Source organism: Paraglaciecola arctica BSs20135, from assembly GCF_000314995.1.
Taxonomy (GTDB): domain Bacteria; phylum Pseudomonadota; class Gammaproteobacteria; order Enterobacterales; family Alteromonadaceae; genus Paraglaciecola; species Paraglaciecola arctica.
This window is the reverse complement of the sequence record NZ_BAEO01000034.1, coordinates 1-57,671: the sequence shown is the minus strand read 5'-3', so window position 1 is coordinate 57,671 and position 57,671 is coordinate 1. Positions and strand designations below refer to the sequence as shown.

Sequence of the window (57,671 nt, the reverse complement as noted above, 5' to 3'; positions counted from 1 at the left end):
CAAGGGATATTTGTTGGTCTGTCATATGCTCTTATTAACCTCTAGCCGTATACCTGTTTGGCGCGCTCTGTAAAAGCGATCACCATATTGGCAGCAATCGAGTTAAATACTCGCCCAAAAGCCATTTCAACTAATTTACTTGAAAAAGCAAAATCTAAATTTAATTCTATTTTACAGCCCGACTCACTAAGTGACGTAATAGTCCAGCCACCTGTTAAGCGTGAAAAAGGCCCATCAACTAAGTTCATTTGGATAAACTCGCCACGCTTAAGGGTGTTGTGTGTGGTAAACCATTGTTTAACACCGGCCTTTGAAATGAGAATGGATGCTCGCATATTGTCATTATCTTGTTGCAAAACCTTAGTTTCAGCACATCCGGGGATAAATTCTGGGTACAGCTGTACGTCATTAATCAAATCGAACATCGATTCAGCACTATAGGCAACTAACGCACTGCGAGATACATTCGCCATTCACACTCCCTAATTGGTCAAGATTTAAAACCGCAGTAGATTAACATAAGTCATTTAAATCCATTACTTTTTCAATACGATGAATTTTTGTTGTACCACAACACACAATCTCTATAATACCGCCCTATGAATAAAAAGAACTCAAAATCTACAAATAGCACCATAGCGCTTAATAAAAAAGCCCGCCACGAATACAACCTTCAAGACAAACTCGAATGTGGTATGTCATTGCAAGGTTGGGAAGTGAAAAGCATTCGTTCTGGTAACATTAATATTTCAGAAAGTTACGTCACTATTGAAAAAGGTGAAGCCTTTCTCATTGGTTCAACCATACAACCGCTAAACCAAGCGTCTAGCCACGTAGTATGTGACCCTACTCGTAAACGTAAGTTATTGCTCAAGAAACGGGAGTTAGACAAGTTAATCGGCTCAGTTGAACGCCAAGGTTATTCGATTATTGCCACTGCCATGTACTGGAAGAAAAACTGGGTAAAAGTCGAAGTCTACTTAGGTAAAGGTAAACAAGAACATGACAAGCGAGATGCAGTAAAAGATCGTGATTGGGCCCGTGATAAAGAACGCATGATGAAACATAAGGCATAACGCCAACTCATCAACCGCATATTTATTTAGCGTGCTCATATTAAACAGGCATTAAAGAATAAAATCAGTATTTAATGCCTGCTATTTTTCGATACCCCTTTCGATCCAAATTCAGCTGGGGATTAACATCCCCTTCAACCCAAATCACGTTACTGATAATAATCCCCTCATATCCAGTCCGCCCACTCTTTGTATAACACTTCAGCTCAGTACCGGATAAATATTCACAAGCCGCTAAATTTATCTTTCAAAATGCTTTTACTAAGAAATTTTTTGTACTTGGCCATATGTATAAGGTAAATGAAGTGAAAATTAAAGTGGTTATAGGCTGATAACTGTCCGAACATGCGTGTTTTATAGCCGATATATTGACTTAGCTCCCTTTCACACAAGCTTTGTAACAACATTTGCATAAACACTGTATTCACAGCTAACTGGCCTATGCTATAATCCCCTCGTTGGTAGTTTGCAACCAACACCTTGGGGCTGATTATGGATTCGACAGGACTCTAGAAGCTTTAGGTGCATGCAGAGGAGCGGTTTGCCTCTATAAAAGCCGCATTTAAATAGTCGCAAACGACGAAAACTACGCACTAGCCGCTTAATAACCGGCAGTGCCCTTCCACTCATACTCTTTCTGCTAGTAGAGGTTCGGAAGGTCATCCCAGCAGGATAGCGAGGGAACCTTGTCTAAGGGTGAACCGCGAAATAGTATTAGGCCCGCTATGAGAAATCCTGTTTGTCGGAGTTCAAATTAGTTAAATAAAAGACAAAATAAGCATGTAGTACCGATGGTTGACGTGTTCTGGACGCGGGTTCGAGTCCCGCCAGCTCCACCACATAACAAAAAAGGCTTATCGAAAGATAAGCCTTTTTTGTTTCTGTTATCCCAACTTGAAATCTGTTATCGATTTGGCTGAACCTTTAATTTGACGACGCCCCATTCATTTACTTCTAGTTATTTTTTGTTGAATCAGTCCCATTTTGGGACTAATGTAACACTTATGAGAATCATCGCCTTATCGACACTGAAATCTTTCTGGTGAGAACACCCAGAATACATAGATGCTAAAGAGCCAACGTTAGCTTGGTATCGTCATGCATTGGCTGCCGACTGGAGTAACCCTGCAACTATTAAGCAGGATTACAAGAATGCCAGCATTCTTAAAGACGGGCGAGTGGTATTCAATATTGCCGGGAATAAGTTTCGACTGATCGTATGGATCAACTATGTCTATCGAGTCGTTTACATCCGATTCATCGGTACCCACGGGCAGTATGACAAAATTAATGTACAAACTATTTAATTGCTGGAGTAAACACTATGGACATCAAACCGATTAAAACTGATGGCGACTACCGAGCGGCATTAAAAGAAATTGGAAATCTAATGATGGCAGGCTCTGATACCCCAGAAGGGGAAAAGCTGGATGTGTTAGTTACACTGGTCGAAGCCTATGAAACCAAACACTTTCCGATGGAATTGCCCGATCCAGTCGAAGCCATCAAGTTTGAAATGGAAAGAAAGGGCCTAACGGTAAAAGACCTCGAGCCAATGATTGGTAAAAGTAATCGTGTTTATGAAATTCTTAATAATAAGCGCTCGCTGACATTAAAAATGATCAGAAAACTCCATGATGGCTTGGGCATTCCTGCGGAGTCCCTAATTAGGCCATCGCAAGTACAGGGCGAAGCAAAGTCTGCCTTTGTGAAACAATAAACTAAAGTGTCTCTCTAGCTACCAAATTTTCTCTTGTTCAATAACACTTAAGAAGTTTTGAGCCGTAAAATCATTTGGATATAAAGTAAAGTTAGGGTCTCCTTGTATCTCTTGACCTTCAACAAAATTATCTCTGTCAAATAACAACTGACTATCATCTCTTAGTGCAATAATTATTTCTTCAAGTGATACTTTTAAGTAGCCAGAAAAGTGCTCATGGTCATGCTCTATCGAGGTGTCAACAATCCAACCACTTACTAGGGATGTTACATCACAGGTATCAAGGCCAAGTGATGCTTTAAAGTGTGCATCGTTTATTAGCGCTTGCTTAACCGCATTCACTTTGCTACCAATTTGTTGACCAGCCTTTCTAAGCGTTCTTGTTTTATGAAACCAAACATCCTTTTTAGTACTACGTAAAAATGTTGATTTAACTTCAAGTACAAATATATGCCCTTCTAAAGCACATATAAGGTCTATTTCACCAGGATCATGTTCAGGTGTTTTTTCGGGGTGATAATTAAGTAGAACTGTAAAACCTCTAGCTTTGAAATTCTCAGCCAATCTTAATTCAATAGCTGCAGTTTCACATCGAGCTTCATTACGGCCAGCCCCAATACGCCTAAGGTTATTTAGTGCTGCTGTTGAATTATTCTGAAACGCTACCATCCAAGGGAATTGAAAAATATGTTTGCCAAATTTTAATATAGGGCGTTCATAAAGCTCTGGTATTAGTACTAAAGTTGAGTTTTCATTTTGTAGTTTTTTTGCCGTATATTTTAGATCATGACTCCAAAAGTCAATAATTGCTTCAGCTGCTTTTTGGTTACCATGAGGGAAGTTTTGATTAACTGTCCAAGCTTTAATTCTCGCAGCTTTGTCTTTTTTAGATGACCATGTGATTGGGAAACGGTTTTCACCTTGTTGTATGCCTTCAAACGCTAAGCGATTGATTGCCGTTAACCAGTTTTTCTCTTCAGACAGATACTTTTGATAATGAGCTATAAAATCTTTACTAAAAAATGCTGACATTAGATTTAAAGATATTAACGCTTCATGTAAGTTTACACGTAGCCCTGAGTCAGCCGTTAAATATTCATTTAGGCCGTAAACCTCAACTAATCGTAACTGGGTCGAAAACGTCTTAATCATCGCTAACTGATTGGCTTCATGGTTCTCTTTAGCGCCAATTTGTTGTTCAGCCATACCAGAAGCTATAAGTTTATTAACACCTCTGTTAAACCAATAACCATTCAATAGCTTTAATTTGTGACCATTAAACCGCCAGGCTAGCTTTGCTGGGGCATCAACCTCTTCTATAACTGCTATGCCCTTTTCAATTTTAAATGCGATGCTATCATCAAAACAAAAAGCATTAACTGACTGTGAAATAAAACTATTAAACGCAATCTGTTTTGTTATCAACTCAGATACTTTTTGGTAAGTCTGTATATGAATTTTTTGTTCTTCTGAAGGAAACATAAAAGGTATTAGATGCTCTTTTACTGTTTCAAGTATACGGTTTTCAGTTAAATCAAAATCATTGATGTCGCTACTTTCTAATTGCCAAGCCAATATGTTTTTAAATGCTGACCAAGCCTCTTCCATATCGTTATTTGCAAGAGAGTTACCATCATTATCAGTATCAGTTCCAAGCAAACATTCGAATGCAAATAGGCTAATATAAATTAAACACATTAATGGTGTTAAGGAGGTTAACTCCTTTTTAGTTTGTTCTAAATCCACCACCAGCCTTTCATGCTCTTTGTGCATTAACCTGATGACAGCGATTATTTCATCAAATTTATCAGTCTCACCGTCGGCTAATCGCTGCAGCTCTTGCCATTTGTTAGACCTCGGCTTCAGTACTAATGCTGAATACCGAACAGCATTTTTAACGGATAAAGGGGATTTTGAAGCAATGACTTTAAGCAAGGGAAAGTTACTGACAAGCTCCTGGCTGAAGTACCGAGTTAGTGCCAAAATAGCCTGTCCTTTTCTGCCGACGATACTTTTTTCTTTCTCTGGCCTTGGGGTTTATTATCAAGGTAAGCGTCTATGACTATTTGAGCTGCTGCAGTAAGTGATTTATTACTGGCAAGGCAGTTTGTGAATTTTTTATCGTAGTAGTTTTGATTATCCATAATCTTTTTATCATTCTTTGAGTGTATATCGAAAACCTTAATTTATATTGTGGCTTTCTATTCAAATCAGTCTGATTGAACTATAGAGGAAAACAATTCTATTTTATAGTTATCCATGATTAGTCATCCACTTCATACCGACTAAAAGACTTACCTACATTTAACCTTTCTAAACTTCATAAGTGTTTGCAAAATTGTGGCAACTGAATTGGCTCTAACGTTGAAATGCCTGCCGATATTCGCTGGGGGTATATGAAGATACTTTTTTAAAGGTACGTCGAAATGCTGCGTCATCTGAAAAGCCTAAGGCATCGCTTATGAGATTAATAGGTTTACTACTGTATATAAGAGACTCACTGGCCTGATGAAGTTTGATCAAACGCATAAAGCTGGCTAGTGATAAGTTAGTTAATTTATTTACTTTACGTGCAAGGGTGCGCTCTGTTTGATTAAGGTGTTTGGCTAAGACTGAAATGGTCAGCTCAGTTGCAGGTGTTTTTTGCACCCAAATATAAATACCTCTGAGCAGTTTATCATCCAATTTCATCAACTTAATTTGCGTAAAGGGCTGTGCGGATTTTTCGGGTTTCGGAATTATCATCAATTCGATGATGTCGCGTAAGACATCTTGACCACAATGTTCTTCAACTAATGCTTGGGAAATTGGCAGGTAGCCATTTAGTCCTGAAGCGGTTCTATTTTGACTTTCAAACGTATAGGTTTGACTAAAACTCCAATCAACAGTTGCATAGTTATTTTGTACAAAGTCAGCTAACCACCATGTAGCCGTAGCCTGTTGATGCTCTAAACGACCGGCAGCTGCCATGATACAGACTGCCGTACAGTATCCCCAGACTTGAGTTTTAGCCGGCAGGGTTTTTAAGGCTGATATTAAGGGTTGGTAAGCATCAATTGCCAACTCTACATCACGCTGATGGTTGGTCCAAAAACCAGGAATAAGCAACGCATCCACAGATGTATCTGATAATGCACCTTCAGCCTTCATTGTCATTACAGGGATTTTGCCTCCCGTTGTAATGGCGACCTCTTTACCATCAACGCTTAGCCAGTGAGTACTGAAAACAGGCTTGCCGACACGTTTATTCGCAACCTCTAATATTTCTGCAAAGGCAAATAAACCAGATACTACACAGCCGGGATATATCAATAATCCAATTTTCATCTTCACCCTCTCTAGCAGGCAGGATTACCCTGCCAGAGCAATATTATTGCTTATGAGTTTATGTACTACTTTTGCCTGCTCTAACATGGGCCAATGCCCGGTGTTTTCGAGAATATGTACGTTATCGGTAGCAAAACGTTTTGAAAGTGCAACCGGTAAAAATGTATCTTTTTTGCCCCAAATCACTTGAGTTGGAAAATGTTGAGATAGGGTGTGTAACTGGCCTTCCCAAGATTTAAAAATGACAGGATCAAGTGCACGATAAAAACGTAAAATCAAGCGGCGGTTGCGCCAAGACAACGCATCGTAATTTGATTTAATTTGCCCTTCAGTCAGTATTGGCGCGCTTTTCTTCATTGCAGCACTGAATTGTTTGTATCTCATTAAATACATAGTCAATTCGCCCAATATTGGTTTACGCCAGTTTTTTGCCATTGCGTGCCATTCGTAATCAGAAAAAAAAGTGGTATCCATTATGGTTAAGCTTTTTACTTTATCAGGGTGAGTTAATGCAAAGGCCAACCCTACGATGCCACCGATGTCGTGAATGACCAAATGTACGCAGTCAGTAATACTTAAACTCGCTAAAAGTTGATCGATAAAATGGGCTAAGTTCTCAAGGCTATAATCAAAATTTTGTGGTGATTGTGTACGACCAAACCCTGGAAGGTCGGGTGCAATACATTGGTATTTATCTGCAAAAGTCGCGATGGCTCCATCCCAAACTTCTGATGTATCCGGTACTCCGTGTAAAAATAAAATAGGCTCACCTTGCCCCTTCATATTTACAAAAACTCGACTTAGTTCAACGTTATACATTGTCATAATTTCACCTGTTTGATCACTTGTTGGTTTCCAATGATGAATATCATGACAGAACTTAAGCTTAGATTAAGTGGCATAAAATGACATAAAACATACAATTAACACAATAACTTTGTCATTAACTGTATGTTTTATGTCAAATTTAGCCATAACCTTATGTCATTTTCCTGCATACACTGTTTCTTATCCTAGAATAATTAAAGTCGAAACATGAAAGTCACACAGATTAGAAATGCGACCATACTGATTGAGAGCGTCGTAGAAGGAAACAAACAAGGCATTTTGATCGATCCTATGTTTGCACCTATGAGTGCTATTGCTTCACTTAAATACGCCACAACAACCAGACGAAGAAATCCGTTGGTAGAACTGCCTTCCAATATGGATGAATTAAAAACACGTGTTACTTGCTGCTTGATCACGCACTGTCAAAAAGGACATTTCGATCATTTAGATCGTGCAGCTATCAAATGGCTTAGAGAAAATAATATTCCTGTTTATTGCTCAACGCAGGATTCAGCGTTTCTTAGAAAGAAAGGGTTGAAGGTGTTTACCTTAGAGCCGTCAACAGAAAACCACTTTATGAACGGCTCCATTAAATTGATCCCCTGTTTGCACGGTGAAGGTTGGATTGGAAAAATGATGCCGCATGGTTACGGTTACCATATTCAGCTACCAAGTGAGCCCAGTATTTATGTTACTGGCGACACAATATTAACAAACGAGGTCAAAAATTTTATTACACACTCCCAGCCAGCGATTGTTGTTATCCCAGCTGGAGGGGCAACTTTTGACTTAGGCAGTGAAATTATTATGGGGCTATCAGAGGCGATTCAAATAGGAGAATTCACAAAAGGTCTGGTAATAGCCAACCACCTTGAAGCACTTGATCATTGCCCAGTGACACGTAAATCCATTCACTCAGAAATAGAAGCTAGGGGTTGGGAACATCGATTTTTTGTTCCCAACGATGGTGAAAGCTTTAATTTTGATCCATTAAATTAACGAGGAGTGTCGTTATGAATTACAACCTCCCAGTCAACTGCCCCTCAATCATTCGGCCCAGATGAAGCAGTATTCTCTGTTAAAGTATTCTTCTGTCCAATTTATCAATAGGGTCATTCTGAACCTATTGATTCTACCCGCTCTTACCCTATTGATTCACCCTATTGATTCGGTGGACGCGCTGTAGCTTGGGTTCAGGGCGAGGTAGAAGCCTGGATAGATAGTAGAATTGATAATCCCTTTAACTGAATTGCCAATAAAGCCTGACCAATGTTGTAATAGTGATAACTAGTGCATATTACTAGGTAACCACATTAAGTTTTCGTACACCTTATTGATAAGTGTAAATATAGTCATAGTATTTCTTGCAGTTTATAGGAGGGGAGAATTGAAGCTAAGTACAGAAGAGCAGGCTATCAGTGCTAGAGCAGTAAGATTTGCTAAGAAAAACCGTACTTCAATATGTCGCAGGTTGACCGACAGTACAATTTACCTCCCTGAAGAATCACCAGTATCGGTATTTATGAGTGGCTCTCCTGGTGCAGGTAAAACAGAATCATCGAAAGAACTGGTTGCATCGATCTCAGATGATGAAACTCCGGTTCTTCGGCTCGATCCAGATGACTTGAGAGAAGAATTTGAAGAATACAATGGATCAAACTCTTACTTATTTCAACGTGGGATTGTGACTTTAGTTGAGAGATCTTTAGACTATATTTTCAAGAATAATCAGAGTTTTATACTAGATGGTACGCTAGCGAGTTATCATGTCGCAGAAAAGAACATTCAGAGGTCTTTAGACAAAGGAAGGGATGTACTAATAATCTTTGTTTATCAACATCCTAAACTAGCTTGGGAGTTTGTAAAAGCTAGAGAAAAGGTTGAAGGACGTAAGATTTTACCTGAACATTTTGTAGAGCAGTTTATTGGTTCTCAAAATGTTATCCAAGCGTTGAAAGATAAGTTTGGTAAGAAAATTAAAGTCGATTTACTTATTAAATATAATGATGGTACAACAAGAGCCTATCATAGCAATGTTAGTAGCTTGAAACCTTATATTAAACCGAGCTATACTGTAGAAGAAATAAGCGAAATCGTGAAAAAATGAGGATTATGAGGAGGCTTTATGTTTAATTTCAGTAGTAAAAAGGTTGCTTCAACACCCTTGTCTAACTTTGTGAAGAACACGTCATCTAGTGATAAAAAGAAAGTCTATAACAAAGTTATAATTGCTGCATCTGAGTCCCAAAACACGACTATTGAAAAAGCAAAAGCGGTTGCATAAACCGTTTTGCATATTTGTACCAACTCGATAATTAAAGCCGCTTTTTAGCGGCTTTTTTTATGCCTCGATTTTAAACATATTCTGGCAGTTCCCTGACAGCTCAATTAAAAGTCTCTTGATCTTCCCTCCAATTAACGCCCACTAAACACCGCAGCACGTTTCTCTAAAAACGCCTGCCCACCTTCTTTGGCATCGTCGCTATTGGCGCAAATTTCTTGTAAGCGGGCTTCTATGCTGATGGTGTTTGCCAAGTCATGGCTCATTGCGGCATTCATTGCTTCTTTGGCGTAACGAAGTGATAGCGGGGCTTTTGACGCTAGTATTATGGCCATGGCTTTAGCTTCTTCCATTAATTTGTCTGCAGGCACTACCTTGTTACATAAGCCCAATTGCAAACAATCTGTCGCTTTTAACTTTTCGCCAAAGGCAATCAGTTCAAAGGCTTTTTTACGGCCAATAGTGTGGGCTAAATGCCAGGTTGCGCCACCGTCGGGGATAAGGCCTATAGCGGCAAAAGCCTGATATAGATAGGCATCGTCGGCCATTAGCGTTAAGTCACAAGCCATGGCAAACGCGCTACCAATACCGGCAGCAGCGCCATTTACAGCACTTATCCATGGTTTAGGGGCGTTGCTGATTGCCATTAATACGGGTTTGTACTGTTCGTTTAGGCCATCTTCAACACTTGCACCTTCGGGTAATGTTTCGGTGAGATCTGCGCCAGCACAAAATGCTCGACCCACACCTGTGAGAATAACCACGCGTATGTTGTCATCTTCATTAACTTCTTTTATTGCTAAACCTAATTCCGCACGAATACTTGCTTCGATAGCATTTAAACTGATGGGACGGTTAAAACTCACAGTTGCAATTGGCCCGTCACGTTCTATCAAAATAGATTGGTGTATCGTCATTGTATTTATAGTTTCCTTGATAGTTCTTCTTTGAGTACAAATTTTAATACCTTGCCTGCCGGATTTCGTGGCAGTGCTGGCACTTTATGTAATTTAATGGGTAATTTATATCGAGCCAAATGTACTTCGGCGAATCCCCTTAGGTCTTCCAAGTTCACATCAGCGCCTTCCACAAGGGCAATCACAGCTGTCACTGCTTCACCCCATTTATCATCGGGTAAACCAATTACTGCGACTTCAGCGATTAGTTCATGTTTATAAAGTACACTTTCAACTTCAGCGGGATAGACGTTTTCGCCGCCTGTTATCACCATGTCTTTGAGTCGATCACAAATAAATAAGAAGCCGTCTTCATCCAGATAACCAATATCGCCAGAGTGGAACCAGCCCTTATCATCTATGGCTTTTGCTGTAGCCTCGGGTCGGTTCCAGTAACCTTTCATTACATTGGCTCCAGAGATACAAATTTCCCCATGCTCCATGACTGCTAGCTCTTGGTTATCATCATTTACTATTTTAAGATCTGAATAAAACGCAGCTTGTCCGGCTGAGCCAAGTTTGCTTATCGCCCATTCAGGGGTTAGCAAAGAGGCAAAAGGTGAGGTTTCGGTTAAACCGTAGCCTTGGCAAAAGTTAATTTCACGTTTGGAATATAAGCTCAGTAGTGATTCAGGAACCGGCGCAGCTCCGCACACCAACATCTTAATGCTGCTTAAATCAGTAATATCAAAGTCTGGGTGCTGTGACATAAACAAAAACATCGCTGGCGCACCAAACATACTGGTTACTTTGTATTTAGCAATATCTTGCAAAACCAAACCAGGATCAAAATTTCTAATCAGAACTAACTTGGAACCCATCATAAAACTCTGCAGAGTCATGACGTTTAAGCCGGCAATGTGAAACAACGGAGCAGCGGTTAACACTACGTCATCTCTGCCACCGCCATAAGACAGCTGGGCGTTGATGTTATTCCACATAATATTACCGTGGCTGAGCATCACACCTTTAGGTAAACCTGTTGTGCCAGAGGTATACATAATCACGGAGGTATCATGTTGATCAACTCCAACGGGATTTTGTAGAGGTGCGGCTTCAATGCGCTCATTTGTTAGTGAACGCCAGCCATCGATATTTGACTCGGCACCAAAGTATTCTCGACAACAAAGTTCACTTTTAACGGGGTCAATCACTTCCTGCATAGGGGCATCACACACTAGGGTGTGCACTCCCGCATCGTTAATGATAAATTTTAACTCTTCGGCGGTAAGCCTAAAATTAAGGGGTACAAAAATAGCGCCCAGCGCATTAGCTGCAAACAATGTTTCAAGAAAGGCTGGTTGATTAAAACCAACAAAAGCCACCCTGTCTCCCATACATACACCCGATTCTTGCAATAATGTAGCCTGCCGCCTAACAAGTTGCGCAAAACCACCATAGGTAAAGGTGGTGTCTTCAAAAATCATTGCTGTACGTTCTGGGTTTAATTGGGCGCGACGTAACATGCCAATGGCAATATTGGGTTCGATTTCAGGTTTATGCATAGTGATCTCGTTGTAATGATAATTGCACAGTTATTTGCGTTTACATTGTGATAACAAACAGAAAAACGCAAGGAAATTTCGATTATTATCTAAAATACTCAGGGATCTATTTTATAAAAGGGGGTCGGGGAATAACGGTAGAAAAGATCACAAAAATAAGTTCGTTGCATGAATTTTAGTTTTTCTATTTGGGCTTGATGTTATTGAGATCCTTAGGGGATATTTATACTGGTATTAGGACAAAAAAAACTACTCATTTTTTAACCTATAAAAAGTCAAAACTGTCACTTTAGAACAAAGCTTTACCTAAGGTGCAAGTCCCATGGCACATAAACTTACGCCACAATTGGGAGTCAAACCTCTGATTACTGCAAGCGCAATATTTAACCAGCCCCAAACCCAAAAGCACAAAATACATACAAATATCAGTATCTTCTGACCAAATATTGAGCTAATGTTAAATTCCTGTAAATTATTTTAGCGTTAATTGTTAGTGCTTTAAATGCGTCAAAAATATAAGTTTTGCAATAAGGAAAGAGATTGATGAGTAACTTTTCTCAGGTACATGAATTGCTGCTACATAGTCAACAATTGCATAGCCGTACCGGAAAGTTTTACAGCAGTTTATCAAATCAAGCTAATAATGAGCGAGTTAAGATGCTGCTCAATACTTTAGTCAAACACGAGTCAGATTTGTCATCTTCATTGCAAGCTTATATTAACAAAGCACCAGACAAAATACTCAATACTTACTTTCAATTTGATCACGAAAACAATGTAGAAGAATTGTTTGCCACTCATTTTGAGGTGGCTCAAGTAAATACTGATGATGTGGAAATAATGGCCAATGCTTTCGACGATTATTTTTGCCATTTATATTCAGAGATGCAGCAAGCGGTCGACTGTAAATTGGTTCAGGATTTATTTGAAAATTTACATGAGCACATGCTGGAAGAGAAAAAGAAATTATCTATCGATATTTATTCGATGTTGGATATGTAACAGGTTTTTAGTATTGCGGACTTATTTATCAATACTAGTAGTACTAGTTCAATAATTTGAGGAAGAGTTTTTATTAGTGCAACCCTAGTGGAACTGATAGTTAGTAGATCCAAAAAGGGGAAATTTCGGCAATAACGACCGAAAGACTAAAACGTATTTTTTGGGGGAATGAACATGATACAAGCGCTGAGCGAACTATGGCCGATTCTGTTGTATTTCACTTTTACACTTTTGTTATTGGCCGCAGTAATGTTTGCGTCATCACTTCTAGGCCCCAGAACAAAAGGCCATTCTACTCACTTACCTTATGAGTCAGGCATTTTATCGCTGGGTGGCGCTCGGGTTAAGTTTGCCAATCACTTTTTTCTATATGCCATTTTCTTTGTAATTTTCGACCTCGAAACACTCTATCTTTTCGCCTGGGCCATCTCCTTTGAACAAGTAGGTGTAACCGGCTTTATAGAAGCACTAGTGTTTATGATTATTCTGTTAGTCGCCCTTGTCTATTTATGGCGTATTGGCGCACTCAACATTCTTAAAAGACATCTGCCGGAGCAACGTTAATGGATTGGAATCTCAGTGACCCTAATAAAGTGCCACAACAAATCCCGGTTTTAGATGAAAGTGTTCAAGAAGACATCAAGAAAAACGTCATTTTCACCACACTTAACAACATGATCAATTGGGGTCGTAAGAATTCTATCTGGCCATTTAACTTTGGTTTATCATGCTGTTACGTAGAAATGGCCACCAGTTTTACGGCCCGCCATGATATCGCTCGTTTTGGTGCAGAAGTGATTAGAGCCACGCCACGTGAAGCGGATTTGATTGTTATTTCTGGCACAGTATTTCGCAAAATGGCTCCTGTAGTTAAACATTTATACGACCAATTACTCGAGCCAAAATGGGTAATATCCATGGGGTCATGTGCCAATTCTGGCGGCATGTATGACATATATTCTGTGGTACAGGGTGTTGATAAAATATTGCCCGTAGATGTGTACGTGCCTGGATGCCCTCCTCGCCCAGAAGCGTTAATGCAAGGTTTAATGTTATTGCAAGAAGCAATTGGCCGTGAACAACGTCCGCTAAGCTGGGTGGTAGGAGAGCAAAATGTTAGCCAGATAGCTAAGCCCAGCCAACGAGACATTCATAACGTTGAACGTATGAAAGCTAGAGATCTCACTCCGCCGGATAGAGTGTAGTTATGGCTGAAACTATGGCGCAACCTTCGAACCCAGATTTACTTGCTGAGATCAAAGCCTGCTTTGCTGATGCTGTGATAAATGAAGAGCAGACAGCTGATGAGATCCTAACAATTTGGGTAACCGCCCAAGATTTAAAACCTCTGTGTAAAGTATTACGCTCCAAGCTTAGCCAACCTTTTGATTTTCTATTTGATTTAACCGCTATAGATGAAACCACTCGTCAGCATAAGGTGATCCCCCATAGACGTGATTTCACTGTGGTGTATTTGTTGCGCTCTTATGCACGTAATCAAGACCTACGTATAAAAGTAGCACTATCAGCGGACGCAAAAGAAGTCGCCAGTGTTACTTCTATTTGGCCAAATGCAAACTGGTACGAACGGGAAGTATGGGATTTGTTCGGAATAAAATTTACCGATCATCCTTGTTTACGGCGGATCATGATGCCTACCACTTGGCAGGGTCACCCTTTATGTAAAACCCATCCGGCTCGTGCTACGGAAATGGGCGAATATAGTCTGTCCGATGATACCCGCGATCTGGAGCAAGAGGCTTTAAAATTTAATCCTGCTGAATGGGGCCTCAAACCACAAGGTAATCCAGAAGAATTTATGTGGCTGAATTTAGGCCCAAACCATCCCAGTGTGCATGGTGTCTTTAGGATCATGTTGCAACTTGATGGTGAAGAAATCGTACAGGCCATCCCGGATATCGGCTACCACCATCGCGGTGCAGAAAAAATGGCCGAACGCCAGAGCTGGCATTCTTATATCCCCTACACTGATCGCATTGATTACTTGGGAGGGGTAATGAATAACCTACCCTACCTTATGGCCGTGGAAAAAATGGCCGGCATTGTTGTGCCAGAGCGGGTCAAGGTCATTCGAGTCATGATGTGTGAGATGTTTCGCATTCTTAGTCATTTGCTGTTTTACGGTACTTTCGCTCAGGATATCGGTTCTTTATCCCCTATTTTTTACATGTTTGTCGACCGCGAAAAATTATTCGGCATAGTTGAAGCCATTACTGGCGCTAGGATGCATCCGGCTTGGTTCAGAATTGGCGGTCTGGCTGCTGACTTACCTAAAGGTTGGGACAAGATGGTCACCGAATGGCTTGATTATATGCCAGCACGCATGGCCGATTACGACCAAATGGTGATGCAAAACAGTTTAATTAAGAAACGTGCAGTGGGCATTGGCGCTTACGATACCGCAACCGCTATAGACTGGGGTGTCACAGGACCAGGACTTCGCGCCACAGGTTTTGACTGGGATCTGCGTAAAAAGCGCCCTTATAGTGGCTACGAAAACTTTGATTTTGAGGTGCCTCTAGGTACTCGGGGTGATAGTTACGACCGATGTGCCGTACGGGTGGAAGAAATTCGTCAAAGCATGCGCATTATTCGTCAATGTGTGCAAAACATGCCAGAAGGTCCCTATAAAGCTGATCACGTATTAACTACCCCGCCTCCAAAAGACCGCACTATGCAGGATATCGATACTCTTATTCCGCACTTTTTAGGCGTCAGTTGGGGGCCGGTGATACCTGCAGGTGAGGCCATGATGGAAGTAGAAGCAACCAAAGGCAGCAATGCCTATTATCTGACAAGTGACGCCAGCACTATGAGTTATCGCACGCGCATTCGAACCCCTTCTTTCCCACACTTACAAATGATCCCGGTGATGGCCAAAGGCCAAATGATTGCCGATTTAATTGCCACCATTGGCAGTATAGATTTTGTTATGGCGGACGTAGACCGATGAGCAGTGTCATTCCAATCCAACAAGTCGATCTAGTGGGTCAACCCATAGTCAATTATCGCGATGTGCTATCAGGCAAAGAAATTGCTGCCATTGAACATGAGTGTTCTTTATATGAAAGCCGTCCTGCAGCCGCTATCGATGCGTTGCAAATTGTGCAGAGCGAACGTCGCTGGATAAGTGATGAAAGCCTATATGCCATCGCTGATATGTTAGGTATGTCAGCCACAGAATTAGAGGGCGTCGCCACCTTTTACAACCTTATTTATCGCCATCCAGTAGGTGAGCATGTAATTCACTTATGCAATAGCATTAGCTGCTGGTTGCACGATTATCAAACCATCACTGAGCACTTAAGCAAGACCCTCAATATTGAATTTGGTCAAACTACCAAAGACGGTAAAATCACTTTGCTGCCAAATGTATGTCTGGGATGTTGTGATAAAGCGCCTGCCTTGATGTTAGATGGAGAATTAGTCGAAAATTTGGATATCAAATCAATCGATTCACTTCTACAAGGATTAAGGGGAGGCAAAAATGCATAAGCCATTAAGTCAGTACCTTGATCTGGCCAACCCACAAAATCTGCAGGCATATCAGAGCACAGGCGGTTACGAAGGTTTTACCAATGCTTTAAAAATGCAACCTCAGGAAGTTCAGCAGCAAGTCTCCGACGCAAAACTCAAAGGTCGAGGCGGAGCAGGCTTTATGACAGGTATGAAGTGGAGCTTTGTACCTATGGGCGAAGATGCCCCGAAAAACAAATATTTGGTATGTAACGCAGACGAAATGGAGCCTGGTACTTTTAAAGATCGCTGGTTAATGGAAGGCGCTCCTCACTTATTGATCGAAGGCATGATGATCGCAGCCTATGCAATTGGCGCTGATGTTGCCTATATCTTTTTGCGCGGCGAATATCGCCTCTGTGCTACCCGTTTACAACAAGCTATTGATGAAGCCCAAGCCGCAGGCTTGTTGGGAGATAACATTAATGGCAGTCAATATTCATTAAAATTGCATTTACATACCAGTGCTGGGCGTTATATCTGCGGCGAAGAAACCGCGCTGATTAATGCTCTAGAAGGCAAGCGCGCTAATCCCCGAGCTAAGCCACCTTTTCCACAAGTAGTTGGCCTGTTTGGACGGCCCACTATAGTTAATAACTGTGAAACCCTATGTAATCTGCCCGGTATTTTAAAAAATGGCGCTGACTGGTATACCCAGATTTCTGACGGCGCAGATACCGGCAGCAAAATATTTGGGATCAGTGGCCGAGTTAAAAATGCGGGTTTATGGGAACTACCCATGGGCACTTCTGCTAGGCACATCTTAGAATTGGCCGGTGGCATGCAGGACGGATTGACGCTACGGGGTTGGTTACCAGGCGGCGCATCCACCGACTTTTTATTAGCTGAACATCTAGATACACCCATGGAGTATGACGCTATTGCCAAGGTCGGCAGTCGTATGGGCACTGGAGTCATTATCGCTCTAGACGATCAACATTGTCCGGTTGGCATGATCTTAAATTTATTACAGTTTTTTGCACAAGAATCCTGCGGATGGTGCACGCCTTGCCGAGATGGTTTGCCATGGGCAGTAGAAATTTTAACTCGCATAGAAGCAGGCCAAGGATCACAAGACGACTTGGATGTTTTACAGCAATTATGTGGGTTTATGTGGATAGGTAAAACCTTCTGTGCGCTTGCACCGGGTGCAGTCGAGCCATTGCGCAGTGGAATGAAATATTTCGCCGATGATTTCCAGCAGCATATTGATCACAAGGGGTGTCCTCACAGACATTAATTTATGGCCAAAATTTTTATCGATAACCAAGAATATACCGTTAAGGATGGGCAAAACCTATTACAGGCTAGTCTGTCGTTAAAACTAGACTTGCCTTATTTCTGCTGGCATCCGGCCATGGGCTCTGTTGGCGCTTGTCGGCAATGTGCTATGACTCAATACCAAGACGAAAATGACGCTCGCGGACGAATGATTGTTGCCTGCATGACACCAGTAACTGAAGGCATGCGCGTCAGTATGCAACAGCCTGCAGAGAAAGTGTTTCGAGAACAAAATATAGCGGCATTAATGACTCATCATCCCCATGATTGCCCAGTTTGCGCTGAGGGTGGTGAGTGTCATTTACAAGATATGACGGTAATGACAGGGCATCATGAACGACACTACAAAGGCAAAAAAACTACCTTTGTGAATCAGGATCTTGGCCCCTTAGTCAAACATGAAATGAATCGCTGCATCACTTGTTATCGCTGTGAAAGGTTTTACAAAGATTATGCTGGAGGCACAGACTTAGCCGCGCAAGCTTCAAGCAATAAGGTATATTTTGGCCGCCAGAGTGATGGCACTCTAGAAAGTGAATTTGCAGGAAATCTAGTAGAAGTATGTCCAACTGGGGTGTTTACTGACAAACCTTTTGGGGATCACTATAGCCGTAAGTGGGATTTACAGTCTGCTCCATCGGTGTGCCAACACTGCTCAGTAGGCTGCAACACCAGTTTATCGGAACGTTATGGCTCGGTGCGACGTGTCACCAATCGCTTTAATGATCATTTAAATGGTTATTTTCTATGTGATCGTGGCCGTTATGGTTTTTCCTATGTCGATAACGAGGCACGCCGCCTAACCATCACTTTGGATGGACAGCAAAGTCAATGGGCTGATACCACCTTAAATGTACGCCTAAAAAACCACAATAAATGGATTGGCATTGGCAGTAGCCAAGCCAGCTTGGAAGATAATTTTGCTCTGCAACAACTTGTTGGAAGTGAAAACTTCAACCCTGGACTTGATGCTCAACAAGAAAAGTTACTGTCAACCCATCTGGCTATTTTGAATCAATGGCAAGCAGCCAGTTTGGCACAAATGGAACAAGCTGATGCAATAGTGATATTGGCTGAGGACGTAAACAATAGTGCACCACGCATTGCGTTATCGATCAGGCAAGCTCTGCTTAATAATGCTCGTGAGCAAGCTGAAAAATACAGAGTACCTGGCTGGCAAGATGCGGCAGTAAGAGCCTTACAACCTCACAATAAAGTGCCTTTGGCCATTCTGGGTTATGGTGAAAATGACTTAGCAAAACAAGCCACTATTCATTTAGTCTGCGACGCCAAACAAGCTGCTGAACAAGGATTTTTGTTGGCCAATTTACTCAATGATCGCGCCACCAAACCTAAAGTCACTAAAGTCGCGCCACAAACACTTGAACTGCTTGAGATCCTCAAAACAGCTAAACGCCCTTTGATAGTCACAGGTTGGTCAGCTAATAACCCTGCCCTATTAGCCGCAGCAAGTAATATTCGCAATGCCCTAAAAGCGCAAAATTCTGGCAACAAAAATGCTGAAGATGATGCCATGTTGTGCATTGTGCCGCCCGAGGCAAATACCTTAGGTTTAGGCTTATTGACTCAAGGCGGATATTTGAGCATAGACAGCTTAAATGCTGAAAATAAAAATACAGAAAAGACCAATTTGTTGGTATTAGATCATAGCTCTGCTACTTTTGCCAAAAGACTCGATGAGTGGCGTCTTCAATCAGATAATGTAATACGTTTAAGTCAACTCGGAACACCTAGAACCGACGAAATAAACCTGCCAGTGTCCAGTTTTAGTGAATGCAGTGGTTCAGAACTTAACTATCAGGGTTTAATCCAATCTCACTTACCTGCAACTAAACCATCTGGGCAATGTTTACCAAGCTGGCAATGGCTAGTGAATATCGCCAGATTACGTCAGCATTCACTTGGCGAAGTCGATAATTTGGGTCAACTGCGGGATTTACTCAGCCAAGATTATCCACAGCTGAGTGTGCACTTTAATGAGCACCATCAAACCCCTTTAGCTTTGCAAACGCCAAGAGTGAGTGGCCGTACTGCTATGTTGGCCAATCAAACCGTGCATGAGCCTAAACCTTTTAGTGAAATAGGTGCGCCTTACAAACAAAGCATGGAAGGCATACAAGCGGGTCAATCCAAAGAGTTTCCTTTGGCTTATAGCTGGTCTCCGGGTTGGAATTCTAATCAGTCGAACCATAAATTTCGCGATGAATACCGTGGCAGTGAGCTTTATCCACAAGATGGCGTGAAATGTATTACCGCAAAACACAGCGATCAATGGTTTAAATGGCAAGCAGATTGGTCAAAAAACAGCAAAGCTCAATGGCAGATATTGCCGCTACAAAAAGTATTTGGCAGCGATAATTTAAGTTTACATGCGCTGCCCATTGCTCAGCTAAAAGTGCAGGCACAAATTGTGATGAGTCCAGGGGATGCTGAGAAATTTAGCTTTATCGCTGGGCAACTGATTTACTGTGATGACAACCCTACCCCCTTACAATTGACAACCAGTCACTCTGTGCCAAAAAGCAGTGTATTGGTGTATGTACCGGCTGATCAGCTATTCGAAATAAACCAATGTGATCAGCTTACTGCCGCCACAAGTAAACAAACATCAGCATACAAAGAGCAAATATTACAACAACAAGCTGAACAAGTGACAGTCAAACAGCACCATCGAGACCGCCTGCTGGCGCAAGATCAAACCATCCCTATCCATTTTATTGAGGGAGTAAGCTGATGCCTGAATTAGAACTGATGATAATGATCGCCCTTATGGTGGCTATTTTGGTACCTACAGCCGCGATGTTGGTATGGTTTGAACGACGTTTGTTAGGTTTTTTTCAGCAACGTTATGGCCCAAATCGGGTTGGCTACTTTGGGATATTGCAATCCCTCGCCGACCTGATAAAAATTCTCTTCAAACACGACTGGATCCCTCCATTTGCCGACCGACCAGTATTTGTATTAGCACCACTTATAGGCGCAATGGCAATATTGATGAGTTTTGCTGTGGTGCCAATGGCACCGAGACTAGTGGTCTCAGACAGTAATATTGGCTTGTTGTTTTTTCTAGCCATGACCTCGATGGCGGTGTATTCAGTGGTACTGGCAGGCTGGGCCTCTAACAACAAATATGCAGTTTTAGGGGGGATGCGTGCTGCCGCACAGACTATCAGTTATGAAGTGTTTATGGGTGTGTCACTGCTAGGTGTGGTGATTTTAAGCGGTAGCTTCAGATTAAGCGATATTGTACTAGCGCAACAAGATATGTGGTTTGTGTTCCCGCAATTTATTGGATTTGTAGTTTTTATGATTGCCGGAGTCGCTGAAAGCCATAGATTACCCTTTGATCTTCCCGAAGCAGAAACTGAATTAACGGCTGGATTTCATACTGAATACTCAGGGATTAAATTTGCCTTGTTTTTTCTAGGTGAATATCTCGGCATGATGTTGATTTCGATGATGATCACTACCCTGTTTTTAGGTGGCTGGATGGGCCCTTGGTTACCCCCTTTTGTGTGGTTTGTGTTGAAGACCATGAGCTTGATTTGTTTCTTTATTCTTCTTAGAGCGGCCTTGCCTCGCCCTCGCTTTGATCAGTTATTAGAGTTTGGTTGGAAATGGATGTTACCACTGGCACTACTCAATCTGGTGGGCACTGCCGTTGTCAAGTTATGGGGAGATTTTTAATCATGCACACCCAAATTAGAACCATGTGGACAGTTTTCAAACATTTGTTTGATCGCACAGACACGGTTCAATACCCCGAACAAAAACCTTATTTAGCACCTCGTTACCGCGGCCGAATTGTATTGACCCGGGATCCTGATGGCGAAGAACGTTGTGTTGCCTGTAATTTGTGTGCCGTGGCTTGCCCAGTCGATTGTATTTCCCTACAAAAAACCGAAGACGATCACGGCCGCTGGAGAGCCGATTTTTTCAGGATTAATTTCTCACGCTGCATTATGTGTGGTTTGTGTGAAGAAGCTTGCCCTACTTATGCTATTCAGCTGACCCCTGATGTGGAAATGGCCGAATACGACAGACAAAACATGGTCTACGAAAAAGAGCACCTGTTGATTGACGGCTCTGGTAAATATCCTGATTACAACTTCTATCACAAAGCCGGTATCAGCATTAAAGGCAAAGACAAAGGACAAGCCGATAATGAAAAACCTCCCGTTGATGTAAGGAGCTTAATGCCGTGAATATCGAGAGTGGCCAACTATTATTCTATGTCAGTGGCAGTATTGCCGTGCTAGCTAGCCTGTTTGTTGTCACCAATAAAAACGCTGTACACGCGCTACTGTATTTAGTAGTGAGTTTATTGGCATTGGCCATGTGTTTTTATCTACTGGGAGCACCCTTTGCAGCTGCCCTGCAAATTATCGTTTATGCCGGTGCGATTATGGTGTTGTTTGTATTTGCGGTGATGATTTTTAATATCAATCAAACAGACATCGATCGAGAGCAGCAATGGTTAACTTGGCAAAGCTGGGTGGGACCATCTCTATTAGCCATGATTTTACTCGGGGAAATCGTCTTTGTTTTACTGTCTCAGCAAAACTGGGCCACAAACCCATCATCAGTCACGCAAATAGAGTTAGTGGATGCCAGAGCTGTGGGTTCATTGTTATTTGGCCCTTATTTGCTGGCAGTTGAAATTGCTTCATTCTTGCTTTTGGCAGGATTAGTCGGTGGTTATCATCTGGCCAAAGAGCTTCCCAAAAAAACCACTACGCAAGGGGGTAGCCAATAATGACAGTTCCTATTGAACATGGTTTTGTGTTGGTTGCACTGCTTTGGGCTATCGGGCTAGTGGGTTTGTTAAGCCGTAAAAACACCCTGTTTATGCTGATGTCTATGGAGATTATGCTAAACGCAGGCGCGCTAGCGTTTATTTTGGCCGGAAGTCTATGGCAGCAAGCAGACGGACAGGTTATTTATATCCTGATCCTAAGTATTGCCGCTGCTGAAGTAGGACTCGGCCTGGCCTTGCTGATCCGTTTACGTCAACACATTGGCGACTTGGATATTGATAAACTAGATGAGATGAAGGGATGAATATGCAAGATTTGCTTTTCCTTGTACCGCTATTGCCCCTTGTCTCGTCCATAATATTGTTGCTGCTGGCAGGTCGACTTTCACCTATGTTAGTTGCTGTATTTGGGGTGGGCTCAATGGCTTTAGCCGCCATATTGACACTACTTATTGGCATCGAGTTTTTGGGCATGGGTGGTGATTCTTTCCAACAAGTTTTATTCAATTGGTTGCCTATTGCTGGAGCGCCCCTTAACTTCGGTTTACATCTAGACCAGCTTTCATTGGTGATGATGGGGGTGATAACTGGCGTGGGTTGGATGATCCACTGGTATGCCGCGGCCTACATGTTCGGCGACAAAGATGTGCAGCGCTTTTTTGTGTATATGAATCTGTTTGTATTTGCCATGTTGATGCTGGTGTTAGGCGATAGCCTAGTGCTGTTGTATTTAGGCTGGGAAGGTGTGGGTTTGTGCAGCTTCTTGCTTATCGGTTTCTGGCAACATAAGGCCGATAACGTTGTTGCCGCTAAAAAAGCTTTTATTGTGACTCGGGTTGGCGATACTGCCATGATGATCGGCTTGCTGATCCTATTTAGTGAATTTGGTAGTTTACACATCACTACTATTGTCGATTCAACAGTACAAGTTTCTCAATCCAATTTATGGTTAGCCTGTTTATTACTAGTAGGTGGCGCAGTAGGTAAGTCGGCTCAATTGCCGCTGCAAACTTGGTTGCCTGATGCCATGGCTGGTCCTACCCCAGTAAGCGCACTGATACACGCTGCCACTATGGTGACAGCAGGCGTGTATCTTATTGCCAGAATGCATCCGCTGTTTCTACAAGTTGAAGGAATACTCAATTTAGTTGCTTGGATTGGCGCGCTAACCTTAGTGTTGGCAGGCGTAGCCGCCCTCGCCCAAACAGACATAAAACGCATTTTAGCCTACTCCACTATGAGTCAAATTGGCTATATGTTTTTGGGTTTAGGTGCCTTGGCTTTTGATGGCGCTATTTTCCATCTTATGACCCATGCATTTTTTAAAGCGCTGTTGTTTTTAACGGCTGGTAGCATTATTTTGAAAATGCACCACCAGCAAGATATCTTCAAGATGGGTGGTTTGTTTAAAAGTTTACCTCTGACCTCTACCTTTTTGTTAATCGGATTATTAGCCCTGGTGGCCTTTCCTGGCAGCTCTGGTTTTTTTAGTAAGGAAGCCATACTAGCGGCAACTTACGAAGCTCATACCGCCGGCCCAACTCTGTGGTGGATTGGCGTACTTGGTGCATTCCTCACTAGCCTGTACAGTTTTCGCCTGTTATTTATTGTTTGTTTTGGCCCAGCCAATCATGATCTAAAAGAAGCTGATTACAAAGCATCCAGTCAATTAGTGGTGCCCTTGTTACCTTTAGTGACATTAGCTGTAATCGGCGGATTTATTAGCTTAGATTTTAGTCTGGTATTTGGCCCGGCTCATCATCCGCATATTCCCTTGTGGATTGAATGGATGCCTGTAGCTGCGTCTTTGGTGGGTTTTATCCTAGCTTGGGCATTGTATTTTCCACGCAAAGCTATGCAGGCTAATGATGGAGTTATCAGTCATTTCTGCCGGGATGGATTAGGTTTCGACTGGCTCTATGAGCAGATTTTTACCAAACCCTTGCAACTGTTTGCCCGTATAAACAAAAGTGATGTGATAGACCATTTCTATCACTTCGTAGGCTGGCTCAATTTTAGTCTTAATGAAGTCTTGGTTATCAGCCAAAACGGTAAGTTGCGCTGGTATCTGTTCGGCACCCTCGCTGGCTGTGCCCTGATGTTAGGAGGGTTACTATGGTGGCGTTAAGTTTTCTGATTTGGCTCCCATTGATTTTTGGTGTTTTCGCCTGGATCAGTGAGAATAAATTTAAAAGTTCAGGCAACTGGATCACCCTAATTAGTCTATCCGGGCTGTTGATTTTTAGTATCTACCTTGGCATCAATGGGACCAGCAGCCTTAGCTGGGAGTGGTTTGCGCGCTTTAATATTCATTTTGCGTTGTTGTTCGATGGCCTTGCCTTATTGCTCGTCATCTTGACAATAGCATTAGCCATGCTGGCGGTTTTGGTTTCATGGAATGATATCGAAAAACATCGAGGCTTCTTCCACTTCAATTTGATGTTTAGCGTGGCAGGTATTATAGGGGTGTTTTTAGCTGCCGATCTGTTCTTGTTTTTCTTATTTTGGGAAGTGATGTTATTGCCCATGACCGCATTAATTCTGATTTGGGGTCATGAAGGTCGTCGCTATGCTGCGCTGAAATTTTTTATCTTTACCCAAGTAAGCAGTTTGTTGATGTTAGTCGCCATCATTGCCTTGGCGCTTTACCATCAAGACCAAACAGGGGAACTTAGCTTTAATCTTGGTCAATTACAGCAATTAGTGATACCCGAGAATATGCAATTTTGGCTGATGCTGGGTTTCTTTATTGCCTTCGCGGTTAAATTACCTATGGTGCCATTTCATAGCTGGTTACCCGATGCCCACACCCAAGCTCCCACAGCTGGTAGTGTTTTATTGGCGGGCATTTTACTCAAAACTGGTGCCTATGGATTGATCCGCATTGTTTTACCACTTTTCCCAAGCGCCACTATGGAATTTGCGCCAGTGGCAGTCACTCTGGGAGTGATTAGCATTATTTATGGGGCCTTGATGGCCTACAGCCAAACTGACTTTAAACGTCTGGTAGCCTATTCGAGCATTAGTCATATGGGTTTTGTATTGTTAGCATTATTTAGCTGGCATGAAGTGGCCTTGCAAGGCGCCATCTTGACCATAGTGGCTCATGGAATAAGCAGCGCTGCCTTGTTTAGTATGGCTGGTCTCATCCAACATCGTATTCATAGTCGTGAGCTTGGAAAAATGGGTGGCATGTGGGCGAGTGCTCCGAAAATGGCCACGGTCACCTTGATTTTTGTGATGGCAGGCATTGGTATGCCGGGAATGGCTAACTTCAATGGTGAGTTATTCACCTTACTCGGCAGCTATCAACAGTTTCCGGTGCAAACCATAGTGGCATCTTTAGGCATAGTTCTCTCGGCTGTTTATGGCCTGCATTTATTTCAACGCGCTTTTCAAGGGCCGCCCAATGTGGATGTAGTTGACTTGCATATGCGGGAATTGGTATTCACCAGTCTTTTAGTAGTCGCCTTAATCTATTTCGGATTACAACCACATATAGTGTTGGATCTGAGTAGCGAAACCATTAGTAGTTTGATGCAAATCGCCGGGGAGGCACATCCATGAGCATGCAAGAATTGTGGTTGCTGTTACCTGTGTTGATTATCAGTGCTGGTATTCTGGCAGTGATGATCCAAGCAAGTTGGAAACGCAGTCATTTTATTGCCCAAGGCATTTGTCTGGTCACTCTGTTGCTGGCGCTCGCGGCGTTAATTTACCAATACCCCACAGATGTGAAGACCATCACCATACTATTTGAGTACGAACCCATTGGCGGCTTCTTTAGTTTATTACTGTTGCTGGTAGGAATATCTGTTGCCCTGCTACAAGGCCCGTACATGGGAGCAAACTGTAAAGAAGTGGCGGAGGAGTTTTATTTACTGCTGTTACTTTCGTGCTTAGGTGCAATGTTGTTAGTGATGTCTCGCCATGTGGGCAGCGTGATCCTCAGCATTGAATTAATGAGTTTGGCGATGTTAGCCATTCTCGCTTATAACCGAGAACGTAAACTCGCCCTCGAAGGTGCAATGAAGTACCTGTTGTTGTCTGGCGCTGCCACTAGTTTATTGCTTATAGGTTTTGCCTTATTGTATGCCAGCAGCGGACAGATGATGCTAGTTGATATGCTGCAATCACCCATGGGCCTGATGGCCAAAAGTGGCTTTGTTTTAGTATTAGCAGGCCTTGCCTTTAAATTGTCTCTGGTTCCGTTACATTTCTGGACACCAGATGTTTATCAAGGGGCACCGGTTAATTCTACATTGCTGCTCACCAGTTTGTCTAAAGCCGCAGTCTTTGCGTTGTTTATCAAATTAATCCTGCTTGTCCCCGCTGATTTTGAAGCCGACATGATCCGAATGCTGAGCTGGATGGCGATTGCCAGTATGCTGTTAGGCAATTGGTTGGCCTTGCAACAACAAAGTCTGAAGCGTTTGATGGCCTACTCGGCTATTGCCCATATGGGTTATGTGTTAGTGGCGGGCGTGATTGCCATGGGCATAGATCACAGTTTAGTGCTCGAAGGTGTCAGTTATTATTTATTAGCTTATTTGGTTGCCTCAATCTTAATATTTGCCGTTCTCACACTATTATCCAGGCTCGATGACCAGCAAGATGTCGATGAGTTACCTCAATTACAAGGCTTGTTTTGGCAACATCCATGGCTTGCGAGTATTATGACTATCGCTTTTCTATCGTTGGCCGGTATGCCTATTACTATAGGTTTTATTGGTAAATTTTATCTGCTCACTCTAGCAATAAAACTCTCTGCTTGGTGGCTAGTCACGGCCATGTTGGTGGGCAGTGCCGTAGGACTCTATTATTACCTGCGGGTCATATTCACGCTTTTTGCTCCTGCCAAAAGTGACATCCACCAAGCATCAGGTGCCTATGTAACCAAAATATGGGTAGGTCTTATTACGGCAAGTCTTCTGTTACTCGGAATATTACCCGGCCTGTTGGGAGACCAACTAAGAAGCATATTGGCAATTGGCTAGTCTTTTTAGAGCATTCTTTTACTGATACTATTAATGTTGAAGATTTTAGATATTGAGTTCATCTTCAATTATCTATGGGCAATAGTATAAAAGGCAGCTAAGTTGATTTCAAAAAAAGTACGTGAGTTGTTCGTTTCTCTAATGGAGGCCACCAGCAATAACAGCACATCTATGGTGACATTTGATCCTGAAACGGAGATTTATAGCGGTTCTTTCAACGTGGCAGTACTTGATAAATTCATCCATGAAGGTGTTTTTGAAGTTGTTGATAGTGACACTGATACCATAAATTTATTGATGAACAATAGAGATGATTTCTTAAGTGGTTTTGCTTCCGGTGTTAACGAAGCAAAATTAGGTCGGGATCAATATTACGCAGATTATAATGCCAATCCTTTTGCCTTTTCAGTGGGTTATGAGCACTTTTTGTATATGAATAAAAAGCCCAAAAGACTTGAAGGTTACGATTGTCACGGGTTTTAGAACAGTATAAATAAACATCATCGACTGCTTTGCCAGTCCTTACGAAGACTGGCAACAACAAACATTATCTAGTAACTTATTTTTAGTCCCCAGGCCTGCAATACCCCAATATCAGCAGAAGCTAAATCTCGGATCCTTAACTGCCAATTACCCGCTATTGATTCATTCAGCAACCCTTGCAGGCTAGGCGTATCAATCGTGTTATAAGAACGTTTAATGTTATTTTTAGAAGCCCCCTCCTTGTCATGCAGCAATACAATGCGCCCGGATGGTGCTAGCAGCTCTACTTGTAGATCTCCGATATAACTATGTTCGATATCAACCCAAGCAGTTATCTCTTTTAAATGTCCTTTTTTATTTTGAGATATTTGAGAGGTTATACCTTGGAAGTTGTTGTCAGGGATCACTAAGTTAGGAGTAGACTCAATCTCGATTTCTCGCACAGAAACTGGATTTACTTCAATATTTAGTTCCCAAAATAACAAACGCCCCACGTCTGCTGACGCATTATCTTGTACATTAAGGGTCCATTCTCCCTCTACATTTTCGCCATGAAATACTGCTAAACTGGCCAATTCTGGGCTACTAGCCAGTTCAGGACTACTATCTAGTTCAAGACTGTTCCAAGTTTCAAATATGTCATCGCCATCATTGCCTGTTCGGTCGTGTAAAATAGCAGAAGAACCTGACGGTGAACGTAAACTTACTTTCAAATCACTTATCCAACTATGGATGATTTGCACACTTACGGATATTGCTTGTATTTCTCCAGCTGAATTAACACTCAAATGACTGGCGACACCAGCGCTATCATTATCTGGAATAACTAGATTTGGAGATGAACTGACAGTAAAGTGACTAGGCTTGGCAGAAATACCCGCCGAGAACGTTATAACCGAAGCGGGTTCTGAGACATCACGAAGTTGCAATCCTGAATCTGTATCGTCCCACTCCCGGCTTGAGGGAACCGTTTCATCTGAAATCACAATGCCACTTTGAGCAGTAAACAAATCAGTATCATCACCGGCATTACGATTATTTTCCAAATCCAAATGTCCATCAGCTTGCACTAAAGCACATTGATAATGTTCATTCCTGGTACCCTCTTGCCACTCATTTGAACCTAAAGTGTCGCAATGCAATATAGCTAGACCACTAGATGGTAAATGCCTGTCTAAGGCGATTTTAGAGCGGTTTTCTATTACAAAATACTCGTTTGCTTTGTCTGTTGTATATTTTAAGATGCTATCGTATTGCCCATGTGTAGCTGAAAATTCTCCTGCAGAATTTAAATCAATGATGTGATCGACCCATCCTGCCAACTCTCGTAAATATCCACATATAGGTGCTGGTGTGCGTCGATCGTTTAAGTGATTTCCAGATCCCATTAAACAATATCGTCCAATGCCTTGGCTTTTTTCAAAATCACCATCACGTTTTCCATAATCATACATGTCGGGAAAACGACACAATAAATGTCCGTTCTCATGACAAATGGTGCCAATGCGTAAATCAACACTATGCTGCCCTAAACCAGTCAATTGATAATAATGGGTTCGCATGTTGCCATAACTTAATCGTTGAAAATGATTGTGTGGCCACAAATCCCCGTCGTATTGAGATACCCCTGCATATAAAAAATTAATGGCATCCACTACGCCTTCATTTTTTGAATCAAATTGTTGCAGATCAATTCCAAGATCATCCACCACTATATCCATTGCCTCTTTAACCAACAGATTATTAATGTAATGACTACGACGTTTTGACAACCTAATAGGGCCAACAACTAGGTTGGTGTAAGTTAATTTATCACTGGAAACAATTTCGAAATAACGTTTTACTGAGCAAAAATTGCCATTTTGACTGTAGTTATCGCTGTTAAACATGGCGTCAACATCAGCATGGGATATGTTGGTTCGTATATCATCAAAATCAACAATAATGGTAAGACCCTGCACATTTCCTTGATGCAGCTTACGTCCTTCTAATAATCCTCCTTCTGCACCTAGTGTTCGCATAACACTAGCGTTTCCTACTTCTTCAGAAGGTCTTAATTGTTGATAGCGTAACCCGAATTTTTCATTGCGTACTTTTGGACTGTCTTTTAAGTGTTTGCGCAAAGTTGTAGGTTTATTTTTATGTAAAGGAATACCGCTGGATACCAATCGCCCTACCGCTAACTTTGCATAACAGTATTCGCCCCTCTGAGTATCATAAACAACCGTATACCCATCTATAGTTTCTCTTCGAGCATAAAACTCATCACCAAATATTTTTAATTGAATGGGATCACCGACACTTTGATCCGCAATGATTACTTCACCATTTAATGCACTCATAAATAATTTCCTTACTATGTTTATATAAACATCTTCAAAGGGACAGTACCAAGCCCATTCGGATCATCCCTTGCCGCTATTAAGCGTAGTATCAATATTGGCTATGAGTGCCGTCTTTTACAGATTTCTCCCACTAAGATATATTTTTGTTTAATTTCGAAGAGTTTTTGAACGCTCTATCAATCAGGGTATTTGCTCTGGTAAATCCCCATACGTTCATCGAGCACTTTTAAAAAAGCAGCTCGTGCTTGTAGGTGTTTTGATGCCTTCAGCGTTTTGCGGGCCTCCAATACAGTGACATTAGTGTCATCCCTAAGTCCTGGTGGTTTCCACCAATTAGATAAGCGAGTTAATCCTTCTTGATAAGCCAAAGCGGAGATAGCATAAATTCGTTCTGCATCGGCTTTTTGGCCACGTTGATAAGCCAGTTGCGTGACCCTTAAGATAGGATGCAAACTAGCCTCTATCCATTCACGAAACTCCTTGGCGGCACCAGAGAGTAATTGCATTTCATCCCATTGCACTGAACCTTTTTCTGTAGCAAACACAACAACAGTGTCCGGCGCGCGACTTTTATCAGGGACTGTAGGGGTGATTTTAATAAACTCAATCAATTGCAATCGTTGTTCATCGGATAACTGTTTCGAGCTCACTAGTGGTGGCTGCACTTCGTTATTGAGGATTTCTGTGGCGCTGACTTCGGCGCGGCCATCGACTTTTATCGCCATTTCTACACGCCATTGATCAGCAAATATGCTGTATTTGATGGCGGAGTGTTTTATAGATTCGTTGGTAGACATATTGTCGCTCGCAAAAAGGTCATTGGCAAAAATTAGTAAATAAACACAAAGGAAAATTCCTAGTAAATGACTAGTTTTGTTTAGCCAGGTTGCCCCCGGTTCCTTTGTATAGTGCGTAGCCGTACTTGTTGCACACCCACTTGGCGGATTCCAGTATCGCTGTATTAAAGTCATCATGTTTATCAAATTCAGCATCGTACTCTGCTTCTAAGGTGGATTCTGATCCCGGTGTTTTTTTCGTTCTGATGGTCGCAAACTGTACCTCACCACTTTGCACCAGATCAACCAAGGTTCTATCAGAAATAGAGACTGCAATATCTCCACCACTAAAGCAGACAGCATCGTTATCCAAACCATCGGTAAAACGCGTGTAGGGATGGGTATGATAAGTCCCTACCATAAGGTTATCAGTATCGGCACTTAAATCGGGGGTGAAAGTGCCAGTTGTGCCAGAGCCGGTGCGGTTCATATGAGTTTCCTGTGAGTCGACCTTAAATGCAATACTGCCACCATGTTCTAAGGCGATTTGTTTCATCTTAATACAGTGAAACTCACCACTTTCGTTAGGCGCTAAAAATACATCTTGGCCGCTCATTTTAATGCTGTCTAACCACAGCTCGTTCATGGTGGTATTCATATCTGATGGCAATTCAATACTAGCTGGCGCCGCCGCTATATCATCGCAGAGGCTGGGTATTTTGATCACTTCGCCGACGTTAATCTGATTGATATTACCGCTGCGAATACGGGCAGAATTTGCTATTTCACTGCCACCCTTGTAGTCGAAAAGATCAGTTGCTCGCATACGAAATCGATGAGCAATTTTTGTCATGGTATCGCCAGCGACTATGCTGTAATCCTCTCCCTTAGTATAATAGTCTGAGACAAAGTCTTTTAATGTGCTCATAATCAAATTCCATGTACTTTTTTCAAGGATCCAGCCGTTAATGAGCCGATAATTGAATCAACTGCAGACAGTTCGCCACTGCTCAGACCGTTGGCCGGCGAATTATTGATGGCCCAAGATTGAAAGTTATTGACACCATTATCAGTTAAAGGCCCTAGATCACCATCGACTGGACCAACGTTGAAAGCCATATTTGTTAACCTAGCCTGTACGCCTTTGATATTAGATTTAGAGTTAGAGTAAGGCTCGACTTCACTGAGATCACCAAGGCGAATTTTGATGTTTAGGTTACTGTCGGGGAAAGTTAGTGTGCCAACATGGCTGAGTATAGGTACATCGGCTTCTATGACGCCGCCAGTGGCTGTGCCTTCAATAGTCACACCACCAATCTCTAGGCTGTATTTTTCTTCAAATGCTTTGGCTTTAAAATGTTGCAGTTTTAATTTGATGTGAACCGTTGCTTTACCTTTTTTAATAAATTTGTGTCGCTTGTCGCTAGCAATGGACACTTTTTTGGTAATCGGTTCGGGCACAAATAAAGAATCATCTTGGGAAAGCAAATTGGGGTTTGGTCTAGTACTTTTTAGCTCAGTGTTACCTCCGTCGTCCCAAACAGTCTTTGGATCGCGACCCAGTTCATGGCATATTTTACTTAACCATTCTCCACTTTGTACCTTGTGGGTTTTTCCGGCCATTGTGTGTTTCCTGTATCTTCCTTTGTTTTTGTTAATCGTTTTTGATCAAGAACATTTTGAATATCATGGAGACTTAGCTCGAGCTAATTAATTTACATATCTAAGCTTTATACCAAGATTCCTTGTCATATTCAGGAAAACAAACCTTACACTCACCAGGTTTTATCCCATCAATTCTCGCAAAACCATCCCCATCCAAGGTGCCTTTTGCAACCTTGCCATCTGGCAATTCAATCTCATACTTTTCACCAGGTACTGGGCTATCTTCTTCATCTAATAACTCAAATTCGACCCAACTGGTATTTTCTTGTTTTTCTTCGTCAGATTGATCTTTAAGAGGTTTAAAGGGAGGTACAACTGTTGAGCCATACTTGCCTTGTTTTTTCTCTATCTCTTTAGCTTTTACCTCAGCAACCTTTCCAGGGTTAGCATCATCAGCCTCAAAAGCTTCTACAGGGTTTGCGGGGGCGACAGCATTTATTGACTTTCCACCTTTAGCTTTCATAATAAAACGCTCTTATTTAAGTAACAAGCCAACATTTGTAAGGGATACTGACGCCCTAAAATAATTTAATTGCGAATAATTTAATTGCGGCTACGACAACAACAATGCCGAGTATAGGAAGAATAGCCGTTATCCGCTATGCAAATAACTGACTAAATTGAGAAAATATTGACCTTGCTAAATTAACGTTTTCTTTTAGTAAAACTGGATAGTCAATTATTTAAAGATGCCACTAGTAAAAATGACTAACCCATTAAATTACTTCATCTTCTATCACTTAAATTAGTTTTTATATGTGTAACAATGTTGTCGACTATACTTGCTATCAATTCACTCGGAAAATCATGCCCCATCCCAGGGTAAATTTTAAGTTTTGCGTTAGGTATTGCATCCGCAGTTGCCTTACCTCCAGCAACATTCACTAATCCATCGCAGTCACCATGAATAACTAAACTTGGGATATTTAGCTTTGATAATGCTTCTTCTCTATTACCAGCAGCCATTATTGCCAGCATCTGGCGCAAAGTGCCTTTTGCTGTGATCCCGCGCTCTAACATACTGCCGACATATTCATGTAAATAAGCATCGGAAGATGGATAGTCTGGGCTGCCAATAACCTGCCATTTATTGATGTGGTATTGCATCCGGTCTTTATACTCTTTTGAAGCTGGTTTTTGAGCTAAAGTTTCACGAATGTTTTTATTGACTGAAGGGAGCTTTTTATAACCCGTTGTGGACATGATGGAAGTTAATGTTTTCACTCTTTTTGGGTGATGGATAGCCATCAATTGCGCAATCATGCCTCCCATCGACGCTCCAACTACGTGCACCACATCTAGGTTAAGGGCATCCAATAAAGCAATAGTATCTTGCATCATATCTTCAAGTTTATAAGGCTCACTTATTGAAAGTCCTAGTTTCAATTTTGTCATCACCCAGCCCATATTAGGGATATGAAAATGATTTAATAACTCAGAGTGCCCAACATCACGATTGTCTAAAAGTAAAACTTGAAAGTCTTCCGCTACAAAGGCATCAATCATTGCCTTAGGCCAGCCAGTTAAAGGCGTACTTAAGCCATGAATGAGTAATAATGTTGGGTGTAGTGAATTCCCATGAAGTTGATAGGCAATATCAACACCATTAACCTTAATCACGTCTTCAATCATTGAGTCATTATTCATTTAAGCAATTCCTTTATACATTAACAGAGGCTCTCGTTTCACTTTGAAGTGAGTTGCGATAGGGCAATTGTAAATCTGTGTTCTAAGAGCGTTCATCATTAATAAGACTAACTTCTCGCTTCGGAAAGGGAATTTCTATACCCTGCTGTTTAAACGCGTCATATATTGCCAAATTAGCAGCATACTTGAATTCAAAATACTTATAAGTTGGAGCCAAAAATCTAACACCTATATTAATTTTACTATCAGCAAATTCGTCGATACCTATTATGGGGCCACGTGTATTATTAATACCTTCAATACCCTTAAGGGCTGCTTCGACAATAGTGATAACTTGATGAGGATCAGATTTATAGGCTACCCCTACGCACAATTCCACCAGCTTCTCTTCCTTTGAATTGTGCATGATTTCGCCCACTACAAGACGATTGGGGATCTGAATACGCACGTCGTCTTCGTCGACCAATATGGTGTATGCCAGATGCACACTTTCGACCAAACCGGTTTGCCCCTGAACGCTCAAAGTATCGCCCACTACAAAGGGTCTAGTAATAATAATGGTAAACCCTGCTGCGTAGTTAGATAACATGCCCTGCAAAGCCAAACCAGCGCCTAAAGACAAAGCTCCCACTATGGCAATTAACGGGGTTACATTAATACCCAGCCGCCCCAAAACCATCATAATGACAAAGATCACAATAACAAGATGTGCAGAGTTGCCAACAAAGCGGCTAAGCGTGATGTCGACCTTTTTGCCAATCATCAGAACTTCGACTGCTTTCCCCAACTTTTTGGCAATCACATATCCGACAACCAAAATGATCATGGTAACGAAGATTTGTAGACCGTTATCAATCAAATACTGCGTGATTGAGTTAGAGATGACTTGTAATTGTTCGAGCTCTTTATCCATTGCTGAGTGTTCCGTATTGGCAGGGGCAGCCCCTAGGATTATTGACGTTTTTTCTGAAACGTCTTGTATGCACAATTAAATTCTTGTGTTGTTCATTTGTGAGTTTAAATATTTATTCAGGCATGTCCTAGCCTGTAGGCTATCGGGATGGTTTTGATTAAGTAATTTTCAATAAGTTTTTTATCTGGGCTAGCTGCTATATAGGGAGAATAAACGCTATCTCTAATCTAAGCAATCAACAACAGCCTGTGCTTTAGGGTAATAAGCATCACAAGCCATTCGAATAACCAGTGCATTTAATTCGTTGTTTAACCCGATTTTAGATAACCTAGTATGCTTGACGGTAGATTTGTTTTATGTCTTCTAAAGTCACTGGTTTTGGATTGTTTACCAGTAAACGTGTTTGCAACATGGCGTCTTTTGCTAAGGTATCAATGTCATTTTCGCCTATGCCCATTTCAGACAAACTACTTGGTAGTTTCAATTGTTTGATTAGTTCTTCTAAAAAAACCACCACAGCTTGAGCAATCTGTTGGTTACTGCCGTCAAGACTAATGCTGTCGCTGATACTTGGCGCAAGTTCAGCGTATAAGTTGGCACTATGACTTAGGTTAAAATTCATCACCTGAATTAACACTAAAGCATTACTCAACCCATGGGGAATATGAAAATGACCTCCCAATGGATACGCCAATGCATGGACTGCGGCAACTGGCGCATTAGCAAAGGCTTGTCCCGCTAAACACGACCCCAGCAACATAGCTTGACGGGCGGCTACATTAGCCCCATTAAAAGTGGCTTCAACAATATTATTTGATAGTAAAGTCAGAGCTTGTTTCGCCAACAAATCAGAATAAGGGTTTTTCTTAATAGCACTGGTGTAGGCTTCAATAGCATGCACCATGGCATCTATACCAGTTGCAGCGGTAATGTGGGAAGGCAAACCCAATGTTAAGCTGGCATCTAACAAAGCAACGTCAGGTAAAAGTTCCGCTGAGACAACCCCTGCTTTGGTGGTGTCCCCTGTAGTTACAATTGCAATAGGTGTGACTTCAGAGCCAGTACCAGCCGTTGTTGGGACTAAAATAAGAGGTAAACGTTTGCCTCGGATAACATCGACGCCATAAATATCAGCAAGTTGTTCATTTGAATTTGCTAACAGCGCAACTAACTTCGCCGTATCCAATGAGCTACCACCACCAAATCCAATGATACCGTCAACTTCAAGTTCCTTTGCGTAGGCTACTGCAGAAAGTACAATATTTTCCGGAGGATCCGCCACCACTTGATCAAAGCAAAAGTACTCTTTACCGGCTTTTTTAAATGCAATGTCCAATGGCTGGATTAAACCTATATTAACAATACCTTGGTCAGTTACAATTAAGGGTTTGGAAATACCAAGATCGTCGCAAACTTCCGCAATACGTTTAACTGCGCCTATTTCGCTAATGATTGATTTAGTGGTCGAAAAAATAAATGGCTTCATGCGTACCTAGTTTTACACAAACAATTTTCTGTCTAAATTAACCTTAGGATTGATATCTTTTCTGACTAATAAACTTGAGAACGTTGCCAGTCAAATTTGTAATCACCCTGCCCATATTTAATGTAACAACTCCAACACCTACAAGTGCGAACTAACATTTTACCCTTGTAGGTGTTATTCCAGAAATGAACAGTAATACACATTCCTTTTTAGATACAATGGAGCCTAATACCTAGTTTTCACTTTTCTAAACTTAACCTGCATTTGCCACTTGTCCACCATCCAAAACAACAGTGTGACCACATACGTAATTGCTCGCACGAGAACAAAGATAAATAGCAGTGCCAGCAATATCAGCAAGTTCACCTGTTTTACGAGCAGGCAGACCATTAGCAATCTCTTGTTCGTGAGCCATAATGTGTTTTGTCATTTTACTGGGGAAAAAGCCGGGCGCGATACCATTGATATTGACATGACTAGGGCGAAGATCTGCAGCCATATGTCGCGTCATTTGAATAACCGCTGCTTTACTAGCAGAATAAGAATAATTGTCCATACGCGGATGAGTGATCCCATTAACCGAGGCAATATTCACTATTCGTGATGGTTCATCAGCGTTTCCAGCTGAGCGTAATGCCGGCAATAAACGTTTGCTTAAAAAGAAAATAGACTTCACGTTTAAATCCATAACCTTATCCCAGCCAGCTTCAGGAAATTCATCAACCGGAGCTCCCCAGGTTGCGCCTGCATTATTAATGAGTATGTCGATCTTTGGCTCTCTTTTTAGCATCTCGTCTGCAAAAGCATCAACTCCGGCCATAGTTGATAAGTCGGATTGAATAGCGATACACTCACCCAAAATCGATAGTTCAGCGGCACTTTGTTGTAACTGCTCAAGTTTACGTGCGGTGATATAGGTTTTGACTCCATTTTCGACAAAACCACGGGCAATCATTGCACCTATTCCGCTTGATCCACCAGTTACCACTGCAACTTTACCTGCAACCGAAAAAAAATTATTCATCTATGATCCCTATTGTTAAAAGAACGCTTTTAGAAGCATTTGATATTAATAATATGCCTGATTATATGAGTTATTTTTGATAAATATTAACTCGCGCACATTAAGATATTTTGGCATTAACCTATTGATATCAGCCAATTATTTGGAGCTTAAATCAACACCCAGTGAGGCAGCTGCTTTAGCCACATATTTATTGGTTTGCATCCAGCCGGCCTTAAGTTCTTCGGCATTTTTTTGGTCGTCAAGAGTTGCCCAATTAGCCAATAAATTTTCTGGTGTTTGTTCCTCAGGTGATAAGTAGATACCGTCAGTTTCTTTGATTATTGCTCTTGCATAGCCCCCAGCCCCGCAGCCCAAAATAGTACGATTCGGCGCATTTTCTGCGACTAAAACCAATAAACCTGTGGTAACTGATTCAACAGTCATAAGTTCCAATACACGTTTGTCTTCAATGAGTTCTTCAGTCATTGCGGTTCGTGCTGTAGGAGACAGACAATTAACCTGAATATTATTTTTTTGTCCTTCGATACATAAAGTATTCATTAGGCCCACTACTGCCATTTTGGCTGCGCCGTAATTTGCCTGACCAAAGTTACCGTATAATCCCGAAGACGATGTGGTCATGACTATACGACCATAATTTTGTTGTTTCATGATCTCCCATACCGCTTTAGTGCAGTTAACCGAGCCCATAAGATGCACATCAACAACCAGTTTAAAATCTTCGATGGACATTTTAGAAAAAGATTTATCTCTTAATATTCCGGCGTTGTTGACTAAAATATCAATGCGGCCCCATTTTTCCATTGCCTGCTCGACCATGCTTTGCACTTGTTGCATATCAGCTACGTTGGCACCATTTGCCATAGCTTCACCACCAGCCTTCTCGATTTCGGCTACTACGGCTAACGCACCTGCAGACATTTCACCATTTGCTGAAGCCAAGTCATTAACAACCACTTTTGCTCCTCGTGCCGCTAAAGCTAATGCATGAGAGCGACCTAAACCAGCGCCTGCACCCGTTACTATTGCTACCTGATTGTTGTATCTAATTGTCATAAAGTCCTCAATTTATAAATGGTGAAAATAATCACTATAGGTTTATGGGTTAATAATTGTCATCGTTAACCACTGTGCGGTTAATGCTGGTTTGTCCAGAGAATCAATTTCAACTGTGATATCCCACGTTAGTAGAAATTGCCCTGGTCTTTTTTCAAGCACATTGGCCAACACCATATGCCCGCGAATTTTGCTGTTTACTGTTACTGGCTGTAAAAATCTGATTTTATCAAAGCCATAATTCAAGCCCATCAAAGTATTTTCCAGATTAATGCCTGCGTCATAGGCGATGGCCGACAACAAAGATAGAGATAAAAAGCCATGGGCAATAGTAGTTCCAAAAGGCGTTTCTTTAGCCTTAATAGGATCTATATGAATAAACTGATGATCGTGGGTTGCATCGGCAAAGTTATCAATTTGCTCTTGGGTAATGGTAAACCATCGGGACACACCCGTTGTTTTGCCAACATAGTCAGTTAAGTTTTGTGCTTGCGTCGTAACAGCCATAGAACGGTTCCTTTTATAATCGCTTTAAGAATAATACGCCCAAATGGAAATTGATTAAAATCACCCTGAGATATGGTCAGCTATAAACCAGAAAAAGGTAACGAGGTTGTAGAAGTTGGTTATAGAGTCCGATTCATTGATTATTAAAGCAGCAGGTTCTTCCGGTTAATTCATATGACTTTACGCCTATGCCCCTAGGCTTGAGTCAAAAATGCAATAACAGCGATAATCCTAGGTTTATCTATCACTTATCTTCCTATTATTGCTGACTACTATTAGCAAAAATATAAATGGTCGCGTTGTGTTAATTGGCTTTACTCGTTATTCTCATTCCATAAAAATATTCAGAGACCTGACAATGAAACCATTCATAACTAAAATCGCTGTGCTTGTTTTTGTGCTCAATCATGCTTTTGTAGGCGCAGCAACAAGTGTGTTATTTATTGGCAATAGTTTTACTTATGGCTATGGCTCTGCGACCAAACATTATCGTGCAGACTCAGTTATCGATCTCAATAATGAAGGAATTGGTGGAGTACCGGCACTTTTTAAATCTTTCACGGAACAAGCGGATCTTAATTACGATGTTTACATAGAAACACGAGGTGGCAGCGCTCTGGATTTTCACTTAGAAAACAAGTTGAACCTAATTGGCAGCCAACCATGGGATCAGGTTGTTATGCACGGCTATAGTACCTTGGATAGCAACAAGCCAGGTGATGCAGCGATGCTTGTTGAAACAACAGCGAAAATGTCAAACTTCCTGCAGGGGGTGAACCCAAGTGTGGAAGTGTTTCTTACCGCAACCTGGTCTCGAGCAGATTTGATATATCAGGCTGACCGTCACTGGTCAGGTACACCGATTCAAAAAATGGCGCTAGAGGTGCGTGCAGGATATAACAAAGCGGCAGCCGCCCCTCAAGTTAAAGGCGTAAATGCGGTGGGAGAAGCCTGGACCCATGCGATGGAATTAGGCATTGCTGACACCAATCCATACGATGGTATCGAGTTTGGAAAAATTAGCCTGTGGACTTGGGATTATTACCATGCCAGCAGTTATGGATATTATCTGCACGCTTTAGTGGTGTTTGGTAATTTGACTGGTTTAGATCCCCGTTCACTTGGCCAAAATGAATGTTCAGGGTACGAGCTTGGCATGTCACGACATCAAGTAAAGATGCTACAGCAAGCTGCGTTTGAACAGCTAATAAGTGAAGATAAGGTAAAGGCTGCACCGTTAATATTAGCTGAATCGGTATACCCAAAACATTGCGCCTCAAGCCAAACTAAATGATCTAGGCAGATAAGGCGACACACTATTGCAAATAATCTCCTTAGTTTTTGTTTATTCTAAGGAGTATTAATGCCAATCCGTATAACTAGCGTTTCCTTCTCAACCACACCACAGCTCCCGCAATTACAAAGAAAAATGGCAATAAAAACAGTATAACTATCACTTGGCGTTTCTGTTTGCTGGTTAAATCTAAGCGTTCCACTTTTATCTCTTTTGCACTAACAAAGGTTTTATAATCTAACTCTGCCAACCAGTTAACTAAGTTAAGTCCCATTTGAGCGTTGCTGTATTGATTGATATAAACGTTAGTTAAAAAGTCGGCGTCGGTGAACACTATTAGTCGCGTATCTGAGGATTTATTCTCTTGGGGATCTGCAGTGTTTCTTTCATCAATAACGACGTAAGAAAATGGCACTGGACCAGCAGTATCGGTATTCGGATCAAATTGAATATCTAAGGTTCGGTTGGTTTCAGCCCAGCTATTTTCAGCCGATGCGGTGGAGGCAATAATTGCATGTTTTATGCTGGGGCGACGCTGGGGTAAAACACGAATAGACCGAGGACGCACGTAAAAGGTGTAATCTAAACCTGCAGTTAGCGCTTTGTGAAGTTGATAATTTTTAGTCGCTGGGCTACCAACATCATCACCAACATGATTAGTTAAATCCACCACTATGTCGGATTGAACATCAAGGCCCCATTGATTAAGAATGCTATTTAAACTTGGGTTATTTTGCAATTGTTCAGCGCTTAAGGGTTTGTCTGGAGTGGTGACTAAGGTGTGTTCTATTAGAAATAACGCATCTCCACCTGTTGTTAAATAATCAACGATTAGCTCTTCTTCATTTTGGGTTAAGGCATTTTTAGGGCCAGCGATAATCAGTACATCACAATCATCTGGGATAGACTGGCTAATACCCAACATCAAGTTTTTACTGATAATGTTGTTGTCGGCTAACAACTGTTTAAATTTTGATAAACCAAGGTATTCATCATTTGTAGTCGAATACTCACCGTGTCCAGTAAGAAAATAAACCGTTCGAGAAGCCCGGCTAACACTGGCGATAGCATTAGTCAGCTTATCTTCAGACAAAGCTTTGAGGCTAAAATCAACGTCTTTTCGGTTATCGCCAGATTGAACTATCACTTTTCGCTCATCTGCATTGATTGCATTGCCAAATTTTGCGGCGTAGGCAATTTGTTCAATAGGGTCGACAATTTCGGTTTTAATCACGCCCCCCGACACTCTTTCATACTCATTAAATATGTCTTGCAGGTATTTAGGTGGCATTCCTACATGAAAGGCAGTTAACTGCACCTCTGAGGTCAAAGTGCGAACGTATTGGATGGTATTGTTAGATAAGGTATGTTGCTTATCTTGAGTGACATCCCATCTTATGCTCGATTGATTGGCTAAATAATGACTTGCGCCAATAAAAGCAATACTGCCAATAACTATGCTAAAAACGATAGCCAACTTCTTCCAGCGTTTAAGACTAAAAAAACTGACTAAACCAATAGATTTACTTTGACTAAAATTATGCTTAATAATCAAACTCAGCAGTACAATAAAAGCAATGCCACCAATAACTACAAGAACACTTGCCAAATAACTAAACTGTTGTTCGATATAAAAAAGCGATAAACCTAAGGTAAGGCTTAAAAGTGCAATACCCCAGCACAACGGCAAAAGAAAATGTTTCATTAATGCCACAACCTATTATCAATACTCAGTCGTGTTAACACCAAACAGATTACAATTCCCGCCAAATAATAAACCAGATCACTGGGGGTAATAATGCCTATGGCGAAGTTTTCTAAGTGTGTATGAGTACTTAACTGGATAAGGAAATGCTCGGCAGAGCCTCCCACATACTGAGTAAAACTGGTGGAAAAATACAGTGAAAACAAAATTAGATAAGACACCATAGCGGCAATTATTTGGTTAGATGTCCAAGACGATGCGAGTAACCCAACGGCAATAAAAAATGCACCTTCTAACCAAATCCCTAGATATCCGGAAAACATGCTAAATGGGTCAGGCTCACCAAAATATTCAACAATAAAGTAATAAGTAAGTGTCAGGCCAATCAACAAAGTGTAGAAAATCAGCATGCTCAAATATTTGCCCAACACTATCATAGTGTGAGTTAGAGGTGCAGTCTGCAAAAATTCCATAGTGCCATTTGATTTTTCTTCAGAAAACAAACGCATAGTTAATAATGGGATAAGAAACACCAACATAAATTCCATTAGCTGAAAAACATCCCTTAATGACACTTCAGCGTTTTGATCTATGATCAGAAAAAAGAAAACGTTAAACAACGACAACATCACAATTAAAATAATGTAGGCAATAGGCGAACTAAAATAGCTATGTAATTCTTTTTTTGTTAAAGCAAAAATTTTACTCATCTGACACCTGTAACGCTTTTTCTGCTGGAGCTTGCGCTTGATGATGATTGATGAAAACTTGCTCTAAGGTTAAAGGCTGTGAAGTACTGACATCTGCATTTTTTAATAACCTATCTAAAGAGTCATCCAGCACTATTCGCCCTGATTTAATCATAATTACCCGCTGAGCAACTTGCTCTATTTCAGTAAGGGTGTGGGTGCTTAACAATACCGTTCTTTGATCTCGTTGGTTTTTGATCAAGGCCAATACTTGTTGAATTTGCATGGGGTCAAGCCCACTTGTGGGTTCATCTAAAATAAGTAACTTAGGTTCGTGAATGATAGCTTGGGCAATGCCAACACGTTGTTTATAACCTTTAGATAAGGTAGCAATGGTTTTTTGTTTAACCTGTTCCAAGTCACATTCTTCGAGTACTTTAGCTAGCTGAGATAGGCGCTTATTTTTTGGCACACCTTTGATTTCAGCCGCAAACTTTAGGTAATATTGCACTGTCATATCACCATAGAGCGGGGGTTTTTCTGGTAGATATCCTATTTTTTGGCGGATCTTCAACGAATGTTTAATAATATCATCCCCCTCTATGCTGACCGAGCCAGAAGATGCTGCAATAAAAGAGGTCAAAATACGCATCAAGGTGGTTTTACCTGCGCCATTTTTACCTAATAAACCAACAATATCGCCTTGATCCATTTCAAAAGAAACTTTGTCCAAGGCTTGAAATGAACCAAAATTTTTACTCACATTCTTAACAATCAACATTCAACCTGCGCCACCCAAATACATACGAGATTAATCTCGATATTTCCCATCAAAAACCTATTTTAACTGAGGCTCGCGGCCAATGAAGGTTCCGCTGTTTAAGCACCTGATAGTGAATTTTTTCCCCTCTAGATCGACTCGAAAATTCTTCTAATAATAAACAAATAACTTGGTCGTAAGACAGTTGATTTGCTATCTCACAAGCGCGTAAGAAATAACTGGTTCCAGTTGCCATATTAGGTACAAGATTAGCGCCCATAAAAAAGCATTGACCATATTTATTCATGCGCACGTCAATTAGCGCAAAATCTCTCAATCCTAACCCTAAGAAAGCAGCCTTTGCGAGTTCATTAACTTTATGGCTGTCATCATAAACGCCTACTTGCATACAACACTCAGTGTTTTGTTGCTGGTCTTCAGGTCTCAAAATTTCAATTGAAGACACTGTCATTCCACCACTGCTATTACAAATAATTGCCACTGTGAAATCTCGCCCTGGTAAATACTCTTCTACCAAAGCCGGCTGTTCAAACTCGGTGTAAATTGAAAGCACCTTAGCTTCAAATTCAGCAAAGTTATTCACATAAGACAACTCATCAATGCCATTACCATTAGTGGCATCAATAGATTTGATAAACAAAGGAAAAGCCAGTGGAAGTGATTTCTGAGACAAAAACTGCTTTGGGAGCGCAGTGAAATGACGAGCAGTTTTAATTCTCATGTTTGCCAAGTGAATTTTGGCGGAGGCTTTGTCTGAGTCAAACTTGAGAGTTTCACGATCAGAGCCTGAAAAAGTGATTTTGTTTTTCGAAAAATATTCAGAAAACCACAAGTTTTCCGCATCTTCGATGACCATGAATTTTTCTGCTAAAACGACTAAATCTGGCTTTCTAGCTACTACTGCTTGTAGATCATCTAAAGACGCACATACAGTTAATCGCGCTGCATTACCCGCTCGTTGAATAGATTCTACAACGTCATTACATGATGAAAGACTACCAAACCCAGTTTTTCTAAAAGTCTTGTCACTCGTTGTTATTACTTCAATATTCACTTCATATAACCATGTGATTTAGTGGCAAAAAGCCGACCTTATGAAATTAACTCAATAAAATGGATTTAAATCGCTAAACGACAAACAAAATGTCAGTTCAACCAAGTACATATTTGCAAGGGATAATAGCACTATTTCAGGATAACTAATCAAACATTGAAGTAGTGCTAGTCACGGAAAAGTTAAAGTTCTTTTATCTTAACATTTCTAAACCACACTTCATCGCCATGATCTTGCAAAACAATATGCCCACCTGGTGTTTTTGCAAAGTGTTCCCAATCTTTAAATTTACTTTGTGCGATCAGCGCATTCCATTCGGGCGTATGCATTTTCACATCTACCACTTTATAGCCATTCAACCAATGTTCAACATGCCCTTTTTTGACTATTAGCCGCACTTGGTTCCAATAACCTGCAGGTAAAACACTGACAACGCGACTTTCAATTAGATCATAGTTATCACCTGCTCGATGTTTTACAATTTGGCCGTCTGAATGGTGAGGATTATCGAGTATTTGCATTTCGGGTCCTGAAAGAAAAGGAAACTCGAGATCAGCGCGCTCTTTTACGTTGTAGATGATGCCACTATTGCCACCATGCTGAATTTTCCATTCTAGGTTTAGCTCGTAATTTTCTAGTGGCTTGGATGTAATAACTATGTCACCGCCCTCTTTGGCCTGCCAGTTGCTTTCGTCTGCTGCCCTACCTGCGAAGTGCAAAGTACCATTTTCCACTCGCCAGCGGCTGCCAATAGCTTCGCTGTTATAGTTTCTGAAATGCCCTAGGGTATTGCCATCAAACAGTAATTCCCAACCAGCGGCTTTTTCATTTTCTGTGAGAGTATTATTTGCAACCGAGTAGTTCTTATTCAAAATGAGTGGTTTGCCCGAGGGAATGGCATTTAAGGTATACCAAGCTTCTGTGGTCCATAATTCATGATCGTTTTGGCTTTCAAAAGCGCGGTTAATTCTAAAATACACCAGATGTTTTTCTTTTAAACCAGCAAGTTTTATTTGTACTTTTGTGCGGTCTGCTGAAACGGAGATGTCTTGAATATTAAGATCCTCAAGGCCTTTTTTGGGCCCGCCATATTCGGCAGTAGGTTCGAAATAATATTGTTGTATTTCAAAATCACTGGCTTGAATATTACGCCCTTCTTTTATGGCTTCAGTAAAGGTAATTTCAAATCCGTCGCTGCGGGCGCTAACACTCAACATTTCAAAGGTACTTTGCTGATTATATTTAAGGTTTTGAAGTCCATACCACTTTTTACCTGATTGTGACCAATTACCTGGGTTACCAACGCCCCCGACAATAAGGCTGCCATCTGGCGCCCATTTCAATCGATTAACGCCCGCTTCTAAACCCTGACTAAAACGAAACACCACACCTTGCAAACGGCCATTCACCCGCTCTGCAAATACGCGTTTTATACCGCCGTGCGTCACATCACCATGGATCATCTGGTTTTGATATGGGCCAACATTTAAAGGTGCTGGCTGACTGGCTGAGTTACCAATTTCGCCTTGAGGTAACCATACAACTGGCAGCGTTTCTTCTAGATTTGCGGTGCCCGCAAAATCTACCGAGCGCGAGCCATACCAAGCATCTTGTGTCAGCTCTACAATCTTGCAAGCAGGCAGCCAATCACCTTGGTTGTCGGCAATAAACAACAGATTATCGATGCCACGACCAATACTATTAGGGGTGCGTAAACCATGGGCAATAAATTCCACTTGGCCGCTATTTTTGGATATTTTGACTGCTTTACCACGGCTCGATGCTTGTGGGCTTGCGCTGGCACCACCGGGTAAAATCGCGGTAGCGAAGGCCGCATAAAAGTAGCCGTCTTGATATTCTAAACCGAATGCAAACTCATGGAAATTTGTGGTAACAGACCAATTATTGGAAACCAACTCGTAGCGGTCAATTATATCATCACCATTGGTATCGACTAAACGCGTCAGTTCTTGTTTTTGTAATACGTAGATCTCTCCATCGACTACCTTTAACCCTAAGGGTTCGGCCAAACCTATGGCTATACGTTTTACTTTTATGTCATCTGGCGCAGCATGGAAATTTTCCACTAAATAAACAGAACCTTCAGGATCCCAAGTCGACACCACCATGCGACCGTCGTCAAGAAAATCAATACCACCCACCATAGGTTTAAAAACTTCTGGCCTAGCTTGGCTAAGATCAAATGAAGGGTGTACACCCGCCACTTCCATTTTATCACCAGCTATACTTTTGATTAAGTTGGGGTCTGTTGATACTGCCACCACTTCCCGCAGATCTTGTTGCTGTACTTGCAATATGCCAGCAGGAATAAGTTCATAGGTTTGTGAAACTGGATCTAACCATTGCAACGAAAGAGACGCGCCACCACCATCTTGATAGTAAAAAATCTCAAGACTATGTAACCCTGGCTCAAGCTGCACTTCAGCGTCTATAGCAATTGGACCGTGAGCGCCCCAATTATCAATAATTCGCTCGCCGTTTAAAAACAGATATGAACCATCATCTGACACCAATCTTAGTCGTGTATGCACACTCTCTTTTAGGTTCAAATGTGTTTTAATTTGATACATGAAGTTTTGATTAGGAGGCCGAAAATCTTCTTCGCGGGGAAGATGTATCTGCGGAGCAAAACCACCTAGAGAAGGTGCACTTTTACGTGTTTTTTCAATATCAGCGGTGTTATCAACCAAGTTATGTTGATAAAAATAAGCACCTGACATGCCTTCCTCAAATTTAGGCGTTGTATTGTTTAACTCCACTGGCACCGCAGGCAGACCAAGTAAAATATCAGTAGCATCAGCAGTTGTATTTTCAGATTTTTTCAAGCTAAAAATATAATCAAGCATAACGTTAGTATCTGCTTCACTTAATTGTGAATGAGGGGTCATAGGTATTTCCCCCCAACTTCCTGTACCGCCTTGAATGATTTTTTGGCTCAACATCTGTCTAGCACCACTCAAAAAGGCGTATCGATTTGCGATAGCTAGATACGAGGGTCCTACTGTCTTCACTTCTGCATTATGGCAGCCTGCGCAATCGCTGTTTTTAATCAATAACAAACCAGGGTGTTCTAGCTCGACTGCTACTTCCTGTTGTACCTTGGGTTGCACAATCCCACTATATTCCTGACTAAAAGATGACTCTCCATTTGCCAAAAACAATGTTGTTGTCATTTCATCAAAGATGGCAGCGCCCGAAGTTTTGTTAGTAATGGAAGGCGTTAAGGTATCTAAGGTTAAGTCTATGTTTGCCGGTAAACCTTCAACATTAAATTGTCGATAAAATATAAGGTCTGACTTTGACATATTGGCTATAGGTGTTTCTTGTATATCGGCTTGCCATTGAACTCCATTTTGTATGCCTTTAGCACGGTATAATAAGGTTACCTTGCCATCGTAAATTTGATGCCCAAAATAAGACACATCACCACCATCAACCGACCATTTTGATTGACCATTGAGCACGTAAGCTTGGCCAGTAGAGGTTGGCTGAGGGCCATGTTTTTGATTAAACACGGCACTTGAATAATCTAAATCCCCTCGCCACAATTTAAAGAGTACAGAGCGTTTAGTGTCGTAAGCGGCAGTAATATCATTACCAAGCCTAAGACTAATAATTCTACTTTCTCCATCTAAAGTAGAGCGCATCGCTTTTACCGATAATTCCTCTGTAATTGCAGTCGATTCGGTCGAATCATTATGGTTTTGTTGATAGGGCGAACAAGCTTGAAAAAAGCAGCCAAATAATAGAGTTAAAACGACGGTTCGAATGAAAGGCTGACAAATTTTACCTTTGAGCATACTTTTTCCTTGTTAGGCTTTAATTTACAAAGTTTCAGTTTACATAAATCAGCAATGTTGAACACATCTGACAAATGTATCAATACAAATAATTAACAAACTTTGTAAAAGATAAAGTCCAAACATAAAAAAATAGATGAATACGTATGCGCGCTGGATCTTAAATGACATTACAGAGGGAATTTAAACAATAAATTCCCTTCATAAAGTTTACTGTTGTGCTTCAGTGAGCATCGAGCTGAAATATTTGCTCCATGACTTGCCACTTCCCAGCATTTGCGTGAGTCGAATCAACTCTTTGAAAACGCTCCATTAACCGCTCCCATTCCTGCACTTTGGGGTTGACGCTATCTAACTTGCCTTTTGCTTCAAAGCTAAAGTCTGGAGCCACGTCTAATACCATGACCAACTGGGTGCCAAGCCTAAAAATTTGCATATTTTCAATGCCAGCACCTCGAATACTCTCGAGTATCTCTGGCCACACATTACCTGGCTGATGATATTGCTCGTATTGACGGATCAATTCCTCATCATCTTGTAATTCCAAGGTGAGACAATAACGCAGATTATTCATGGTTTAGGCCTTATAGGTGTGGTGAGCGCGATAGCCGTAAATGGCAATCACAACAAAACATAATAAGGGTAATATAAATGAGGTTCTTACCGAAGGGATTGCGCCAATAATGGGCGCGGCGTCAATCATTGAAGCTTGTAACGGTGGCATCAATGCCCCGCCAACTATAGCCATGACCAAACCAGCGGAACCTAAACTGGCATCATCGCCTAAATCTTTTAAAGCGATGCCGTAAATAGTTGGGAACATCAACGACATACAAGCAGAAATTCCAATTAAGCAATATAAGCCGAGCATTCCACCCAAGAATATAGTCCCCAATGCCAACGCAATACCAGCTAGCGCTAGCAGCATAAGTAAATGTCCAGGGCGGATAAAGCCGAGCAAAAAGGTACACACAAAACGGCTGATTAGAAATAATGACATAGCAACAATGTTATAACCTTGGGCTTGCGAGGCAGTAAGACCCACAGCCGTCATGCCGTAATGAATAATAAAGGTCCAACACATAATTTGTGCGCCAACATAAAAAGCCTGTGCGACCACGCCTTCAATGTAACGGCCATTAGCAAATAAACGTCTAAATGTAGCCCCTAATTCCTTTAGTGTAAGTGGGCTGTTATGAGAAATAGTACTGGGTAACTTAACGAACAAAAACAATAAAAATAACAATCCTACAACAGCAGCAATAGCAATATAAGGCCCACGTACAGTGATTAAGTCGGCGGCCTGCATGGCCTGATGGGCAATAGGCTGATTCACTGCAAATTCACTTAACGCTGTTGTCAGTTTCCCATCTATAACACTTGGTAGCATTTCTGCATATTCAGGATGGGCGGCTCGCTCAGCAGCGCGAAACTCTTCAACTTGCAGTTTATTTAAAATGACAGTCGAGGCAACAAACATACCGGTCAACGAACCAATAGGATTAAAAGCCTGCGCCAAATTAAGTCTTTTAGTGGCGGTAGCCGGATCACCCATAGACAAAACATAGGGATTAGCCGTAGTTTCCAGCAGTGCCAAGCCACAAGTCAAAATGCAAAGAGCAGCAAGAAAATAGTTAAACTCTTGCTGCACACTAGCAGGAATAAATAACAAAGCCCCTAATGCATAAAGAGCGAGGCCCAATAAAATCCCAGATTTATAGGAATATTTACGAATAAAGATTGCCGCCGGTAACGCCATTATCCCGTAGCCTAAATAGAAAGCGAACTGCACTAAACTACTCTGGGCATTAGTGATTAAGAAAATATCTTTAAACGCTTTAACTAATGGATTAGTGACATCATTGGCGAAGCCCCACAATGGAAAAAGCATGGCGACCAGAATAAAGGGAACAATCATTTCTTTTGCAACTACTGGGATTTTAGACATCGCACTTTCCTGTCGGTTATTATTATTTTCTACGCTTTCACTTTGAAAACTACTGTGTTTAATTGAGGCACTCAACATAAGCATAAAAAGCTGTTAGCCAATCTATTACTTGCATTTACTCGCTACCGTTCTTGGATTTCGTAAAACTTTTCCATCCTTAACGCCATTTTTAAACACCTTTTCTCCAGACATCTGTCGAGTATCCGGCGTTTTCAAAGCTAATAACTGGATTTTCCAAGTCTATTGGATCTTCAAGTTCTGTCATCAATTTCAAGAGTTCGTCTTGCAACATCGTCAATTGCTTTCTATAGGCTGGCTTCGCACTAAGGTTATGCAATTCGTCCGGATCATTTTTAAGGTCAAATAACTGTGTTTGACCAATGACGGGATAATATATGAGTTTAAAGTTGTCACTTCTCACCATGCGTTGGTAGTGACGGTAAGCTCCATATATATACTCATTCATAGAATCTTTTTCTTTCCTTAACAAAGGCATAAAACTAGAAGCTTGGACAGATTTTGGTACTTCAATACCTGCCAGTTCAGCGGTAGTGGGAAATACACTATTAAGATAAATATTACCCTTAATTTTTTGGCCTTTATCTATTCCTTTACCTGCAATAATAAAAGGGGCACGAATAGAATGATCATACTGATTTTGTTTACCTAACAAGCCATGTTTACCCACGGCCAATCCATGGTCTGAGGTAAAAATAATGATGGTATTTTCGGCATAGGGAGACTTCTCCAGTGAATCCAATATACGCCCTACCTGCGTATCCATATGATTGATCATGGCGTAATACTCACCAATAAATTTTTTCACTTCATCTGGTTTACGGGGGATATCAAGTAGCACTTCATCACGGACCCAAAAATCGCCCTGATCTACTGTATTTTGTTTTTTAAATGCCTTTGGTAGAGGGATGGCTTCTTGTGGATATTTATCAACGTAACTTTTCGGGGATTGCCTTGTATCATGTGGCGCTAAGAAACCCACATACATTAGAAATGGCTTATCATTAACATCTGGCTTTTTCTCTAGGTACTCCACAGCTGCGTCGGCAATGATTTCGCTACTGTGCTTTATAGATGGGTATACCTCAGATAATTTGTGAGTTTTTCTATCCAGGTCAACCATACTGGCGTTGTATTGATCATAAGTCATTCCCCCTTCATGTATGGCGGTACCTAGATCAAAGCTACGAAGCAGCGCTTCCTTTGAGACATGCCATTTCCCAGTCAGAAATGTTTCATAACCCGCTTGTTTAAACGTCTCTCCCCACAAAGGGTATGACGTCTTTTTTTCGAGTTTTAAAGTACCGTCAGTAATGCCGGTACTATAAAGATTTCTTCCCGTATTAATCATTGCGCGACTTGGGGCGCAAACAGCAGGAGACCATGATCCCTGATTAAATGTGTGAGTTATTTGCGTTCCTTGTTGAGCTAACCGATCAATATTTGGAGTTTCTAATTCATGATTACCGGCAGCTCCCAATGCAGAATAACTTTGATCGTCTGTCAAAATAAATAAAATATTAGGTTTTACATTTTTAGCTGATGCACTAGAAATTAGACCTAATACTAATAAAACGCCCCCCATTACTCTTAATATATATTTTGTAATCTTTTGATTTGAATAAACGTTCATGATAACTCCAAATATCGCGATATTAACCATATTGTTACTAGGTACTTAGTAAGTAAAAAATAGAAATTCAGTATTATTACTTTAGTCAATCAAGTTAATAGAGACCGACTGTAGCTGTTGGTTTCGTGAGATGACTATTTCTAACACACCGCGCCATTTTCTTGACTGATAAGAGGCCAGTAGCTCGTTCACGCCTAGCACTTTGTCACTGCCACCAAATTGACTATCAACTACTTCTAAAATAACGTCCGAGGTCTGTATACCTGCAACAGCCATTTTGCTGTTAGGGTCAACTTTCAGTACCATCGCACCGGCTATTTCTGCGATACCTAATGCCGATTGTTCACCCAAAGTTTCCACCGATTTAAGTGTGGCTCCTAATAATTCATAGGTTTTACCAACCTGACTATCTTCAGCCGCAAGAAATAGATCTGGACTTTTAGGCGTTTCAGCCAACGCTTTGAGCGCATCATTTTGGACACCAAATTGATCCATTGGAAAATTTTCAAAACCTAATTTAAGCCCTAATGAACCTTCTGCCAGTTGATAGTTTCCTTGCTCTGGAGCGACAAATTGTGGTTCACCATACTTTGAATGTTTATCTACCCCCAAAGCCTGCGCGGCCTTTAAATCGGCTTGATTCACAAACAAATTGTGATCAATCTGTTGCCCCCAATAATCATTCAAAATAGGTTTATGCCCAGATAACAAAATATTGTGGGTGAACACATCTTCACTGTTTTTAAACCACACATGAGGATGGAAGGAGTTATTCAAAATAATATTGTTAGTCGCAATACGTTTAAAACCTTCACGTAATTTCAAGCCACCGCTGAGCATGACATTGTTATAAATTTCATAGTTTGAGGACCCATCATCAAGATCAATATCCCATCCATGATCACATTGGAAACGATTATTACGGAGGATAGTTGGTTTGATTGCATCTAAAAGGTACATACCTGGATTACGTTGATTTATGTCATCCATTTTCGCTCGGTCTGGGTGCCAAAATCTATCTCGTCCCCATGAATTAAATGCGCCATGGTCACCGGTTTCTAGCACTGTATCGAACACATCGTTGTATTCAATAATATGCCCACCCCAAGTACCTTCGCTTACATTAATACCGGCTCTTGGAACGCGATAAATCGAGTTATGACTGACAGTGATTTCAGATGTCATCGACAACTGCACACCCGCCACTTGTTTTTCAATTAACCCGATATCATGAATAAGATTGTTATCAACTAACGATTGGCTTGGATATTGGTCGGATTTAGGTCCAACCTGAAAATCTAAGTCTGTTTCTGAAACAAACTCATGGTATTCAAAACTAGGGGATCGAACTGCACTTGGGTTGCCCACAAAACTCACGGCACTGGCCCCAATATCATGGATATGGTTATTAAATATTTTGGCAAAACGATTATAATTGCTGACAAAAATAGCATTGCCACCCAATTGACTAAATTTTGAATCATTCACTTGGATATGTTCAGTGCCATCTAACAAAATGGCACCTCCTCTATAAATTGCCCAGTCACTGCGTAGAAGTGGTTCTTTGGTTTGCATAAAAGTAGGCTGAGTGTGGCTAAATTGAATGCCACTAATTTGTATATGTTTAACCGGCTGACTTTGAGTACCACGCAGCTCTATCAAGTTATCGAGTTGCGGCACTTCTACTTTTGCTTGGTGAATATCTACACCTTTAGGGGGATAAAAATAAAGAGTGTTATTCGCTTTGTCCAAATACCATTCCCCAGGAGCATCAAGCTCTTCAAATATGTTTTCTACAAAACGGTATGTCAGGTGCATAGGTGAACGACGGTTATTCTGATAGCCCCCCTCTAATTGCAAACTATTATCGCTATTTAGGCCAGTAATTTGATAATGCATATCTCCCCAACGACTTTCGTGTAGTGCATGAACAAAGCCACCAACGGGATTTGACCATGTTGCAATGCGCTCAGGCGCTATTGCGTCTTCTGCATAACCATTAAAAATTGCTACATCGGGGTTAAAATTAGGATACCTAGCCATAGGTTGTAAGGCGCCATTGATATAAAGCTGGGTAAATTCTAGGTCACTAATTTTAGCTTGGAATATTTGTTCAGTATAAGGTTGCCAATTCAACTCAATTGTCTTAGCACCGCTAATAACCACTTGGGCGTTCTCTTTTGCTGCTATCACAAAAGGTTGATCGGCCGTTCCTGAAAATTGTGGGTCTAGCACTATTGTTTGATTTAAATAATAGGTGCCTGCAGCTAATTCAATCTTAACTGACTGCTTAGCATTAAGTAGAGTGCGGCTATAGTCTATCGCGTCCGCTAAATCAGAATAATCAGATGAAACCTCGCCCACAGTTAATATTCTGGGGACTTGAGATACTTGACTTTCAGTGGGCACATCTTTAGTTTCTGAACAACTAACTAAAGTTGTTATTGCTGTCACTATCAAAGTCAAAAATACTAATCTCATATTTACCTTACCCATATTTGTGTCTATCAAGATGTAAAAATGGGGCGCTAGTAGTAAAGCGCCCCACAAGTTCAATAAAAAATCTTTAGAACTTAGCGCGTACTCCTATTGTGAAGCGTTTACCCACATCTTCCAAACCACGGTTTATACCCAGTGAATTGAGCTGAATTAATACTTCATCCGTAATATTGAGTGCTTCAAAATCAATTGATACATTTTCGGTAACGTTATAGCTGGCTGAAAAATCCAATTGGCTGTATTCGTCGGTGAACGAACCATCACCAAAATAGTTTGTGCCATTATTTACAAAACCATCGCGATAGTTATAAGCAAAACGAGCTCCAAAGACGTCGTTTTCATAATAAGCCACTAGGTTGTAACTGGTCTCTGAAAGGCCATCTAAAGTAAGTAAAGGACCATCTTCAGAAGCTTGCACTTTATCTGCATCTACCATAGTGTAATTTGCTGTAAATCCTAAACCTTCAACTAAAATGTCCAAGGGTTGTTGCCAGTTAAATTCAATACCGGTTAAATCACTGCCTTTACCATTGTCTGGCAAGAAACGAGTAAAGGTACTTGTGACAGAATTACTACCGTCTAAATCACTGTAAGTGACTTGCTCTTCGTTGGTAGAAGCCACTACAAAAGAATCAATGAATTTGACAAATGGAGCCACTGAGAACATACCACCGTCTTCAAAATACCATTCAACAGAGAAGTCCAGTTGATCTGCTAAGAAAGGGTCAACATTTGGGTTGCTTGAATTAATCGTTCTGACATTCACATTAATAGTGGTCGCGGGAGATAGAACAGTCAAAGATGGGCGCGACATCACACGAGCGGCACCAAAGCGTAATAACACGTCATCTGTTAAATCGTACTTAATGTTCAAGCTAGGTAATATTTCGGTATAAGTGCGGCTAACAGAGCTTTCACTAGTATCAACAAAGGTCTGTGCACCACCTTGATCAAAACGAATTGTACTAAAGTCTGGAATATTCCCGGAGGATTCCTGATCTGTCGAAACAATCCGGATACCAAAATTACCGGTTAGACGGTCATCCATACCTTCAAAATTGACTTTAGCATAAGCCGCTAACACGTTTTCTTTAACATTAATCTCACTGGCCCCACCTTCAGTCAAGGTACCGTTTGACACTAATGTAGACAAAGAAACAGTATCTAACAATTTACCGACATCGGCAGATAACCACTGGCTCGGGTAGCTAGCGGACCCACCATAACCATCAAAGAAACCACTTGGATTATATGCAGTCATGTAAGCACTAGCATCAAAACTTCCACCTTCGATTGTTGGGTCATAGGTTTCGCCCAATAAACCGGCCAACACCTCGGCACTAACACCTATACTCCTGAAACCATTGAATTTTTCACGAGCTGTGTATTTCGCACCAAATTCAAGACTATAAATGCCCATACCCCAGTCGACTGAATGATCTACGTCAATTCGAAAATCGGTGCTGGTATCCTCTGTTGGCCGATCAAGATTACCGTTAACGCCTATTGAACGAAAACTACTGCCATCTAGTGGATCATACCCTGCTGAATAACCCACTTCAGGTACACCGCCATAATCGTTACTGAAATCGTAATAGGCATTGGCTCTACCGATAACTTCAAGAGATAAAGTTGAAATTACGTTTTCTGACTTAGCATGAGACAATTCAGCCTCAATTTCCCAATTTTCATTTATGGTATGTTTTGCTCCAAATGAAAAAGAAGTCAACTTATCATTAGAGTCTGTAGTACGTGCATTATTGCGATTATCAACACCAGCTATTTCCAAGCGCTGAATCAAACCCTCGGAGCCTAATGAGTCGGTAACAATATCGCTGTCCACCACTGAACCTAATACATTGGTCCAACGGAATGAATTAAGCGGTAACGCCCCTACAATATCAAATTCCGAATACATGGTTTCGAGCCAAATATCTGTATCAGCACTCGGACGAAACTGCATAGTGGCTAATAAGGTAGTACGCTCTCTTTCTTCATTTAACTGGGAGAAATTAGTAGCATGGTTAAATCGAAATGAATCATCTGTATCGCCATCTAAATTATAATCAAGAGTAGGAGTGGGTCCTCGACTCCCTTCGCTACCAGGCTCTAGGCCAAACGCCTCATATATATGTGACTCTACTGAACGACTGTCATAATGCGCACCTAAAGTAATACCGAAGGTTTTATCGTCATTAACAAAGTTATACAAAGCGGAAATATCAGGACTGGTCTCTCCTGAATTATCTTCTCTAACAGCTTTAATACTGGTCACCAAAGATGTTTCAGCCGATGATAATGGGCGAGGAGTACGCACATTAACTGTTGCTGATAAAGCCCCTTCTTCCATATCTGCCGACGGCGTTTTATAGACTTCTAACGCACTCACAAAATCTGAAGGCAAAATAGTAAAATCAAAGCTACGACCACCTGTGGCCGATGGCAATGTACGTCCATTAAACTGAACACGAGTAAAGTCAGGACTAAGACCACGAACAGTAACATCTGATCCTTCACCTCGATTACGAGAAATTTGCACGCCACTAACTCGTTGCAGTGACTCTGCTAAATTTTGGTCTGGAAATTTACCAATATCTTCAGCAGATATAACATCAGCAACCACACTAAGTGAACGTTTAACTTCAGTCGCTTTTTCAAGACTACCTCTAATTCCAGAAACTTGGATGACCTCAACATCATCTTCATTTTCCTGAGCAAAGCTTGGGTTAGTAAAAATTAGCGTACTAATAGCTAAGCCAGTGAAAGTTGTATTCATCACTTTAGTAATTTTATTTTTATTATAGCGGTTTGTACTAGTTGTTAGTTTCATGTGTTATATCCACTTAGTTATGTCAATTATCAGCGGGGAAATAATATTTCACCAGCAAAAAAAATAATTTACATTTACAAAACGGAATAAAGAATCTCACATTTATTTTACATTCGCAAGTATATTTCACATATGGAATTATATTTTATATACGACGAAGAAATAAAACAAACAACACCCCAAGAATGGGCTCACGCCACATTT

50 protein-coding genes and 1 other RNA gene (1 of these 51 running past the window's edge) are annotated in these 57,671 nt (G+C 41.2%); 23 read left to right on the top strand and 28 right to left on the bottom strand.

From position 1 onward, the window contains the following. On the bottom strand, positions 1-25 hold the 5' portion of the coding sequence (locus GARC_RS12835) for an RnfH family protein (RefSeq protein ID WP_007620686.1). It extends 323 nt beyond the left edge of the window; 25 of the gene's 348 nt are visible here — the first part of the coding sequence; its start codon is at positions 23-25; the stop codon falls past the left edge of the window. A 16-nt stretch (positions 26-41) separates the two neighbouring features. Beyond that, complete coding sequence (locus tag GARC_RS12830) at positions 42-473, bottom strand: type II toxin-antitoxin system RatA family toxin (protein WP_007620685.1); 432 nt, start codon at positions 471-473, stop codon at positions 42-44. Between the two features lie 126 nt (positions 474-599). On the opposite strand from GARC_RS12830, the gene smpB reads away from it, so the two are divergent. From smpB to GARC_RS12815, 4 genes are all read left to right on the top strand, one after another. Next, positions 600-1,076, top strand: a complete 477-nt coding sequence (gene smpB, locus GARC_RS12825; protein ID WP_007620684.1) for an SsrA-binding protein SmpB — start codon at positions 600-602, stop codon at positions 1,074-1,076. A 482-nt stretch (positions 1,077-1,558) separates the two neighbouring features. Continuing rightward, positions 1,559-1,915, top strand: a transfer-messenger RNA (tmRNA) gene (gene ssrA, locus GARC_RS26375). Positions 1,916-2,137: 222 nt separating this feature from the next. Then, positions 2,138-2,383, top strand: a complete 246-nt coding sequence (locus GARC_RS26370) for a type II toxin-antitoxin system HigB family toxin (protein WP_226989145.1) — start codon at positions 2,138-2,140, stop codon at positions 2,381-2,383. Positions 2,384-2,400: 17 nt separating this feature from the next. Beyond that, positions 2,401-2,796 (top strand): helix-turn-helix domain-containing protein, encoded by a 396-nt coding sequence (locus tag GARC_RS12815; RefSeq protein ID WP_007620681.1) that lies wholly within the window; start codon positions 2,401-2,403, stop codon positions 2,794-2,796. A gap of 18 nt (positions 2,797-2,814) precedes the next feature. Here the strand turns inward: GARC_RS12815 and GARC_RS12810 are convergent, their stop codons facing one another. From GARC_RS12810 to GARC_RS25960, 3 genes are all read right to left on the bottom strand, one after another. After that, positions 2,815-4,779, bottom strand: a complete 1,965-nt coding sequence (locus GARC_RS12810; protein WP_007620679.1) for an NERD domain-containing protein — start codon at positions 4,777-4,779, stop codon at positions 2,815-2,817. A gap of 375 nt (positions 4,780-5,154) precedes the next feature. Continuing rightward, positions 5,155-6,123: a GlxA family transcriptional regulator gene (locus GARC_RS12805; protein WP_007620675.1), complete on the bottom strand. Its 969-nt coding sequence runs from the start codon at positions 6,121-6,123 to the stop codon at positions 5,155-5,157. A gap of 24 nt (positions 6,124-6,147) precedes the next feature. Next, the gene (locus tag GARC_RS25960; RefSeq protein WP_052151503.1) at positions 6,148-6,948 is read right to left on the bottom strand and encodes an alpha/beta fold hydrolase; all 801 of its coding nucleotides are present in this window, start codon (positions 6,946-6,948) and stop codon (positions 6,148-6,150) included. A gap of 210 nt (positions 6,949-7,158) precedes the next feature. Here GARC_RS25960 and GARC_RS12795 point away from each other — a divergent pair, with 210 nt between their 5' ends. The 3 genes from GARC_RS12795 to GARC_RS27015 all read left to right on the top strand — a co-directional run bounded on the left by GARC_RS12795 (position 7,159) and on the right by GARC_RS27015 (position 9,238). Next, complete coding sequence (locus GARC_RS12795) at positions 7,159-7,953, top strand: MBL fold metallo-hydrolase (protein WP_007620673.1); 795 nt, start codon at positions 7,159-7,161, stop codon at positions 7,951-7,953. A 388-nt stretch (positions 7,954-8,341) separates the two neighbouring features. Next, positions 8,342-9,061, top strand: coding sequence for a zeta toxin family protein (locus tag GARC_RS12790; protein ID WP_007620672.1), 720 nt, complete (start codon positions 8,342-8,344; stop codon positions 9,059-9,061). An 18-nt stretch (positions 9,062-9,079) separates the two neighbouring features. Then, on the top strand, positions 9,080-9,238 hold the full coding sequence (locus GARC_RS27015; RefSeq protein ID WP_007620671.1) for a hypothetical protein: 159 nt from the start codon (positions 9,080-9,082) through the stop codon (positions 9,236-9,238). 131 nt (positions 9,239-9,369) lie between these two features. Here the strand turns inward: GARC_RS27015 and GARC_RS12785 are convergent, their stop codons facing one another. Next, entirely contained in the window at positions 9,370-10,152 is a 783-nt protein-coding gene (locus GARC_RS12785; protein ID WP_007620669.1) for an enoyl-CoA hydratase/isomerase family protein, read from the bottom strand. 5 nt (positions 10,153-10,157) lie between these two features. Continuing rightward, entirely contained in the window at positions 10,158-11,696 is a 1,539-nt protein-coding gene (locus tag GARC_RS12780) for an acyl-CoA synthetase (protein ID WP_007620668.1), read from the bottom strand. Positions 11,697-12,239: 543 nt separating this feature from the next. Between GARC_RS12780 and GARC_RS12775 the strand changes: the two genes are divergently transcribed. From GARC_RS12775 to GARC_RS12705, 15 genes are all read left to right on the top strand, one after another. Beyond that, positions 12,240-12,698: a hypothetical protein gene (locus tag GARC_RS12775; protein ID WP_007620665.1), complete on the top strand. Its 459-nt coding sequence runs from the start codon at positions 12,240-12,242 to the stop codon at positions 12,696-12,698. Between the two features lie 174 nt (positions 12,699-12,872). Next, on the top strand, positions 12,873-13,262 hold the full coding sequence (ndhC, locus tag GARC_RS12770) for an NADH-quinone oxidoreductase subunit A (RefSeq protein ID WP_007620663.1): 390 nt from the start codon (positions 12,873-12,875) through the stop codon (positions 13,260-13,262). Next, complete coding sequence (locus GARC_RS12765; protein ID WP_007620660.1) at positions 13,262-13,903, top strand: NuoB/complex I 20 kDa subunit family protein; 642 nt, start codon at positions 13,262-13,264, stop codon at positions 13,901-13,903. Before ndhC ends, GARC_RS12765 begins: the two co-directional genes overlap by 1 nt. 2 nt (positions 13,904-13,905) lie before the next feature. After that, positions 13,906-15,672, top strand: coding sequence for an NADH-quinone oxidoreductase subunit C/D (gene nuoC / locus GARC_RS12760; protein ID WP_007620649.1), 1,767 nt, complete (start codon positions 13,906-13,908; stop codon positions 15,670-15,672). Next, the gene (nuoE, locus tag GARC_RS12755; RefSeq protein ID WP_007620648.1) at positions 15,669-16,214 is read left to right on the top strand and encodes an NADH-quinone oxidoreductase subunit NuoE; all 546 of its coding nucleotides are present in this window, start codon (positions 15,669-15,671) and stop codon (positions 16,212-16,214) included. The genes nuoC and nuoE overlap by 4 nt, the downstream gene beginning before the upstream one ends. Beyond that, a complete protein-coding gene (nuoF, locus tag GARC_RS12750) occupies positions 16,207-17,475 on the top strand; it encodes an NADH-quinone oxidoreductase subunit NuoF (protein WP_007620647.1) in 1,269 nt (422 codons plus the stop codon). The genes nuoE and nuoF overlap by 8 nt, the downstream gene beginning before the upstream one ends. A gap of 3 nt (positions 17,476-17,478) precedes the next feature. Further along, complete coding sequence (nuoG, locus tag GARC_RS12745) at positions 17,479-20,271, top strand: NADH-quinone oxidoreductase subunit NuoG (RefSeq protein WP_007620646.1); 2,793 nt, start codon at positions 17,479-17,481, stop codon at positions 20,269-20,271. Continuing rightward, the gene (nuoH, locus tag GARC_RS12740) at positions 20,271-21,224 is read left to right on the top strand and encodes an NADH-quinone oxidoreductase subunit NuoH (protein WP_007620645.1); all 954 of its coding nucleotides are present in this window, start codon (positions 20,271-20,273) and stop codon (positions 21,222-21,224) included. Before nuoG ends, nuoH begins: the two co-directional genes overlap by 1 nt. A gap of 2 nt (positions 21,225-21,226) precedes the next feature. Beyond that, positions 21,227-21,742 carry an NADH-quinone oxidoreductase subunit NuoI gene (gene nuoI, locus GARC_RS12735; RefSeq protein WP_007620644.1) on the top strand — a complete coding sequence of 172 codons (516 nt, stop codon included), beginning with the start codon at positions 21,227-21,229 and terminating at the stop codon, positions 21,740-21,742. Then, entirely contained in the window at positions 21,739-22,293 is a 555-nt protein-coding gene (gene nuoJ / locus GARC_RS12730; protein ID WP_007620643.1) for an NADH-quinone oxidoreductase subunit J, read from the top strand. The genes nuoI and nuoJ overlap by 4 nt, the downstream gene beginning before the upstream one ends. After that, positions 22,293-22,598, top strand: coding sequence for an NADH-quinone oxidoreductase subunit NuoK (nuoK, locus tag GARC_RS12725; protein WP_007620642.1), 306 nt, complete (start codon positions 22,293-22,295; stop codon positions 22,596-22,598). The genes nuoJ and nuoK overlap by 1 nt, the downstream gene beginning before the upstream one ends. 2 nt (positions 22,599-22,600) lie before the next feature. Continuing rightward, positions 22,601-24,421, top strand: a complete 1,821-nt coding sequence (gene nuoL, locus GARC_RS12720; protein ID WP_007620641.1) for an NADH-quinone oxidoreductase subunit L — start codon at positions 22,601-22,603, stop codon at positions 24,419-24,421. Then, positions 24,409-25,860, top strand: coding sequence for a complex I subunit 4 family protein (locus GARC_RS12715; RefSeq protein WP_007620640.1), 1,452 nt, complete (start codon positions 24,409-24,411; stop codon positions 25,858-25,860). Before nuoL ends, GARC_RS12715 begins: the two co-directional genes overlap by 13 nt. Next, entirely contained in the window at positions 25,857-27,290 is a 1,434-nt protein-coding gene (locus GARC_RS12710; protein WP_007620639.1) for an NADH-quinone oxidoreductase subunit N, read from the top strand. The genes GARC_RS12715 and GARC_RS12710 overlap by 4 nt, the downstream gene beginning before the upstream one ends. A 102-nt stretch (positions 27,291-27,392) precedes the next feature. Then, a complete protein-coding gene (locus tag GARC_RS12705; protein WP_007620638.1) occupies positions 27,393-27,773 on the top strand; it encodes a hypothetical protein in 381 nt (126 codons plus the stop codon). Between the two features lie 68 nt (positions 27,774-27,841). Here GARC_RS12705 and GARC_RS12700 read toward each other — a convergent pair whose 3' ends face one another. The 11 genes from GARC_RS12700 to GARC_RS12650 all read right to left on the bottom strand — a co-directional run bounded on the left by GARC_RS12700 (position 27,842) and on the right by GARC_RS12650 (position 39,195). Then, positions 27,842-30,115 (bottom strand): M6 family metalloprotease domain-containing protein, encoded by a 2,274-nt coding sequence (locus tag GARC_RS12700; protein WP_007620637.1) that lies wholly within the window; start codon positions 30,113-30,115, stop codon positions 27,842-27,844. A gap of 179 nt (positions 30,116-30,294) precedes the next feature. Further along, positions 30,295-30,915, bottom strand: a complete 621-nt coding sequence (locus GARC_RS12695; protein ID WP_039989563.1) for a hypothetical protein — start codon at positions 30,913-30,915, stop codon at positions 30,295-30,297. A gap of 70 nt (positions 30,916-30,985) precedes the next feature. Further along, the gene (locus tag GARC_RS12690; RefSeq protein ID WP_007620634.1) at positions 30,986-31,822 is read right to left on the bottom strand and encodes a LysM peptidoglycan-binding domain-containing protein; all 837 of its coding nucleotides are present in this window, start codon (positions 31,820-31,822) and stop codon (positions 30,986-30,988) included. A 2-nt stretch (positions 31,823-31,824) separates the two neighbouring features. After that, positions 31,825-32,517, bottom strand: a complete 693-nt coding sequence (locus GARC_RS12685) for a peptidoglycan-binding domain-containing protein (RefSeq protein WP_007620632.1) — start codon at positions 32,515-32,517, stop codon at positions 31,825-31,827. Between the two features lie 100 nt (positions 32,518-32,617). Beyond that, positions 32,618-33,022: a hypothetical protein gene (locus GARC_RS25955; protein ID WP_007620630.1), complete on the bottom strand. Its 405-nt coding sequence runs from the start codon at positions 33,020-33,022 to the stop codon at positions 32,618-32,620. Positions 33,023-33,285: 263 nt separating this feature from the next. After that, a complete protein-coding gene (locus GARC_RS12675) occupies positions 33,286-34,206 on the bottom strand; it encodes an alpha/beta fold hydrolase (RefSeq protein ID WP_007620628.1) in 921 nt (306 codons plus the stop codon). Positions 34,207-34,288: 82 nt separating this feature from the next. Continuing rightward, positions 34,289-35,119, bottom strand: coding sequence for a mechanosensitive ion channel family protein (locus GARC_RS12670; protein ID WP_007620626.1), 831 nt, complete (start codon positions 35,117-35,119; stop codon positions 34,289-34,291). Between the two features lie 328 nt (positions 35,120-35,447). Next, positions 35,448-36,605 carry an iron-containing alcohol dehydrogenase gene (locus GARC_RS12665; protein WP_007620625.1) on the bottom strand — a complete coding sequence of 386 codons (1,158 nt, stop codon included), beginning with the start codon at positions 36,603-36,605 and terminating at the stop codon, positions 35,448-35,450. Positions 36,606-36,858: 253 nt separating this feature from the next. Continuing rightward, positions 36,859-37,629, bottom strand: a complete 771-nt coding sequence (locus tag GARC_RS12660; protein WP_007620622.1) for an SDR family NAD(P)-dependent oxidoreductase — start codon at positions 37,627-37,629, stop codon at positions 36,859-36,861. 138 nt (positions 37,630-37,767) lie between these two features. Then, on the bottom strand, positions 37,768-38,688 hold the full coding sequence (locus tag GARC_RS12655; protein ID WP_007620621.1) for an SDR family NAD(P)-dependent oxidoreductase: 921 nt from the start codon (positions 38,686-38,688) through the stop codon (positions 37,768-37,770). Positions 38,689-38,730: 42 nt separating this feature from the next. Continuing rightward, complete coding sequence (locus tag GARC_RS12650) at positions 38,731-39,195, bottom strand: MaoC family dehydratase (protein ID WP_007620620.1); 465 nt, start codon at positions 39,193-39,195, stop codon at positions 38,731-38,733. 358 nt (positions 39,196-39,553) lie between these two features. Here GARC_RS12650 and GARC_RS12645 point away from each other — a divergent pair, with 358 nt between their 5' ends. Next, positions 39,554-40,489, top strand: a complete 936-nt coding sequence (locus GARC_RS12645; RefSeq protein ID WP_007620619.1) for a hypothetical protein — start codon at positions 39,554-39,556, stop codon at positions 40,487-40,489. An 85-nt stretch (positions 40,490-40,574) separates the two neighbouring features. On the opposite strand, the gene GARC_RS12640 is transcribed toward GARC_RS12645, so the two are convergent. From GARC_RS12640 to GARC_RS12595, 10 genes are all read right to left on the bottom strand, one after another. Then, the gene (locus GARC_RS12640) at positions 40,575-42,194 is read right to left on the bottom strand and encodes a GldG family protein (RefSeq protein ID WP_007620618.1); all 1,620 of its coding nucleotides are present in this window, start codon (positions 42,192-42,194) and stop codon (positions 40,575-40,577) included. After that, on the bottom strand, positions 42,194-42,904 hold the full coding sequence (locus GARC_RS12635; protein ID WP_007620612.1) for an ABC-2 transporter permease: 711 nt from the start codon (positions 42,902-42,904) through the stop codon (positions 42,194-42,196). The genes GARC_RS12640 and GARC_RS12635 overlap by 1 nt, the downstream gene beginning before the upstream one ends. Continuing rightward, entirely contained in the window at positions 42,897-43,664 is a 768-nt protein-coding gene (locus GARC_RS12630; RefSeq protein ID WP_007620611.1) for an ABC transporter ATP-binding protein, read from the bottom strand. The genes GARC_RS12635 and GARC_RS12630 overlap by 8 nt, the downstream gene beginning before the upstream one ends. Before the next feature lie 49 nt (positions 43,665-43,713). After that, a complete protein-coding gene (locus GARC_RS12625) occupies positions 43,714-44,718 on the bottom strand; it encodes a D-alanine--D-alanine ligase family protein (RefSeq protein WP_007620610.1) in 1,005 nt (334 codons plus the stop codon). A gap of 182 nt (positions 44,719-44,900) precedes the next feature. After that, the gene (locus GARC_RS12620; protein WP_007620608.1) at positions 44,901-48,539 is read right to left on the bottom strand and encodes a family 16 glycoside hydrolase; all 3,639 of its coding nucleotides are present in this window, start codon (positions 48,537-48,539) and stop codon (positions 44,901-44,903) included. A gap of 223 nt (positions 48,540-48,762) precedes the next feature. Continuing rightward, positions 48,763-49,113 (bottom strand): L-rhamnose mutarotase, encoded by a 351-nt coding sequence (locus GARC_RS12615; protein WP_007620607.1) that lies wholly within the window; start codon positions 49,111-49,113, stop codon positions 48,763-48,765. 3 nt (positions 49,114-49,116) lie between these two features. Further along, complete coding sequence (fucP, locus tag GARC_RS12610) at positions 49,117-50,487, bottom strand: L-fucose:H+ symporter permease (protein ID WP_226989139.1); 1,371 nt, start codon at positions 50,485-50,487, stop codon at positions 49,117-49,119. A gap of 169 nt (positions 50,488-50,656) precedes the next feature. Beyond that, a complete protein-coding gene (locus GARC_RS12605; protein ID WP_007620603.1) occupies positions 50,657-52,138 on the bottom strand; it encodes a sulfatase-like hydrolase/transferase in 1,482 nt (493 codons plus the stop codon). An 81-nt stretch (positions 52,139-52,219) separates the two neighbouring features. Continuing rightward, positions 52,220-54,619 carry a PDZ domain-containing protein gene (locus GARC_RS12600; protein WP_007620601.1) on the bottom strand — a complete coding sequence of 800 codons (2,400 nt, stop codon included), beginning with the start codon at positions 54,617-54,619 and terminating at the stop codon, positions 52,220-52,222. An 85-nt stretch (positions 54,620-54,704) separates the two neighbouring features. Continuing rightward, entirely contained in the window at positions 54,705-57,467 is a 2,763-nt protein-coding gene (locus GARC_RS12595; protein WP_007620599.1) for a TonB-dependent receptor, read from the bottom strand. Between the last annotated feature and the right edge of the window lie 204 nt (positions 57,468-57,671).

What these genes read in the sequence shown, in the direction of transcription:
- GARC_RS12830 (WP_007620685.1), bottom strand. Translation starts at nt 473, where the DNA reads ATGGCGAATGTATCTCGCAGTGCGTTAGTTGCCTATAGTGCTGAATCG.
- smpB (WP_007620684.1), top strand. Translation starts at nt 600, where the DNA reads ATGAATAAAAAGAACTCAAAATCTACAAATAGCACCATAGCGCTTAAT.
- GARC_RS12815 (WP_007620681.1), top strand. Translation starts at nt 2,401, where the DNA reads ATGGACATCAAACCGATTAAAACTGATGGCGACTACCGAGCGGCATTA.
- GARC_RS12805 (WP_007620675.1), bottom strand. Translation starts at nt 6,123, where the DNA reads ATGAAAATTGGATTATTGATATATCCCGGCTGTGTAGTATCTGGTTTA.
- GARC_RS25960 (WP_052151503.1), bottom strand. Translation starts at nt 6,948, where the DNA reads ATGACAATGTATAACGTTGAACTAAGTCGAGTTTTTGTAAATATGAAG.
- GARC_RS12795 (WP_007620673.1), top strand. Translation starts at nt 7,159, where the DNA reads ATGAAAGTCACACAGATTAGAAATGCGACCATACTGATTGAGAGCGTC.
- GARC_RS27015 (WP_007620671.1), top strand. Translation starts at nt 9,080, where the DNA reads ATGTTTAATTTCAGTAGTAAAAAGGTTGCTTCAACACCCTTGTCTAAC.
- GARC_RS12785 (WP_007620669.1), bottom strand. Translation starts at nt 10,152, where the DNA reads ATGACGATACACCAATCTATTTTGATAGAACGTGACGGGCCAATTGCA.
- GARC_RS12780 (WP_007620668.1), bottom strand. Translation starts at nt 11,696, where the DNA reads ATGCATAAACCTGAAATCGAACCCAATATTGCCATTGGCATGTTACGT.
- GARC_RS12775 (WP_007620665.1), top strand. Translation starts at nt 12,240, where the DNA reads ATGAGTAACTTTTCTCAGGTACATGAATTGCTGCTACATAGTCAACAA.
- ndhC (WP_007620663.1), top strand. Translation starts at nt 12,873, where the DNA reads ATGATACAAGCGCTGAGCGAACTATGGCCGATTCTGTTGTATTTCACT.
- GARC_RS12765 (WP_007620660.1), top strand. Translation starts at nt 13,262, where the DNA reads ATGGATTGGAATCTCAGTGACCCTAATAAAGTGCCACAACAAATCCCG.
- nuoC (WP_007620649.1), top strand. Translation starts at nt 13,906, where the DNA reads ATGGCTGAAACTATGGCGCAACCTTCGAACCCAGATTTACTTGCTGAG.
- nuoE (WP_007620648.1), top strand. Translation starts at nt 15,669, where the DNA reads ATGAGCAGTGTCATTCCAATCCAACAAGTCGATCTAGTGGGTCAACCC.
- nuoF (WP_007620647.1), top strand. Translation starts at nt 16,207, where the DNA reads ATGCATAAGCCATTAAGTCAGTACCTTGATCTGGCCAACCCACAAAAT.
- nuoG (WP_007620646.1), top strand. Translation starts at nt 17,479, where the DNA reads ATGGCCAAAATTTTTATCGATAACCAAGAATATACCGTTAAGGATGGG.
- nuoH (WP_007620645.1), top strand. Translation starts at nt 20,271, where the DNA reads ATGCCTGAATTAGAACTGATGATAATGATCGCCCTTATGGTGGCTATT.
- nuoI (WP_007620644.1), top strand. Translation starts at nt 21,227, where the DNA reads ATGCACACCCAAATTAGAACCATGTGGACAGTTTTCAAACATTTGTTT.
- nuoK (WP_007620642.1), top strand. Translation starts at nt 22,293, where the DNA reads ATGACAGTTCCTATTGAACATGGTTTTGTGTTGGTTGCACTGCTTTGG.
- nuoL (WP_007620641.1), top strand. Translation starts at nt 22,601, where the DNA reads ATGCAAGATTTGCTTTTCCTTGTACCGCTATTGCCCCTTGTCTCGTCC.
- GARC_RS12715 (WP_007620640.1), top strand. Translation starts at nt 24,409, where the DNA reads ATGGTGGCGTTAAGTTTTCTGATTTGGCTCCCATTGATTTTTGGTGTT.
- GARC_RS12710 (WP_007620639.1), top strand. Translation starts at nt 25,857, where the DNA reads ATGAGCATGCAAGAATTGTGGTTGCTGTTACCTGTGTTGATTATCAGT.
- GARC_RS12700 (WP_007620637.1), bottom strand. Translation starts at nt 30,115, where the DNA reads ATGAGTGCATTAAATGGTGAAGTAATCATTGCGGATCAAAGTGTCGGT.
- GARC_RS12695 (WP_039989563.1), bottom strand. Translation starts at nt 30,915, where the DNA reads ATGTCTACCAACGAATCTATAAAACACTCCGCCATCAAATACAGCATA.
- GARC_RS12690 (WP_007620634.1), bottom strand. Translation starts at nt 31,822, where the DNA reads ATGAGCACATTAAAAGACTTTGTCTCAGACTATTATACTAAGGGAGAG.
- GARC_RS12685 (WP_007620632.1), bottom strand. Translation starts at nt 32,517, where the DNA reads ATGGCCGGAAAAACCCACAAGGTACAAAGTGGAGAATGGTTAAGTAAA.
- GARC_RS25955 (WP_007620630.1), bottom strand. Translation starts at nt 33,022, where the DNA reads ATGAAAGCTAAAGGTGGAAAGTCAATAAATGCTGTCGCCCCCGCAAAC.
- GARC_RS12675 (WP_007620628.1), bottom strand. Translation starts at nt 34,206, where the DNA reads ATGAATAATGACTCAATGATTGAAGACGTGATTAAGGTTAATGGTGTT.
- GARC_RS12670 (WP_007620626.1), bottom strand. Translation starts at nt 35,119, where the DNA reads ATGGATAAAGAGCTCGAACAATTACAAGTCATCTCTAACTCAATCACG.
- GARC_RS12665 (WP_007620625.1), bottom strand. Translation starts at nt 36,605, where the DNA reads ATGAAGCCATTTATTTTTTCGACCACTAAATCAATCATTAGCGAAATA.
- GARC_RS12660 (WP_007620622.1), bottom strand. Translation starts at nt 37,629, where the DNA reads ATGAATAATTTTTTTTCGGTTGCAGGTAAAGTTGCAGTGGTAACTGGT.
- GARC_RS12655 (WP_007620621.1), bottom strand. Translation starts at nt 38,688, where the DNA reads ATGACAATTAGATACAACAATCAGGTAGCAATAGTAACGGGTGCAGGC.
- GARC_RS12650 (WP_007620620.1), bottom strand. Translation starts at nt 39,195, where the DNA reads ATGGCTGTTACGACGCAAGCACAAAACTTAACTGACTATGTTGGCAAA.
- GARC_RS12645 (WP_007620619.1), top strand. Translation starts at nt 39,554, where the DNA reads ATGAAACCATTCATAACTAAAATCGCTGTGCTTGTTTTTGTGCTCAAT.
- GARC_RS12640 (WP_007620618.1), bottom strand. Translation starts at nt 42,194, where the DNA reads ATGAAACATTTTCTTTTGCCGTTGTGCTGGGGTATTGCACTTTTAAGC.
- GARC_RS12635 (WP_007620612.1), bottom strand. Translation starts at nt 42,904, where the DNA reads ATGAGTAAAATTTTTGCTTTAACAAAAAAAGAATTACATAGCTATTTT.
- GARC_RS12630 (WP_007620611.1), bottom strand. Translation starts at nt 43,664, where the DNA reads ATGTTGATTGTTAAGAATGTGAGTAAAAATTTTGGTTCATTTCAAGCC.
- GARC_RS12620 (WP_007620608.1), bottom strand. Translation starts at nt 48,539, where the DNA reads ATGCTCAAAGGTAAAATTTGTCAGCCTTTCATTCGAACCGTCGTTTTA.
- GARC_RS12615 (WP_007620607.1), bottom strand. Translation starts at nt 49,113, where the DNA reads ATGAATAATCTGCGTTATTGTCTCACCTTGGAATTACAAGATGATGAG.
- fucP (WP_226989139.1), bottom strand. Translation starts at nt 50,487, where the DNA reads ATGTCTAAAATCCCAGTAGTTGCAAAAGAAATGATTGTTCCCTTTATT.
- GARC_RS12605 (WP_007620603.1), bottom strand. Translation starts at nt 52,138, where the DNA reads ATGAACGTTTATTCAAATCAAAAGATTACAAAATATATATTAAGAGTA.
- GARC_RS12600 (WP_007620601.1), bottom strand. Translation starts at nt 54,619, where the DNA reads ATGAGATTAGTATTTTTGACTTTGATAGTGACAGCAATAACAACTTTA.
- GARC_RS12595 (WP_007620599.1), bottom strand. Translation starts at nt 57,467, where the DNA reads ATGAAACTAACAACTAGTACAAACCGCTATAATAAAAATAAAATTACT.